Here is a 57,671-nt window from a genome sequence, read left to right on the forward strand (position 1 = left end):
TTCAAATCAGGATATTTTGTTGATTGACCTAAATACCTGTGATCTTTTCTCGGCATTAAAAAACGGATGAATTTATTCAAATAAGGGAAACTAGATGGATATTTTAGATAACCCATTAGAACTATGTGGCTTTGCATTTATTGAGTTTGTTTCGACGGAAAATGGATTAGATCAAATCTTTGAAGCAATTGGTTTTGCTAAAGTCGCAAAGCATAAATCAAAAAAAGTTTATTTATGGCGTCAGGGTAATATCAATATTATCTTGAATTATCAACCTGAATCTTATGCATCATTCTTTTTTAAAGAACATGGCCCATCAGCATGTGCAATGGGGTTTAGAACACGTGATGCAGCCAAAGCTTTTAAAAATGCAATTGAACTTGGCGCAGAGCCAATGTATTCGCAAGCAGGACCAATGGAATTAAATATCCCAGCGATTAAAGGGATAGGCGGTATGCCAATTTTCTTGGTCGATCGTGATATTTATGAAAATGATTTTGTATTCTTTGATGACGAAAATCGAAATCCACGTGGTGCTGGTTTAAATGAAATTGATCATTTAACCCATAATGTCTATAAAGGGCGCATGGATTATTGGGCTAATTTCTATGAAAAAATCTTTAACTTCCAAGAAATTCGCTATTTCGATATCAAAGGTGAATATACGGGTTTAACTTCTAAGGCGCTGACTGCACCTGATGGGATGATTCGTATTCCTTTGAATGAAGACTCAGACAAAGGCAATGGGCAAATCGCCGAGTTTTTGACTGACTTTAATGGTGAAGGCATTCAACATATTGCTTTTATTACCGATGACTTAATTTCAACATGGGATAAGTTAAAAGGTTTAGGGCTGAAATTTATGACGGCACCTCCTGAAACTTATTATGAAATGTTAAAAGATCGTTTACCTGATCATGGTGAACCGACAGAAGAGCTGCAAAAGCGCGGTATTCTGTTAGATGGCAATACCAAAGACGGTCAGAAAAAACTGTTATTACAGATTTTCTCTGAAAATATGCTTGGACCTGTATTCTTTGAATTTATCCAACGTAAAGACGACGATGGTTTTGGTGAGGGCAACTTTAAGGCATTGTTTGAATCAATTGAACGTGACCAAATCCGCCGTGGTGTATTAGAAGCCAAATAACAAAATCGTACTCAATAGAAAAAAGCCAAGAATTAAATTCTTGGCTTTTTACGATCTTTCACTAAAAAATTAACGTGTTTGTATGTATTGATTCATCGCAGCAACTTCACGTTTAAATAGTTCAAGTTTTTCACTACCCGCGTTGACTGGTAAAAACATTTCACTGTCTAATGCAACAATACAAAATTCCATTGCAAGATGCGCATTGAAAATAGGTAAACCTACAGCATTAATACCAACAAGTAAGTCACCTTGGGCAATTGCCATACCTTGCTGTAAAGTATTTTCTTTTAAAACAAGAAATTCGTCCCAGTTGGTGGGTTTGACCTGACTATGGTTCAGTGTTGCTTTTTCCCATTCGGCGTGCATCAATGGTTTGGTTAGTGCTTCGGGTAAATAGGAGGCAAAAACCCGCCCAGCAGCTGAATTGACTAAAGGCATGATCGAACCGACTTTGGTCACAATTGAAATCGGATGATTTGATTCAATCGACTGTACAACTAATGGGCCTTTAGGTGACCATTTGCTGATTTGAATCCCGCAACCAATTTTACTTTGTAGTTCATAAATAAGATGCTGAACAAGCTGTAAAACATCGGTGTGTTGGATACAGTTTAAACCTAAACGCCAAGCTTGATCACCAAGCGCATACTGACCATCTTCAAGTTGTTTTGCATAATTCATCCGAATTAGACTGACAAGATAACGGTGTACCTTGGCTGGATGCATATCAAGTTTACTCGACAGCTCTTTTAAAATAATCGGCTTATTATGTTCCAAAAGGGCATTGAGAACGGCTAAGCCCACCTCAAGTGATTGAACCCCACCAGACAACTTTTCTTCAATCATTGAATAACCCTTAATCTGCATACGATCTAGCAGTGTTGATGTGCTGTCGATATTTGATTTACATATTTAACACATAGTGCCTGAGCATTGTACAAAATAGAACTTATCTTTTTAAATGAAATCTCAACAGAGCCTCAGTGAATGTTATCAGCATACAATTGTTTTTGTAGTGCTGCATATGATTTATTAAACAACAGTACATCATCAAAAGGTCTAGACCATTAAAGTTGAGCCGATAAAAATCGGTATTGGAGTCACAACGCTTCAATACCGATGAGTTCTAGCATTGTCCCACAGCAATATTTTAAATACTGATTGCTGTTGTTAGTTGAAGGTTACATAAGTTCCAGCAAAACGAGCATTGTGTGCCATTAAAGCTGCTTAATATCGTGTTCAACTAGATCTAGGATGCCAAATCACGAATCATTCGATTAATAAACTTAGTAAGTACTCAGTTGGCTTTGGCCCCCCGACATACTCAACTGAGCATGATTATGCTCCCAATTCGTCTTCATGCAAAAAATGAGTATGCTGAGGCGCACGTTTGGTACGGCTCCACTCTTCCAGCATTTCTAATTTCATTTCTTCGGTAATTCGTGCAATTTTTGCATCTGCATGCACATCGTTATAGGTCAGTTCTAAACGATGACCATTGGGGTCAAAGAAATAAATCGAGTGGAAAATGCCATGGTTGGTGACACCAAGAACTTTAACACCCTGTGTTTCAAGATGTTCTTTTGCAATCAATAACGTATCGAGGTCTTCAACTTCAAATGCGATATGTTGAACCCATTGAGGGGTATTTTCGTCACGCCCCATATCGGGTTGAGTGGGCAGTTCAAAAAATGCCAATACATTGCCTTGTCCAGCATCTAAGAATAAATGCATATACGGATCAAAGGCTTTAGTAGAAGGCACATGGTCTTCAGCAAAGGCCAAAATAAAATCCATATTGAGCATTTTTTTATACCATTCCACGGTTTCTTTGGCATCTTTACAACGATAAGCAACATGGTGAATTTTTTTAATCGCAAAGCTCATGATAAAACTCCTTTATCTCTATTCCCAATCTGGTTGTTGTTCTGGGGCTGCATTGAAGAAGGCAGGAAGGGTTAAACAGTGTTGACTAATCGACTCAATCTTTGCAAAAGCGCTTAAATCAATTTTAAAGCGTTTGGCGTTATAGACTTGAGGAATCAAACAACAGTCTGCAAATGTTGGTTGTGTACCAAAACAGAATTGCCCATTTGAATCTTGTAGTTGGGCTTCTAAGCTATTAAAGCCCGCTATGATCCAGTGTTGGTACCAGTGTTTTTTTTGCTCGTCACTGAGACTGAGATCATGTTGTAAATACTTTAAGACTCTTAAATTATTTAACGGATGAATATCGCAGGCGATCGCTTGTGCAAAAGCACGTACTTTACTGCGCGTGACGATATTGTCAGGCAATAATGAAATTGCTGGATAACGTTCTTCCAGATATTCCAAAATACTGAGTGACTGTAAAAAGCTTTGATCCTCATCCACTAAAGTTGGAACACATTGGCTTGGATTAACGGTTTGGTAACACTCTAGCAGTTGCTCATTCTTGACCAAATGCACGGGCTGTATTTCATAACTCAGTTGTTTGAGGTTCAGTGCAATCCGAACCCGATAAGCTGCAGAGCTACGAAAATAACTATACAGTTTCATAGCTCAAGTCTTCTGTTTGATGAAAGCTAAACTGGCGTGCTGGTAAAATGCTATTAGCAACCTCACCAAAGCCCACTCTGATCCCTGCTTTTTCACAATAGCCTTTCATCACAACACGGTCACCATCTTGCAAGAAACCACGTTTTTCGCCATTCGAGAGGGTTAGCGGTTTGGTGGTATTCCATGTCAGTTCAAGCAAACTACCATACGCATCTTCTGTAGGACCTGAAATTGTGCCTGAACCCATCAAGTCACCGACTTGGACATTGCAACCTGCAATCGTGTGGTGGGTGAGTTGCTGTGCCATTGACCAATACATATATTTAAAGTTGGTTTGGCAAATTACATCAGCGTGTGCTGATTGAGGGCTTTGAACTTCAATACTGAGGTGAATATCATAGCTGTTGGCAATGTTTTCTTCTAAATAGCAAAGTGGTTTAGGCTGTTGTTCTGGACCTTTGACTTTAAATGGTTCCAGTGCTTGCATGGTCACTACCCAAGGTGAAATTGCACTTGCAAAAGTCTTGGCGTTAAACGGGCCTAATGGTACGTATTCCCATTGTTGAATATCACGTGCCGACCAGTCATTGAGCAAAACCATACCAAAAATATGCTCCCAAGCATCTGCAATCGCGATAGGCTCACCCAATTCAGTCGCTTTACCAACGATAAAGGCAGTTTCTAATTCAAAATCGAGTTTACGTGTTGCAGAGAAAACAGGGCGCTCTTGATCTGGTAATTTGATTTGGCCAGAAGGGCGAACAATATCTTTGCCACTGACAATCACAGAGCTGGCACGACCATTATATCCCACAGGCAGTTCGCTCCAGTTTGGAAGCAATGCATTCTTAGGATCTCTAAACATGGTTCCGACATTGGTGGCATGTTCTTTGGACGAGTAGAAATCTGTATAGCCAGAGACTTGAATAGGTAAGTGCAAAGTGACTGTATTTTGCTTAAACAATGCGTTTTGGCGTAAAACCACATCATCACGAAGTGTTGGATTTTCAGCAGAGAGTAGACTTTGTAATGTCGTACGAACCTTTTGCCAGTTGTGTTTACCCGTTTCTATAAATTTATTCAGTGTCGCTTGATTAAAACAATCTTGATGTCCATTGATCGCTAATAGTCCATGTGCCTCTAAGTGGGCAAGGTCTATGACCCAATCTCCAATGGCAACACCCACTCGTTTTGTGCCTTGAGGTGTTTCACTAAAAATACCGTAGGGCAAATTATGTATTGTGAAATCTGATTGTGAGTCAATTTCAAGAAAACAAGTTAAATGTGAGCTCATGATTTGCTTTCCTTGTCTTTAATTTTGTTAGGGGTGATCAAAATCTTTGATATTTTTTCTTAAGTATTTGAAAAACAAATAAATATAAAGTTATTTAGATGCCTTGTTCAAATGACTCAAGCAAGTTGTCAGTGTCTTATGATTTCTATCATACTGAAAATATTTGATTACGCAATACATAATTTAATTACATAATTCATAATAATTGTTATTTGTTGAATTTTCTGCTTATATGCGCGGTTATGAGAAAAGTAAATCAATTATTTTTCGATTAGATATAGGCATTTTTGATTAACTTATGATATACGTAATTTTGAATACAAAAATTACGAGACAAGGATGAGAATAATCATATGTCAAAACATGAGCAAGGAAACCTGAAACATGGTTTAAGCAATCGGCACATCCAGCTTATCGCGCTAGGTGGTGCTATTGGTACAGGATTGTTTCTGGGTATTTCGCAATCGATTAAGCTTGCAGGTCCTTCAGTCATACTCGGTTATGCGATTGCTGGATTTATTGCGTTTTTAATGATGCGACAGTTAGGTGAAATGGTGGTTCAAGAACCCGTCAGTGGTTCATTTAGTCACTTTGCCTACAAATACTGGGGCTCATTTGCAGGTTTTATGTCTGGCTGGAATTATTGGGTACTCAATGTTTTGGTATGTATGGCAGAGCTGAGCGCAATTGGTCTTTATATTCAATATTGGTGGCCTGAAATTCCAACTTGGATTTCAGCATTGGTGTTTTTTGTTTTAATCAACGGTATCAACTTATTGCATGTAAAATTTTTTGGTGAAATGGAGTTTTGGTTCTCTATCGTCAAAATTTTGGCAATCCTAGCCATGATCGGCTTTGGTTCCTATCTACTTGCAACAGGTACAGCAGGGCCACAGGCAAGCATTAGTAACCTTTGGGCATTGGGCGGGTTTTTCCCATTTGGTGTGGAAGGTTTAGTCATGGCAATGGCTGTGATTATTTTTGCCTTTGGTGGGATTGAGCTATTTGGTATTACTGCAGCAGAAGCGCGTGATCCTGATAAAACTCTGCCTAAAGCAGTCAATCAAATTATTTATCGTATTTTGATTTTTTATATTGCAACACTGTTTATCTTATTTGCACTTTTTCCATGGAACCAAATGGCAGAAGGCGGTAGCCCATTTGTAATGGTATTTGCTTCACTGGATAGTCATGGTGTTGCGACCTTACTGAATTTTGTCATTCTTACCGCAGCTGTTTCGGTGTATAACGGGACCAGTTATTGTAGTAGTCGAATGTTACTTGGTTTAGCACAACAGGGTAATGCACCGAAGTTCCTTAAGCATATTAATAAGCGCGGTATTCCAACCAATGCGGTTTATGTTTCAGCTTTTGTCACAGTTTTATGTGTACTACTCAATTATGCATTTCCAGAAAAAGCATTTGGTTTATTGATGATGTTGGTGGTTGCTGCAATTGTGATTAACTGGGTAGTTATTTCATGGACGCATTTAAAGTTCCGTAAAGCCATGCAAACACAAGGGCAAACCACCAAGTTTCCAAGTATTGCTTATCCATTCAGTAATTATCTTTGCATTATCTTTATGTTGGGTATTCTGGTGGTAATGTCATTCACCGAGAATATGCGTATTGCGGTAATGATGATTCCAGCATGGATTCTTTGTTTGATGCTTGCTTATTATCTGAAACAACGAAAGTTAAAAAATGCACAGCAAAATGTTGTGTTAAATTCTGATGTATAGCAAAAGATTTTAATCTTTGCAAAAGGGCTAAATTGATATTTAGCCCTTTTGCTTTCTGTGTGATTATTAACCTATACCGAGGAAATTATTCTGCTGCTTTTAAAAACTCAATCAATTGATTGATATCATCACTTTGTAATCGCTCTCGAATTTTTAGAATTTGCTTCTCATCTAAATCATACAATTTAACTGACTGTAATTTTTCAATCTGATCTTGAGAAAACCGATATTTAATAATTTTTGCCGGTACACCACCGACAATTGCATACGCTGGCACGTCTTGAGTGACGACTGCACCTGTAGCAACGATGGCACCTTCACCTAGTGTTACCCCTTGCATAATCATGGCACGACTGCCAATCCAACAGCCATCGCCAACCACCGTATCCCCAGCGGGTAAAAAGCTACGGGTATCAAAAGGAAATGTAGAGATCCAGTCAGGGCGATGTAATTGATTGCCACCCATCATGACCACACATTCCGCCCCAAAACAAACAAAGTTACCAATATATAACTGGTCAATTGGTTTCTCTACAGTTGACGGCTTATCATGCAAATAACGCACCACGCAACGTTCAAATCCCTGATCCCAATATGCTGAATAATACGAATAATTTCCTTTAATATGAATATTGGGATTTTTCACAGTTTTAGAAATAAACTCAAATTCGCACCAGTGTTTTACGGGGGAGTGAATAGCGTCAGTCATGGGAGTACAAAAGCTTAAGTGCAAAGGCTAGAGCGCGCATTGTAACCTTAGATTGAACTTAGATCTTGATCAGCAATTAAAAAATATTCAGTGTATTGGGTTTAAACATCAATTCTTCAGCTATTCCTTGGCTGGTATTCAAGTATTAACCTATTTTTAAATGGATCAAATGGGTGGCATGGGTATGACGGATATGATCAGCACGATGGTTAAAGTAACGATGGGTAATGTCTTTACCTGATAAATCTTCAACCACCTGATAACCCATCATTGCAACTGCATGATGCAATGCTTGCGAAGCAAACGCACCAATCAAAGGCTCTTTTAAGAAACGGGTAAACTGTGACACTGCGAAGCTACCCAAACGCTCAATACCTTGTAAAGCTTTGTAATCAATCGAATAATCCATCACGACTTGGCTATTTTTGCCAGTAAAGGCTGCAATGTTGTGTAAGGTTGCCAAGGTTGCTTGTGGGGTTAAATAATGGGTTGTGCCCAGCCATGAAAAGAATGCAGCTTGGGTATTTTGAAATCCACTACGCGCCAAAGCATCAGACAGTTTTTCTTTTTCAAAATCAATGCCGACAAATTCCACGTTGCTTGGGAGCTCAGCTGTATTACTGAGCTTTTTTAATTTTTCTAATTTTGTTCTTTGTGTATCGGGATGATCAATTTCAAATATTTTGAGTTGAGGGTATTGCTGGGCCAAGCGTAATACAAAAGAGTCTAGACCAGCGCCAACCAATACATACTGTTGAATATGATCATGTTCAATGGCTTGCTTTAAAAGATCTTCTGTATAGCGAGAACGTCCAACCACTTGTCCAGTTAATTTACCAAAAGTTTGATTCATCAAATTGGAATTTAACGCTTTACGTAGAAGGGCGTTATTTAAAAGTAAGCGCCATTGTGAATTGGTCATTTCAAATGCATAAGGGTCAGAGAATACTGGATCGTTAGCATTTAAATGGTGATTGGCTCTAATTGCTGCTGCCGCTTCAGCAGTTTTACTTGCTCGTCCTGCTTTCATCCTCGTCCTCAATGAATTTTAATTTTTCCTCAATGTAATGCATAGAAAATATTTAACAATGGCAATTTACTTTGAGCAGTTGGTGAAAATTGCTAGTTTTCTTGGTATCTATATGGCCGAGGCATTTTATTTAGCTTGGCGCAAGATCTGAGCGATGTATAGATGATGTTTGATATTTATTCAATGGATAGGCGAGCAGTGTTATTTTCTGGGTGAATGTAGGATTATTCTGATCTGACTGTTTTTAAATTTTTTATCTATAGTCACCCTTCACTTGTATGAATAATGAGGTGGTTTGACTATATATCTTGAGTTTTTGACAAAAAATATTTGAGTCTGTTTTTCTTAGTCAATGATTGATGACTGAATATAAAAGTGATTCGTTTTTTGTTATAGATATTATATTTTTAGCCCAATAAAAAGGGCTGAATCATCAGCCCTAGTATGTGTTAAATATATTCAACACTTACCACTTCATATTCCACTTCACCCTGTGGTGTGGTGATTTTGGCTTCGTCGCCTTCATTCTTACCAAGAAGACCACGCGCAATAGGTGAGTTCACTGAGATCTTATTGATCTTAAAGTCAGCTTCATCATCACCTACAATTTTATAGGTTTTCTTTTCTTCAGTATCCAAATTCTCAATGGTTACTGTCACACCAAAAACCACACGACCAGTTTGTTCAAGTCCTTTAACATCAATGACTTGGCAAGCACCAAGTTTACCTTCGATGTCTTGAATACGACCTTCACAAAAACCTTGTTGCTCGCGCGCTGCATGGTATTCTGCGTTTTCTTTTAAATCCCCATGTTCACGTGCTTCTGCAATTGCAGCAATAATACGTGGACGATCAACAGATTTTAGCTGTTGCAATTCTTTCTCTAAGGCGACCTTGCCTTCAGGAGTCATAGGATAACGTTGCATTGTTGTCCCTCAGTTCAGTATTTTAAAAAATACAGGTTTATAAAATGAAAAAAGCCCGCCACCGATAAGATGACGGGACTTATCGGAAACGAATTAACCTAGTGTTTGCAAATCTTGCAAGCGATATACATCCATTGGCAATTTAATTGCTAAAGCTTGGCATACAGCATCAGCACCATTCAAGGTTGTTGTGTAATACACTTTACCTTGAAGCGCAGAGCGACGGATTGAGAATGAATCCTGCTGAGCTTGTTTACCTTCTGTAGTATTGATAATGAGGTGAATCTCGCCATTTTTCAAGCGGTCGACAATATTTGGACGACCTTCTGTTACTTTATTCACACGTTCACATTCAATACCAGCGTCTTTAATGACATCATAAGTACCGCCAGTTGCGATAATTTTGAAGCCCAAATCCACCAATTGTTTCGCAATACCCGCGGCACGAGGTTTATCTGAATGACGTACTGAAATAAATACGTGCTTCACTTCACCTTCAGTTGGTTTACCCGGTAAGCGATCATTAGAGCCTAACACAGCTTTATAGAAAGCTTCACCAAAAGTTGTACCAACACCCATCACTTCACCAGTAGATTTCATTTCTGGTCCAAGGATAGGGTCTACACCTGGGAATTTGTTGAACGGGAATACTGCTTCTTTCACAGCAAAATGCGTTGGGATAATTTCTTTTGTGAATCCTTGAGATTCTAAAGATTGACCCGCCATACAACGTGCTGCAACTTTTGCTAATGATTCGCCGATACATTTAGAAACGAACGGTACTGTACGAGACGCACGTGGGTTCACTTCAAGAATATAAACGTCATTGCCTTTAACAGCAAACTGTACGTTCATCAAGCCAATCACACCAAGCTCTTTCGCCATAGCAACGGTTTGACGACGCATTTCATCCTGAATCTCTGTAGAAAGAGAGTAAGGCGGAATTGAACATGCTGAGTCACCAGAGTGAATACCCGCTTGTTCGATATGCTGCATAATACCGCCGATCACCACATCTTTGCCGTCAGATACACAGTCAACATCGACTTCAGTTGCATCATCAAGGAAATGGTCAAGCAGTACAGGTGCTTCGTTAGATGCTTGTACAGCATCACGCAAGTAACGTTTAAGTTCGTCGTCGTTGTATACGATTTCCATCGCACGACCACCAAGGACATAAGATGGACGTACAACCAACGGATAACCCACTTTAGATGCTTCAGCCATACCTTCTTCAGCAGATTTAACAATGCTGTTGCTTGGTTGACGAAGATTCAAACGTTGAATCATTTGTTGGAAACGTTCACGATCTTCTGCACGGTCAATCGCATCTGGAGACGTACCGATAATTGGTGCACCTGCTTCTTCTAAAGCACGAGCCAATTTCAAAGGTGTTTGACCGCCGTACTGAACGATAATACCTTTTGGTTTTTCTGTACGTACGATTTCTAAAACGTCTTCTAAAGTGATCGGTTCAAAGTACAAACGATCAGATGTGTCATAGTCAGTTGAAACCGTTTCAGGGTTACAGTTAACCATAATGGTTTCATAACCATCTTCACGCATTGCAAGGGCAGCGTGAACACAGCAATAATCGAACTCGATCCCTTGACCAATACGGTTAGGACCACCACCGATCACCATGATCTTGTCACGGTTAGATGGATTCGCTTCACATTCGTCATCATAAGTTGAGTACATGTAAGCAGTATCTGACTCGAACTCAGCTGCACAGGTATCTACACGTTTGTAAACAGGGTATACACCCAAGTTCCAACGGTGCTTACGGAATTGCTTTTGCGAAATACCCATCAAGTCTGCAATACGTAAATCAGATAAACCTTTACGTTTAAATGCACGGATATTGTCAGCGTTCAAATCACCAAAACCTAAAGTTTTGATTTGCTCTTCAGACTGAATGATGTCTTGGATTTGAATCAAGAACCAACGATCGATATTGGTTGCAGCAAATACTTCATCTAATGTGAAGCCATGACGGAATGCGTCAGCAACATACCAAATACGCTCAGGACCTGGCACTTTAAGCTCTACCAAGATTTTATCTTTCGCGCCTTCAGTACCCACCGCAATTTTCTCATCGAAACCACAAGCACCGACTTCAAGACCACGAAGTGCCTTTTGTACTGATTCTTGGAAGTTACGACCAATTGCCATGACTTCACCCACAGATTTCATCTGTGTTGTGAGTGTTGCATCAGCTTGTGGGAATTTCTCGAAGTTAAAGCGAGGAATCTTGGTTACAACATAGTCGATGGCAGGTTCAAACGATGCAGGCGTTGTTCCACCAGTGATGTCATTTTTCAATTCATCAAGGGTATAGCCCACTGCAAGTTTTGCTGCAATTTTGGCAATAGGGAAACCTGTTGCTTTAGACGCAAGCGCAGAAGAACGAGATACACGAGGGTTCATCTCGATCACAACCATACGGCCATCTTTCGGGTTGATACCGAACTGAACGTTTGATCCGCCTGTTTCTACACCAATTTCACGTAGCACTGCTAAAGAAGCATTACGCAGTAATTGGAACTCTTTATCTGTCAGAGTTTGTGCAGGTGCAACAGTAATGGAGTCACCTGTATGCACACCCATTGGATCGAAGTTTTCAATGGTACATACAATGATACAGTTGTCGTTTTTGTCACGAACAACTTCCATTTCATATTCTTTCCAGCCAATTAATGATTCATCAATCAATAATTGTTTGGTTGGAGAAAGATCAAAACCGCGTTCACAGATTTCAATGAATTCTTCTTTGTTATAGGCGATACCACCACCTGAACCACCCATCGTAAATGATGGGCGGATAATCACAGGGAAACCGAAACGGGCTTGAATTTCAAGCGCATGTTCCATGCTTTCTGCAACATCAGCACGTGGGCATTCCAAACCAATTTTGCGCATTGCGATATCGAAAAGTTTGCGATCTTCCGCTTTTTCGATGGCTTCTTTGGTCGCACCAATCAATTCAACATTGTATTTTTCTAAAATACCGTTAGCATCTAGTGCCAATGCACAGTTTAATGCCGTTTGACCACCCATTGTCGGAAGAACCGCATCTGGGCGTTCTTTCTCAATGATTTGTGCAACAGTTTGCCACGTAATCGGTTCGATATACGTTGCATCTGCCATAGTCGGGTCAGTCATAATAGTGGCTGGGTTAGAGTTCACCAAAATAACACGGTAGCCTTCTTCACGAAGGGCTTTACATGCTTGCGCACCTGAGTAATCGAACTCACATGCTTGCCCGATGACAATCGGACCCGCACCAATAATTAAGATGCTTTTAATGTCTGTACGTTTAGCCATGATCGCTTCCTTAATTACTTCTTAGATGCTTCAATAAGTTCGATGAAATGATCGAACAATGGGGCACAGTCATGTGGACCAGGGCTTGCTTCAGGGTGACCTTGGAAGCTAAACGCAGGTTTATCTGTACGATGAATACCTTGTAAGGTTTGATCGAACAAAGATTTATGCGTAGCTTTGAGGTTTGCAGGTAAAGTTTCTGCATCTACTGCGAAGCCATGGTTTTGAGAAGTAATCATCACTGTACCATTTTCAAGGTTCTGTACAGGATGGTTTGCACCGTGGTGACCATGTGGCATTTTCACAGTTCTAGCGCCAGAAGCTAAAGCTAGAATTTGATGACCCAAACAAATACCGAAAACAGGTAGGTTTGTAGTTTCAACAATGGTTTTTACTGCTGCAATTGCATAATCACATGCTGCTGGATCGCCAGGTCCATTTGACAAAAATACGCCATCTGGGTTTAACGCCAATACTTTTTCAGCAGGTGTTTGTGCAGGAACAACAGTTAATTTACATCCGCGGTCTGCAAGCATACGTAAGATGTTGGTTTTGACACCGTAATCGTATGCAACAACATGAAATTTTGCTTCTGGTTGAGAAAAGCCTTGGCCCAATGTCCATGAGCCTTCGGTCCATTCAAAACCTTCTGGGTCACAACATTCTTTCGCAAGGTCTAAACCATCTAGACCACCAAAGGCACGTGCTTTTGCAATAGCTTCTTCTTCAGTAATATTATCGCCGGCAAGAATGCATCCGTTTTGTGCGCCTTTGTCACGTAAAATACGTGTCAATTTACGAGTATCGATATCTGCAATGGCAACGACATTATGTTGTTGTAAATATTCGCCAAGAGACTGAGTAGCTCGGAAATTGCTGTGTAATAACGGTAGGTCACGAATGATTAAACCATTCGCCCAAACTTTATGAATTCGACCTGATTCAGCGTCTTCTTCATTACAACCAGTATTACCGATATGAGGATAAGTTAAAGTTACAAGTTGCTGTGCATAACTAGGGTCGGTCAAAATTTCTTGATAACCAGTCATGGCAGTGTTAAAAACGACTTCACCAGTCGTACTTCCCGTAGCGCCGATCGATGTACCTTTAAAAACAGTACCGTCAGCAAGGGCTAAAATGGCGGGGGTGCTCAAACCATAGCTCCTGAACTAAAACCACAAAAATAGGGCTGTAAAAAAGCGAGTAGACGAAAAAAAAGGAAGGCTTACTAAATCCTACCCTCCTCTTGTCTGCTCGCTTGTAACTTAACAGCGCATTATACGCATGAGCCTCTCGAAAGTCTATTTTATTTCGAGGGATAATCTAAGATAAATACCTTGCTATTTAGCATTAATTCTGCTTTTAAAGTGAATTGTTTGAAATTGTAAGTATTTAAATATTGTCAGACAAATCAAAATCTAAAATTTATCCTTTCAATGTATCTTATTGACTCACATTCCAGGGGGAATCAATATGACTATATCTAAAGAAACTGTTACAAATAAAGTAACAAAAGAGACTGCGGCTTTGAAAGAAGTTGTAACTGAAACTACAGAAAGTTTAGAGAAGTTAGGTAAAGAAGCACAGCAAAAAGTTGCTGAAGCGGTTACCGAAACTAAAACTAAACTTGAAGCAGAATCAGAGCAATTAACTGAGCAAGTTCAAGATCAAGTACAAAACTTTAAACAAGATTTGGTACAACGTCTTGATGTGATCAAATCACAATTTTCAACTTCACAAAAAGATTTGGTTGAATTGGCTGATTTCTTAAAAGCAGAATTAAGCATTTTAGTGAAAGAGTTAACTGAAGTTGGTAAAGAAATTCGTGAAGATGTTTCACAAATTTCGAGCAAACATAAAGTACAGTTAACTGAAACTTTAAAGCGTTCAAAAGATCATACTTTAGAAGTTTGGAATAAAGTAACTACAAAACAATAAGATATGTAAAGCTTATGTTTTGAGGAAGGCCATTTTTAAGAGAAATGGCAATAAAAAAGTGAGGCTAGTTGCCTCACTTTTTTATTTTCAAGCACAGTTTACATAAGCGTATTTTAAAATGTATGTAACCAATCACGTTTATTGTGAAAGTCGGCTTGTTGGCCACTGTGTTGCATGGCAAAGAAATGTTGACCTTGCGTGGTATTTAAAACAGCGCTTAAACCCAAAAATAAGTCTGACCATTTTAATTTATTGGCAAGCATGAACTCGCTAAGATCTATGCTGACATTTAATCCATAATGCGTGCGCTTTAACTGATTTAATTCAATGTCATAAGCAGCGACTGGTGGCATATTTTCAGGATAACGATATTCTTCAAATTGGTAAGCTTGCCAAGCTTGAGAAGGGGATAGATTAATTTCACGATAATAATCTTCACCTTGCACACCAATAAAAATCTCAAAACAGGTATTTTCCCAAAGGAAATCCTGACGTGGATTTGCTGTAACCAGTTCAGGATAAATTATGAATTGATTGGGATCTCTTAACCAATAACCGACATTGAGTGTATATGGGCTAATTTGTTCAATCGCACCAACTAGGGAGATACTTTGAAAACGACGATCAAATGCATTCAGTTCGAAACTTGCCATGAAAATAAATCTTAATTTGAAAGATGAGCGTGGCGAACTAAATTAGACAATTTTGGATTTTGTTTCGCAGCTTTTTTATAAAGCAATGCAATTTTACCAATTGTTTGAACAACTTCCGCACCAGTGACATTGGCAATTTCAGTAATCGTTGCAGCACGTGCTTCGCGGTCTTCACCTGTAACCTTGACTTTAATTAACTCGTGATCATTTAAAGCACGGTTTAATTCTTCAACGACACTTTCAGTCAAGCCTTTATCGCCAAGCATTACAACAGGGTTTAACGCATGTCCGATTTGACGTAAACGTTTACGTTCTTGGATAGATAGAGCCGCCATAAAAGATAACCTAATTTTAGAAACGACTTAGTATAACAAAAGCCATATCACTACGCTGTAAATTCTGTAGAAATAATCGATGAAGCTTATTCAAAAAAACATATCAATATCTGTCGATTTAAATCAATATGAATACTGCAATGAGAATTTTTTTCACGTACAATCAGAAGTTAGTTATCGGTTTAGATCAAGAGAGTTATGGCTACACGCATTACCAACCAGAAGTTATCCAAAAGTAGTCGTGCGTGGATGAGAGAGCATTTAGATGACCCTTTTGTGAAAAAAGCACAAAAAGAAGGTTACCGCGCTCGTGCTGCATATAAACTTCTTGAAATTCAAGAAAAACACAAAATGATTAAACCAGGGATGACCGTGGTGGACTTGGGTGCTGCGCCAGGAAGTTGGTCGCAAATCGCAGGTAAACTGGTCGGTGATAAAGGTTTAGTGATTGCTTCAGATATTTTAGAAATGGATGCTTTACCTGATGTTACCTTCTTACAAGGTGACTTTAGAGAAGAAGAAGTTTTCGAAAAATTGTTAAATATTTTAAATGGACGCACTGTAGACGTTGTAATTTCAGATATGGCCCCCAATACATCAGGTAATAGGGCTGTAGATCAACCTCGCCAGATTTACTTGTGTGAACTTGCATTAGATTTTGCCAACAAGGTTCTTGGACCAAAAGGGCAGTTTTTAGTTAAAGTTTTCCAAGGAACTGGTTTTGATGAGTTCCGAAAGCAAGTCGTGGATAGTTTTGATGTGTTAAAAACAGCAAAACCAGCTGCTTCACGTGCACGTTCAAAAGAAGTTTTTTTAATTGGACAGGGCCGTAAAAAAGTTTCGCAATAGCTGGTGTTTTTGAGGTATGTTCATTCTTCGTAATGAATTGCCAACAAATGCTTGCCAAGTTGTTAAAAATTGTGCATTTTGTACCTTTTTAACCTTTATTGCGAAATTCATTACTCGCTTTTTGTTACGATCAAGCAAGATTGAGCCTGATCAAAATAGTTATATATGGGAATAAAGCTTTGAGCGATTACTTCAAAAATGCCGTATTGTGGCTGGTCATACTGGGTGTGCTGATCTTAATCTTCAGCAATCTCAGTGACCGCAGTAAGCCTTCTGCGATGAATTATTCAGAATTCGTCACAGCGGTGAATGCTGGTCAAATTAGTAAAGTCACAATTGATGGTGAAAGAATAAGCGGCGAAAAAAAGAACGGTTCGAACTTTGAAAGTATTCGCCCAGCAGTTCAAGATCCTGAATTGATGCCTACACTCATCAAAAATAACGTTGTTGTTGAAGGTACTGCACCTCAACGTCAAGGTTTATTGATGCAACTTCTCATCGCAAGCTTTCCTGTGCTTTTAATTATTTTATTGTTCATGTTCTTTATGCGTAACATGGGTGGTGGTGCAGGCGGTAAAAATGGTCCAATGAGTTTTGGTAAATCTAAAGCAAAAATGCTTTCAGAAGACCAAATCAAAGTGACCTTTACCGATGTTGCTGGTTGTGATGAAGCAAAACAAGAAGTTGTGGAAATCGTTGATTTCTTGAAAGACCCTGCAAAATTCAAACGTTTAGGGGCAACAATTCCTAAAGGCGTATTGATGGTTGGTCCTCCAGGTACAGGTAAAACTTTACTTGCGAAAGCGATTGCTGGTGAAGCCAAAGTTCCATTCTTTAGTATTTCAGGTTCTGACTTCGTTGAAATGTTCGTTGGTGTTGGTGCATCTCGTGTGCGTGACATGTTCGAACAGGCGAAACGCCATGCACCATGTATCATCTTTATTGATGAGATTGATGCAGTCGGTCGTCATCGTGGTTCAGGTACAGGTGGTGGTCATGATGAACGTGAACAAACACTCAACCAAATGCTTGTTGAAATGGATGGTTTCGAAGGGAATGAAGGGATTATCGTCATTGCTGCAACAAACCGTGCGGATGTACTGGATAAAGCATTACTTCGTCCGGGGCGTTTCGACCGTCAAGTGATGGTGGGTCTGCCAGATATTAAAGGTCGTGAACAGATCTTAGCAGTGCATTTGAAGAAACTTCCTTCGGTAACAGGTGTTGATCTTAAAGTATTGGCACGTGGTACACCTGGTTTCTCTGGTGCGCAATTGGCGAATCTTGTCAATGAAGCTGCATTGTTTGCTGCTCGTCGTAACAAGAACACCGTCGATATGCATGACTTTGAAGATGCAAAAGATAAGATCTACATGGGCCCTGAACGTAAGTCGATGGTGATCCGTGAAGAAGAACGTCGCGCGACTGCATATCATGAAGCAGGTCATGCCATTGTTGCAGAAATTCTTCCAGGGACTGACCCTGTGCATAAAGTAACAATTATGCCACGTGGTTGGGCTTTGGGTGTAACTTGGCAATTGCCAGAACATGATCAAACCAGCCATTACAAGTCTAAGATGTTGAATGAACTTTCAATCTTATTCGGTGGTCGTATTGCTGAAGAAGTTTTCATTGATCAAATGTCAACGGGTGCGTCTAACGACTTTGAACGTGCAACCAAAATGGCACGTGCGATGGTGACCAAGTATGGTATGTCAGACAAAATGGGCGTGATGGTCTATGAAGATGAAAACCAGAATGGTTTCTTCGGAAATGTCGGTAGCCGTACGATTTCTGAAGCAACACAACAACAGGTTGATCAAGAAGTACGTCGTATCCTAGATGAACAGTATCGTGTTGCGCGTGATATTCTTGAAAATAACAAAGATATTGCACATGCAATGGTAAAAGCCTTGATGGAATGGGAAACGATTGATCGTGATCAAATCCGTGACATCATGGAAGGTCGTGTTCCTCAGCCACCTAAGGTTTATGTTGCTGAAAATCCAGTGCTTGATGTAACCCCTACAGACGGTCCATCAACACCACCACCATTACCAGCGACCTGATCAGTCAGTGAATAAACAAGAGCCTCAATCGAGGCTCTTTTTTTATACGAAAAAATTCACAGATGAAAAAAAATCACTGTGCTATTGATTTGAATTGTTAAACTAGCCTGAATTGAATACGGAGAATTGACATGCAACTGATGCCACTACCCAAGCAAATTTTGCAATGTGGGCGTTTGAGTCTGGATTTATCGCAAGCACATGTCATGGGTATCTTGAATGTCACTCCAGATTCATTTAGCGACGGTGGGAAGCATGATCAAAAAGATCAAGCTGTTGCTTATGCCAAGCAAATGATGGCTGATGGTGCGACAGTGATTGATGTTGGCGGTGAATCTACACGCCCGGGTGCATCTGTAGTCGAGATTGCCGAAGAAATACGTCGTGTTATTCCTGTGGTTGCTGAATTAGCCAAATTGGATGTCATTATTTCAATAGATACCTCACAGCCCGAAGTCATTCGTGAGGCGGTTAAGGCTGGTGCACATATTTGGAATGATGTCCGTGCCTTAACTCGTCCACATGCCTTAGAGACTGCTGCAGAGCTTAATATTCCTGTGATTATTATGCATATGCGAGGCGAGCCAACCACAATGAATCATCTTGACCAATATGAAGATGTTACTCAAGAGGTAATTGCTGAATTACAGCAACGCGTAGATGATGCACTGCAGGCAGGAATTCACCCTAAAAATATTATGATAGATCCTGGTTTTGGTTTTGCTAAAAATGCGCAACAAAATTTAAAGCTTCTCAATGAGTTTTATCAACTGAACAACATGGGTTATCCAATTTTATCAGCCTTATCTCGTAAGCGCTTCATTGGTGAAGCTTTAGATGGTGCAGATGCCAATCAGCGTGCTGTAGGTAGTGTTGCTGCACACTTGCTCAGTATTCAACAAGGCGCGTGTATGGTGCGTGCACATGATGTAAAAGCAATGTCGGATGCAATTAAAGTATGGCAAGCCATGCGCTCTGCAATTTAATGATGAATGATCAATAGTCCCTGATATTGTTTGATCTTTTTTAAAATTTAGATCATCTACATCTGAAAAATTAATCAGTTAAATTGCCCGATCAATTTGGTGAATTGTATGGTTTGTGTTATATAAGCGCGTGAATTGCTGTTTTATTTTAGGTTGCAATGTTTAACGATCTACTTCTCCCAATGTTCGATGATGAATATTATCCAGATATTCTAGTTGCTGAGGTTAAGCAACTTATTGAAAATTTTGCTAAAAAAGTGGCAAAAACCAGCTTTAGTGATGCAGAAATTTATTCTATGGCAAAACTGACTGTGACTGAAATTAATGAAATGAAGCCACAGTTTGAGGATCTTGATTCTTCTTTGGATGGTACTGCAGCTGATTATATTGCTGAAGCAATGATGATGGTGGTACAAGACCAAGGGTATCTCGATATTGAAATGGAAGAGCTTGTTGCAAATAGAGAGTGGTAAGCCACTCTCTTTTTTTTGCTATCGATTTTTAGAGATTAATAGGAGGAGAGAGCTTAATTCCTTACTTATTTACGATGCTTATTAAGCTGATTTTTTCGATAAAAACATAAATATGTATTAATTTTAAACATTTAAATATCAATTGCTTAAAGTATGATCATTGGTGTGTTTCAATGCTTGACGTAGGGTAGATAACTTTAGATAATGCGCACACAGTTTATGGCTATGTAGCTCAGTTGGTTAGAGCACCGCACTCATAATGCGGGGGTCACAGGTTCAAGTCCCGTCATAGCCACCATTTTTATAGACCATGCTCACTGCATGGTCTCTTTTTTTGTGCATCATCAAAAGACCAGTAGATGTAGATACAGATAAAAATTATCATCGTGCTATGAATATTTAGAATACTGAAAAAATCCAGTTGAATGTTTGATTAAGCTTTTTCTGCTAAATAATTTTCTATAAATCTTTGTGTTTGCGTGTCAAGGTAGAATGGCGCAATCAAGGATTGAATGATCTCATCCAATAAGCCATGCTGATCTAAAGCACCTAGTGTATGTGGAATAAAGCGATCTGCTTCGATAAATAAATCGTTTTGATCTAAACCAACAGAGTGTAGTAATTCTTGTAAGCTATATTCGCCAAAGTATTCATAAAATGCTTCGACAACATTTAAAATAACCTGTTGCATATATTCTGTTTGACGTAATTCTTTCCAAGTTTCATAAACAAGAATAAAGAATTCTTCAAAATCAATCGATTGAACTTGAGAGAAAGCCTCTTTTAATGAGCGTTGCTTAACTTCATTCCAAACATGTGTAGCGATATCTGCCAGGTCTTCATTAGGCAGTAGAATGATATTGCTGAGTTGGCTACGGATAGCAGTTGCGAGTTGCTGTTCTAATTTAAGCTCAATATTGTGTTGTTGATCTTGAATAAAGCTGATGACTTTAGCGCCAATACGGTTATGTTTCACTGTGTATTGACGTAGCTGGTTGAGCCAAGGGGTGTTGCTTTCTAAAATCTGATTGGCAAGCTGTAGGCTAACCTGTTGAATCTGCGGGTTGTGCTGTAAGTTTTCTTGAATATAGTCTCTTAATTGTTCTAATTCTAAGATTTTAAACATCCACAGTTCAAAAGACTCATCTGAGAGTAGATCATTGAAAATGGTTTGACTATGAATGGCATATTGATGAATTTTTTGAGCGACGACACCGATAAATTCAAGAATATCTGCGCCTAAATTCAATTCAAAAGCATATTTTTGCACCACAGACTGCAGTTGCTCAAGTTGAATCACATTTTTTAAAAGGATTTTGTCTGCATTTTGATAAGTTTGGGAAATAAAATTTTGAATAAATTGCGGATTTTTTTGATCTAAGAGTTGTTTTTTAATAAAGCGAACTTGCTCAAGCAAGAGTGCTTGAGCAAGTTCCTGAGCAAAGCTCGAAGGTGGAGGTGAATTATTCACATTCACGAGGCTTATACACCTGCTTTCCAGCCATTTACAATCGGATAACGGCGTTCACGGCTAAATGCGCGTGAGCTGATACGTGGTCCAATTGAACCTTGACGACGCTTGTATTCGTTGCGGTCGACAAGCTGAATGACTTTTTCCACGATTGCACGTTCAAAACCTTTGGCAATGATGTCTTCTTGGCTTTGTTCTTCCTCAATATATGCATATAGAATGGCATCAAGTACATCATAAGCAGGTAAAGAGTCTTGGTCTTTTTGATCAGGACGAAGTTCTGCTGATGGTGGACGAGAAATAACCCGTTCAGGAATCACAGGCGTTTCAGAAATACTGTTACGGTACTTAGCCAATTCAAAAACAATGGTTTTATAAACATCTTTGAGTACAGCAAAACCACCCACCATATCGCCATACAGTGTGCAGTAACCGACAGAAAGCTCAGACTTATTGCCTGTTGCAAGCACAAGGTTACCAAACTTATTGGACAAGCCCATAAGCAATGTACCACGTGCACGCGCTTGAAGATTTTCTTCAGTTGTATCCGCAGGTGAGTTACCAAAGAATGGGAACAAGGTCTGCATAAAGCTATTTACGATAGGATGAATTTCGGCAATACCAAAAGTAACACCCATACGTTTTGCTTGTTCAGTGGCATCTTCCACACTAATTTGTGATGTGTAGGTATAAGGCATCATCACGGCTTGAACTTTATCTGCGCCAATCGCATCAACTGCAATTGCCAAGGTTAAAGCTGAGTCGATACCGCCTGATAGTCCTAAAATCACACCAGGGAAACCAGAGCGTTGTACATAGTCGCGTGTTGCTAAAACCAACGCTTGATAGATCTCAGCCATAGTGTTTAATGCTGGCGCAGCTTCAACCACTTGATAGGCTTTGTTTTCTATTTGGTAGTTAGCAAAGTAGAGATCTTCTTTAAAGCTTGGTGCTTGTAACGCAACTTCACCTGAATGGTTAATGACAAAACTGGTCCCATCAAAAATGAGATCGTCTTGACCGCCCACTTGGTTGATATAAACCACATTGAGGTGGAGCTGTTTTGCCAACTCTTTTAATGTTTCAATACGATGTTGCGGTTTGCCGACTTCATAAGGTGAAGCATTCAAGACCAAAACACTTTCCACATTGAGTTGAGCAAGCTGTTGAACTGTATTTAAAGACCATACATCTTCGCAAATCAGTACCCCGAACTTATGACCTAAGTACTCAAATACAAGATGTTGATGTCCTTCATTAAAATAACGCTTTTCATCAAAAACGCTGTAATTAGGAAGATTTTGTTTGTTGTAAACCCCTAAAACTTGTCCATCTTTCATCACCGCAGCAGCATTATAGCGTTGACCATCGTCAGTAAGATTGGCAAAACCAAATACCATCACGATGTCTTTAACAGTAGACAGTTTCTCGAAAGCTTGTGCAGTACGCTTTGCTAGGCTTGGGCGTAAAAGCAAATCTTCGGCAGGGTAACCGATTATAGAAAGTTCAGGGAAAACAACAATTTCAGCATTCTGTTTTTTTGCATCATTGGCTTGTTCAATCATTTTTTGAACGTTCGACTCAATATCACCAATGAATGGAGAGAATTGCGCGAGAGCAATTTTAAAACTTTTCATTTAAACCAAATCCTATTCCAATAGGGTAATTTATATACAAATTGTTGATTTTTAAAATGTAGTTATTCAACATATGTATATAGATATCACAGAAATTGCCAAAGGGCGAAACTATAAAATCATTAAAAATCATCAAAAATCTTTATTTTCTTGCAAGGCAAAAATTTCAGACATTGAGTATTTTAACTAAAAAAACGTCAGAAGCTAGTGATTCATTAAGTTTATTCAGTACACCATCAATGACCTCATGAATTTAGTGTATTTTTTTTATAGAAACTAGTGATTTTTCATTATTTTTTGGATTTTATATTGGAAAAAATCAGCTTTAAATATTTTTTGTGAAATGTATCACTTAATTTGTTTAAATTAGCATCAAAATAAAGCGCTTAAATTGAAGGATCGACTGAATTTTTATCCAGAATAATATTTTCAATTCGATTTAAATAAATATCTTTGGCGATATCACCTTGTTGCTCAATATTGTAATCGAAATAAGCTTTTCCTTGAATGAGGGTGTAGCGATAAGGGTTATATTTACCAAAACTCAGGTAAAGTGCGGACTGTAAAATCGCCCCCTTAAGTAATACATTCTCATGACGCTGATATTGATAAACATGGGCCATTTCATGAATAAAAACAGCTTGATAACCCAAGCTCATACAGGAAAAGTCTTCACAATAGTCTGCATCTTTTAAGTGAATATAACCATTGGGCGCCATCAAAATCCCAACAGGCTGCCATGGTAAATAAGGATGATTCATCACCTTGACTTGGCTGTAGTCAATTAAATCTCCAAATACACTTTGGCTAATACGAATTTCGCCATCTGTCAATTTACGATATTTGAATTGATCCAATTGAAGAAGCTGTACAAAGCGCCAAATGAAATTGAACATTGTTTTATTTTGTGCTGTGTAAAAAGTACATCATGAAGTTTAGCACTGATTCAGTTTGACCCAAAGATTAACTGTGGCCCAGATACATCACGATTAAAAAAGCTGTCTATTGTATATATGCTGACATGAAGCTTTTCTTGTTGCCTGATTTCAGTTATGTAGCGTATCCGTAGTTAGGGTTCGGTACACCCAAAAATTAAATCATGATTTAAGTAAGCCAAAGCTAATGACTTGTCCGCAAAGGTCATTATTTATCAGTAGAGGCAAGCTCAGCCCTTATTTGTCAGACACTTTATTGAATAGTCATAAATTGCCAATGGATTGACCTGAAATGTCAGTGGTATTTGAATCTAGATGACTTACTTTTCCAACATAAATAGGATTTTTTACTTGAAATGTGAATTTGAACTGGTTTTCAGTCAAATCCTTGATCCCTAAATAAACAATAGGTGCTTCATATGTTACTTGCTAAGCCTGTCAAAAAAGTGTTTGCAAAAGCTTTTCCAAGTCGATTGCCTAATTTAAAAGATCAGATTGCGAATATCCCGATTCGTCACTTCAATTTTAAATTTAGTCCAGATGAGTTGGATGTTAAATTTTTTATGCAAAAAGAGTGGGCGACTGCTTATTTTGCCGCACTGTCAATTTTTTTGACCTATGGTGAAGAGTTGGTGATCGAAACCGCACGACATCATCGTGATCAAATACAAGACCCTGTTTTAAAACAGCGTCTAACCAGTTTGATTGGGCAAGAGGCAATTCACTCAAAAGTCCATGAAGAATACAATGAAACCATGATTCCAAATAATTTGCCTGTGCAGTTATATCGGTTTTTAGCAGAACAGGTTTTTAATCATACTTTTTTAAAATTCCCACAGCCTTTAAAGCTTTCAATGATGGCTGGGATTGAGCATTTCACAGCGGTCTTTGCTCAATATGCCATGACGCATCAAGACATTTTTAATCATTCTCTTGATGAAAAAACACGTGCTTTATGGTTATGGCATATGCTGGAAGAGTCTGAGCATAAAGATATTGCTTATGATACTTATCAAGTGCTTTCTGCAAATTATCCATTACGAATTTCAGGATTCTTTATTGCGTTGATTACTTTGGGTCTAGGCGTAGGTGCTGGCGCATTGATGTTGCCATTTTTACGACGTCCAATGAATAGCTTTAGTCTAAGTTTTTGGAAAGAGGCAAAGGGCAGTTGGGACTTATTATTTAGTCGAGACAATGGTGTTTTTGGTAGCAGTTTAGGCCATATTTTTGATTATTTGCGTCCAGACTTTCATCCTAATGATCATGATACAACTGAGCTTTTAGAATATTTCAAAAAAGAATTACTTGATCCTGAAACAGGCACACTCACCCCTTATTTTGTTAAAGCGTTTACCCCAGCTTTACGGATGTAATTTTATTCAATCTTAGCATTCAAATTTTCTATTCAATATAAAAACGATGTTGTAGATCGATACTGAACTTTTCCATCAATTTTTGAAGGAAAAGTTTTTTTTAAAGCTGTGATTTTAACCAAGCACTTTATAAAAATTGTTTTTAAGGGACATTCTTTATCAGTGGAGGCAACTCTTAAAAGTGATTGTCTGACAATTATCTAAGGTTGTCATAATTTGCAAACCGAATGAATGCATGTGCCAATGGTAATTGACAAAGCATGTCGTAATTTTTAGCCATCAAAGTAGAGTTTTTACTCAAAAGGCGATCTGTAGCTCATCAGCGTAAAGACGATGAAATGGATTGCCATATTAAATGAATAAAGAGTACCAGCTATGTTCGCTAAGCCAATTAAGAAAGCCGTTGCTAAAGTTTTTGCTGCGGCGCCATTCAGTCTGGAAAATCAAACGCCGATTATTCCAATTCGACATATGAAGTTTGATTTTGACCCAGAGCAAGTAGATCATCGATTTTATATGGATGCAGAATTGGCAAGTGCATATTTTGCGTCACTGTCGATTTTCTTAACTCGTGGTGAAGATCTTGTGATTGATACTGCTCGTTATCATCGTGATTTCATTACCGATCCATTATTAAAGCAACGTGTCACCTCATTGATTGGTCAAGAGGCGATTCATTCAAAAATGCATGAAGAGTTAAACGACGCTTATTTAATCCGTGATTTGCCAGTAAAGCTGTTTCGTACTTGGGCTGGCTGGGCATTTGAATATGGGTTTGAGCGTCTTCCACAACCGATGAAATTGTCGTTGATGGCTGGTATCGAACATTTTACTGCGGTACTTGCAGAATATATGATGAATCATGAAGAAGTGTTCTTCCGTTCGCAAGATGAAAAACAACGGGCAATCTGGATGTGGCATATGCTTGAAGAATCAGAGCATAAGGATATTGCTTTCGATGTGTTTCAAGAATTATCCAATAACTATTTATTACGTATTGCTGGATTCTTTCCCGCATTGATCACGATTTTGGTGCTGATTTCAGCTGCATCATTTTTAGTGCCTTTCTATCGAAATCCTAAGAACCTGATTAGCTTACGTTATTGGAAGGAGATTCCATATAATTTTCGCCTGATCTTTGGCTTAAAAGATGGTGTTTACGGCAGTAGCTTTAAACATATTTTTGATTATCTGCGTCCCGATTTTCATCCAAATGATCATGATACATCTGAATTTTTGGACTATTACAAAGAGAAACTGCTGAATCCAAAGACAGGTCTTCTTACGCCATATTTGACGAAAGAATTTTATCCTGCATTGCGTTCATAAAAACCTAAAAGAGATGGATTTAAAGTTTATGGGTATTTTTTCTAAAAAAGTTAAGCCGAGCCAAAATGCTTATGCGGTCGTGACTGGCGCAGGCAGTGGCATTGGACGTAGTTTTGCAATGGAACTTGCAAAACGCGGAGGAACAATTGTTTGTGCTGACATAAATTTGGATGCAGCCAAAGAAACGGTAAGTTTGATTGAATCACAAACTTCAGCTAAAGCATTTGCTGTGCAATGTGATGTGGGTGTGAAAGAGCAAGTAAAAGCACTTTCAGAACAAGCCGAAAAATTAATGAATCATCCTGTAAGCCTGATCATTAATAATGCAGGTGTAGGGCTGGGCGGTAAGTTTGATGAAGTTTCACTGGACGATTGGCAATGGTGTATGCATGTCAACCTTTGGGGGGTTATTCATGGTTGTCATTATTTTGTTCCTCAGTTTAAGCAACAAGGTTATGGGGCAATTATCAATGTTGCTTCAGCTGCGGGTTATACAGCAGCTCCCGAAATGACCGCTTATAACGTGACCAAATCCAGTGTATTGGCATTGTCAGAAACCCTTTCAGCAGAGCTTCGCGGTGACAACATTCGAGTGAATGTGCTGTGTCCAACATTAGTGCCTACAAATATTATGAAAAATGGTCGTTTGCCTGGTCATTATGCGGGTTTAGCAGATGATTTACTGATGAATCATGCATTTACCACCAGTGATCAGGTGGTGATTAAAACCTTAAATAACTTGGATGCAGGCAAGCTGTACACCATTCCTCAGCCAGATGCAAAACTGTTTTGGATATTAAAACGTGCATCTCCCACCTTATATGCCAAAGCGCTGGGTATTGGATATCCATTATTTAACAAATACATCAAATAAGCTGCGAGTAAATCAAGATGACAACAGAAACAACTTTAGCTACGCTGCCTAAAGAGAAAAGCGTAGAGCAAAACTCAACCCAAACTACAGTCGAAGACATTAAACAGGTGACTCAATCGAATACAGCACAAGACAAATTGCTTGAAGCAAAACAGCTTAAAGAAAAAGTACCTGTAGATAAGCAAGTTGAGGCAAAGACTGTTACAAAGCCAGCGAAAGCAAATCACCCTAAAGCTGAAGTCCAAACTCCGGTTAAAGCTAAAAATAAGGCTGAGGTAAAAGTTGAAACACAAATAAGTGCTCAATCTAAAAAGCTTGAACAATCGGCTGAAGAAAAAGCGCCAAAGACTCAGCACAAAGCAGCTGTGCACATCTATGACACCATCGTGGTTGGTGCGGGTATTTCAGGGATTGCTGCTGCTTATAAAATGAATCAAGCAGGCTATAACGATTATGTGGTCCTTGAAAAAGCCAGTCGTGTGGGAGGAACATGGCGCGACAATAATTATCCGGGCTGCGGTTGTGATGTACCCTCAGCACTTTATTCATTTTCTTTCTCACCAAGCCATAAATGGAGTCATTTATTTGCCAAGCAACCTGAAATTCTAAGCTATTTAGAAGAAGTGGTGGAAAAATATGACCTTGGTGAGAAAATTGAATTTAATAATGAATTGATCAGTGCCAAATGGGATGAAGCACAACATATGTGGCATTTAGAAACATCTAAAGGTCAATATCAAGCCAAGACGGTGATCTTTACGACAGGACCGATTACTGAACCTGCTTTGCCGAAATTAAAAGGAATTGAAAGTTTTAAAGGTGAAATGTTTCATTCAGCACGTTGGAATCATGATTATGATTTAACGGGTAAGCGTGTTGCAGTGATTGGTACAGGGGCGTCTGCAATTCAGTTTATCCCACAAGTACAACCTTTAGTGAAACAGCTGATCGTATTTCAGCGTACAGCACCGTGGGTACTACCCAAGGCGGATATGGAGTTAAACGAAACGGCTAAAGGGATCATTTCTCGTTTCCCAATCATTCAACAAACTTGGCGTAATAGCATTGCACAGATTTTAAATGGGATTAACTTTGGATTGCGTAATCCTAAAGTATTGGAACCTGTTAATTTCCTAAGTAAGCAATTACTCAAACTACAAATTAAAGATGAAACCTTGCGTAAAGCAGTGACACCGAACTTTACTATTGGATGTAAGCGCTTATTGTTTGCAAACAATTATTATCCAGCACTACAACAAGATAATGTGAATCTGATTGCACATGGTTTGGTTGAAATTGATGGAAATACAGTGGTTGCAGCAAATGGTGAACGTCATGAAGTGGATGTGATTATTTGGGGAACAGGCTTTGAAGTTTCACATCCTCCGATTGGTAAACGAGTTTATGACAGCAATGGTCAAGTCCTTGCTGAGCGCTGGAAGAATAGTTCACCTGAAGCATATTTGGGTGCCAGTATTGAACATGTACCGAATGCGTTTTTAGTCCTCGGTCCAAACATTCTGGTCTATGATTCATTTATTGGTATCGCGGAAGCACAAGTCGGCTATATTGTTGATGGCTTGTTAAAAATGCGTGAGCAAAAATTCACTCGCTTTGAAATCAAAGCGGATGTGCTTGCCCAGCATAACAAACGTCTGCAGAAACATTTAAAAACCACTGTATTTAATGCGGGTGGGTGTAAGTCTTATTATCTGGACGAAAATGGTCGTAACTTTGCAGCATGGCCATGGTCATTGCAACAATTACGCAACCAATTAAAACAACTAGATTTAAACCATTATAGTGTGAGTAAAAAATAAGCTTAGTATTCAATTGTTGAACACTTTTTATAAGAGCCCTAAATTAATTTAGGGCTTTTATTTTTTGTCTTGTGCGACGATGTAATCGAATAATAATGATTTCAGCTAGGATTAAATTGACCACCCAACCTAACCAAGATTCTAGCTGATAGATGTGAATTGGGGTTAACCAATCAAAATAAGGTTGTAACTGATAAAGCACGATTTTCCATGTCCTTAAGCTCAGCGCTGAAAGACTCAGTGCAAAACTACGGATCATCCAGTCACGATGTAAAATCCAGCGCTTTTTCAATAAAAAGTACAAAGCGGATAGGGTGGTGATCGCCCAGAGTGAACTTAATAAGACAAAGCTGATTTGAGTGGATAACCCTCCAGCCGCTGAAAAAGCTAAAATTAAGCCACTGGGTAAAGACAGCCCCAAAATGGTGATCAGATACAGCCAACCACTCCAGCGATGAATTCGGGGATAACGCGTGCGAAAGACACGGAAAAACTGTGTAAATCCAGCGATGAGTACAAAACTACTGCTGATCACATGGATTTTAAAAGCCACCTGCCAAGGTTGAGTATTGACTACATCTTGCTTTAACAAGAGAAAATGCTGATCAGTTTGCCATGGGAAATATTGCAAACATATTGCGACCATGAGATAGCATAAATAAGCATAGATCACGAGTGAAATTAGACTCAAGCTTGAATATGCCAAGGCGGTTTTTGTTTTGTTCATCACTGCTTATAATGGAATGGTGATTGAGAAATTATAGTGGAAGATAGGTTGAAACAGCATATTTATGTTTGAGGATGGCATAGATTTTAAAATAAACCACAATGAATCCTGATTTATTTATCTTAAAGTAGATCACAAAGCAAACAATTTAATCTAAAATCAATGTGAAAATGCATCCAATATCTTCATAACAAATAGGTATAACAATGAATAAAAGTTTAATCGCACTCGTCGGATTAGGAATGATTGGTTTCCAGAATAGTTATGCACTGGATATTCAACAGTTGCAAAAATCTTGGTCTGGAAAATATGATGAGCAGAAAATTGCTGTTTTCATCCAATCTATCGATCGTAATCAGGTCAAAGGCTATAGTGTTCTTGGTAAAAATAAACAAAATTTTTCAGGGAAAGTACAGACGACTTCACAAGGTTATAAAATTACCGCAACAGAAAGTGGTGCTAAAGCAAGTAGTGGTGTGTTTACGTTTACTGTAAAACAGAATCAGCCGAATGTGTTGGAGTCTAGTTGGGAATCTACAACGGCTAAGGTTAAACCAAAATATTTTGATTTAAAGCCGCAACAGTGTCGCTATCAAAAAGATGTCGGTGATTATCCAGTTGCATCACAACGGTTATTAAAAGATGAGGATCTACAAATTCCTCCTGAGGAACTGGACTGGATGCGTAATGAAATTTATGCGCGTCATGGTTATTCATTTGCCAATAAAGAGATCGCCTCTCAATTTGCTAACGATAATTGGTATATGCCATGCAGTACCAATGTTGAAAATCAATTAACTCAGATTGAAAAGACCAATATCCAACGTATTAAAAAAATTCGCCCGTATATGGCGAAAATGGAATGGGGTCGTTAAGCACACAATCAATCACAAAATCTGAGAATTTATCTTATGCTTCACTATCCTTCAGTTCGATTGAGTATTATGGTTTTTGTTTTAAGTTCATCTGCCCTAAGTTTTGCAGCAACACCTACAGATCAATCAGTGATCAACAGTATAACGAACCTAAACGCTTCTCAAGCTACACCCGCCAAAGCGATAATGATTGATTATATAAAAGAGGTTCGTTTGTTGTCAGGAGAGCTGGCTTATCTCTCTGGTGTAACATTTGAAAATGCAGGACGAAATTTTTGGGGAGGCTATATATTGACGCGCCCAAAACTAAAACAATCTCGAATACTTGAGTTCGGTGGTCAAGCCAATGATTTCACAGTACATACGGTGCAATATCGAGCAAAACCAATCGATTTGATTGAAATAGAATCTGCAGGCTCAGGTCAGGGGCAAGTTTCCCAGACAACTGATTTAGTCTATTTTGATGGATGGAAAGCTAAAATTATTGTAACTGCTGAATCTTCGAGTGATCCGGGGCGTTTTAGTGAGAAGTTGGGTGAGGAAGATTGTAAAACGGGTGGGGAAATTGTTTCAAGTTTAAAGATTTTATCCGCCAGCAATGAAGTGATTAAAACTATTCAATCATCCAATGCGTGTAAAAATGCAAAAGTTACAACCAAAACGGAAAAAATTAAAATCGTACTATAAGTACCCGTGTTGATTGCAGTGCTCGGTGATTCGATCAGATGGGATTCACTTTTTCCATCTCTGAAAAATGAAGCATCATCTGTGCAAAGTAATTAAACTTAAAATGTAAGGCAGGGTAGTCACAGCATTCATATCACCGTCCGATATATTCGACAGTTTATTTTATTATTGAAGATAAACGATATTTTGTTGTATGTGTTTTCCATAAACTCACTATGCTAAAAAGTGCAGAATTTTATCTTTATTATATGCATCAATGGTATATAGATTTTCAAAAAAGCGCACAGTCAAAAGGCTCTGCGCTTTTTTTGATTGATATGAAGAGTTAAATAGCTTGGGTGTTTTCATTTAGCCAGTTTAAAACATCACCTTCTAAGTGAGGTGCTAATCGCTCTCTGACTGTTTGATGGTACTGATTCAACCATGCTTTTTCATCATGACTGAGTAGGTCTAAAACGATACACGTCAGGTTAATCGGGCACAGTGTTAGTGTTTCGAATTCTAAAAATTGACCATAGGTCGTATCTTCAAAATGTTTAATTTTGTTGACGACAAGATTCTCAATCCGAATACCGTACTTGCCTTGATGATATAAACCAGGTTCATTGGAAGTAATCATCCCTTCGCGCATCTTGGTGGATGGTGTGACTGGGGCATAATATGAAATCACTTGTGGGCCTTCATGAACATTCAATGCATAGCCGACACCGTGACCTGTACCATGACGATAATCTAATCCGTATTTCCATAGCGTTTGACGGGTAATTGCATCTAATAGTGGTGATGCAATGCCTTCAGGGAAAACGCTTTGTGCAAGTGCAATATGGCTTTTTAACACCAAAGTGTAATCACATTTTTGTTCCGCGCTTGCTGTGCCTATGGGAACAACGCGGGTAATGTCTGTGGTTCCTTCATCATATTGTGCGCCTGAATCAATCAGCAGCAAACCATCACCACTAATCTCGCTAAAGCTTTCTTCGGTGGCACGATAGTGGGGTAATGCACCGTTGGCATTAAAGCCTGCAATTGTCGAGAAGCTTAATCCAATAAAACCTGCTTGTTGTGCGCGAAAGCCTGAAATTTTTTCGTCGATGGTGAGTTCATTGATCGATTCTTTATCAGCCAATGCGTTATCTAGCCAATGAAAGAAATAACATAGGGCAACACCATCTTTGGTCATCGCACTGCGCACATGTGCAATTTCTGAAGGATGTTTACGTGATTTAAATAAACTGCTTGGATTAATGTCTTGGACTAAATGACTTTGCTGCTCAATGGCCTGTGCATATGAAATTGAGACTTTAGCAGGATCAATTAAAATATTTTGTTGTTTAAGTTCGAGCAAAAACTTGATGCTTGCGTTATAAGGTAAGATTTCAATGTTATCCAAAGCAAATCTTTGCTGCATTTCAGTTGAGAGCTTTGCATCATCAATAAAAAGCACAGTTCGAGAATGGTCAATATATATGTGTGCTAAGAACACGGGGTTATATTCAACATCACGCCCCCTACAATTCAAAATCCAAGCAATATCATCAAGTGCAGAAATAAAATGCCCCGTTGCTTTTTTCTGAATAAGTTTGTGACGGATCGCAGTTATTTTTTCTAAGTGTGTTTGCGCATTTAAATCATCTGCCATTTGCCAAATGGGTTGTAGGGGCAGTGCTGGGCGTTCAGTCCAAATTTCATCAATTAAATCTAAGTCTGTTTGAATGAAGAAATTGTGTTCTATCGCAAGCGCTGATAATGCGCTGTATTGTTGAGTTGAAATGGTATTTCCATTGACAGAGATTTTTGCATCTTTGGCTAAATGTTGTGAAAGCCAAGCCAAATGTGTTGATGATTCATCAGGTGTCTGCTTTTGTAAAACGTAACCTGTATTTTCCAGTTGCTGTTCAGCTTGTACCCAATATCGACCATCTACCCATAAACCTGCGAAGTTTTGAGTGACTACAATTGTGCCGACTGAACCTGTAAAGCCTGTTAGCCATTGACGTATTTTCCAATAATCAGGTAGATATTCTGACATATGTGGATCTGCACTCATGGCGATAAAGGCATCCTGCTGATATTTCTTCATAATTGTACGAAGGTTTTCTAATTTGTTGGCAGGTGACAAACTGTTCATACTTTTTCCAATTGCATATCAATAGATTTTTGAGAGGGGGTCGATGTTTGATTGAGTAATTTACGAATCGGTTTTCTCATTAACCATAGAACGAGTGCGCCAAGAAGTAAAGCGATGACACATCGCACAAATAGCAAGGGTAATTGGTCAACTTCATGGATAGAAACATGACCACCGATTAAACCTGCCATCAAGTTTCCTAAAGCAGATGCTGTAAACCAAAGCCCCATCACTTGTCCACGAATGACGGTTGGAGCAAGTTTAGTCATCGTTGAAAGACCAACAGGGCTTAAGCATAATTCACCTAGTGTTAAAAGTAGGAGGCTTGATGCGATCCACAATGCAGAAACAGTTCCACCATTTTGGGTGATCAAGTAACTGGCAATGCTCATCACGAGAAAACCACCCGCAGCGAGAAGTAAAGCAATAATGAATTTGGTGATATAGCTAGGGTCACGATTTTGTTTGCCTAATTTAACCCAAAGCCATGCGATGATCGGTGCGAAAATAATAATGAAAAGTGGGTTAATCGATTGAAACCAAACTGCGGGTATTTCAAAGCCAAAGAATTGGCGATCTGTAAAGTCTTGGGCGAAAAGATTGAATGATGTTGGTTTTTGTTCAAATGCTGACCAAAAAAGTGCAGCGGTGATGAGTAAAATAAAACAGATAATGATTTGTTTTTTCTCAGTATTATTCAAACCAGCAAAGAGCAATAGATAGCTGAAATATAAGGCAATACAAATACAGATTGTGATCGTGAAATATGTGGCGATCTGAATTGGATTGATGTTAATTATGCCAAGAGAAACTAGACCGATAATCAAGCCAACAACGGCAATAAAACCTATAATCATTTGGGGTGCTTTAGGATTGTAATGTACAGGACGAGCCCAGTTATTTTCATTGCCTTGCACATGATTAAATTGTTTTAATTGAGGCACAGTTATTAACTTAAAAATCAGTAAGGCGATTAACATTCCAACGCCACCGATTCCGAATCCCCAGTGCCAACCATGTTCTTTAACCAATAAACCAGTCAATAGTGGGGCAATCAACGAGCCTAGATTAATTCCCATATAAAAAATGGAAAATCCTGCATCACGCCGTGAATCTTGAGCCTGATATAAAGTGCCAACAATGACGGAAATACAGGTTTTAAATAAACCAGAACCGATCACAATTAAAACTAAACCAAAATAAAAAAAGAAATGTCCAAATAAAGCTGCCAATGCAATGGATAAATGTCCGAGTGCGATGATCAGTGAACCGTACCACACAGCGCGCTCCTGACCGAGATAATTGTCAGCAACCCAACCACCCAATACAGTCATTAAATACATACTGCCTGCAAATAAGCCGACAATTGCTGATGCTGTTGGGCGATCTAAACCGAGACCGCCATCAGCAACTAAAGCCGCCATATAGAGGATTAATAAAGGGCGAATACCATAATAGGAAAAACGTTCCCAAAGCTCGGTAAAAAATAAACCTTTTAATGGTTGGGGGTGACCAAAAAAAGCTTGATCTGGGTCGTGTACTTGTTTGGATAAATGTTGAGGCATCTTCAAGTCCTTTGAAAATGTATTAATAAAAAAATTTTAAACAATATATAAAATAAAGTTATTTGTTGGGTGTTTTTTAAAGTAGTGATTTGTAAGTTTTATAGTAAAAATATAAATTTCAGTTTTCTATGCTTATTATTCGTATTGTTATATTTTGATTTTAGATGAATTTTAAAATAAATAGATTATACCAATTGGTATGAAAATTGGTATGAATATGTAATAAAAAACCACCCCAAAGGGTGGTCTCTTGTTCGATCTGAACGCGTAACGAATTAACGTTTGATATCGCGTTGAGTTTCGCCAGTATAAAGCTGACGAGGACGACCGATTTTGTACGGGCCGCTGTGCATTTCTAACCAGTGGCTGATCCAACCAACTGTACGTGCAAGCGCAAAGATTACCGTAAACATTTCTGTTGGGATACCAATCGCTTTAAGGATGATACCTGAATAGAAGTCTACGTTCGGGTAAAGTTTACGTTCGATGAAGTACGGATCGCTTAATGCAATACGTTCAAGTTCCATTGCAAGCGCAAGTTGTGGATCATTGATACCAAGTGCACTTAACACTTCGTCACAAGTCTCTTTCATTACTTTTGCACGTGGATCGAAGTTTTTATAAACTCGGTGACCGAAGCCCATAAGTTTAACTTCTTTAGTTTTTACTTTTTCCATGAACGGTGCAACATTTTCTACAGAGCCAATTTCATCGAGCATCTTAAGAACAGCTTCGTTTGCACCACCATGCGCAGGTCCCCAAAGTGCAGCAATACCCGCAGCAATACATGCATAAGGGTTAGCGCCTGTAGAACCAGCTAAACGTACTGTAGACGTTGATGCATTTTGTTCATGGTCAGCATGAAGCGTAAAGATACGATCCATTGCTTTAGCAAGAATAGGGTTAACTTTGTAATCACGATCTGCTGGAGTAGCAAACATCATGTACAAGAAGTTTTCAGCATAGCTTAAATCGTTACGTGGATATACGAACGGTTGACCGATTGTATATTTGTAAGTCCAAGCAGCTAAAGTAGGAATTTTAGCAACTAAACGAACTGCAGTGATTTCACGGTGGTCTACGTTTTCAACGTCAAAACCGTTGTGATAGAACGCAGATAACGCACCCACTACACCACACATAACCGCCATAGGATGAGCATCACGACGGAAACCATTGAAGAAACGGCTAACTTGATCGTGAACCATTGTGTGGTTGCGGACTTTGTTTTCGAAGTCTGTTTTTTGTTCAGCAGTTGGAAGCTCACCGCTTAACAATAAATAGCAAGTTTCTAAGTAAGAAGCTTGAGTTGCAAGTTGAGCAATCGGATAACCACGGTGTAAAAGAACGCCTTTATCACCATCAATGAAAGTGATTTTAGACTCGCAAGAAGCTGTCGCCATAAAACCAGGATCAAAAGTAAAGTGACCTGAAGCCAACACATCCTTAACGTCGATTACATCTGGGCCCAATGTGCCGCTGTAAATTGGTAATTCAATTTTTTTGCCATCAAGCTCTAGAACGGCTTTCTTGCCAGTTGCTGCAGACATTCAATAGATCTCCTGTCCTGGTGGATATTTTATCTAACTTGCTGAGTCATCTTGTAATGTACAAGTCAGACGGATCAAAAATTGCTATTTAGCTTAGTGAGTACTGAAATTTTGTCAATTATACTTATGGATGAAAAAACAATGTTTTCATCAGTAGTTAGTCTAACTTTAACCAGTAAGATTGATCATTAAATTTCAGAGTCGGTCAGTATAATAAGGTAAATTCTAAAGAAGGTGCAGAAAAATAATTGTGATTGCTAGACAGGAAATGGCATTTTTGACCAATATTTTGTGGCTTTTGTAAGTTGCGAAATGCATTGTTGCTGTTTTAAAACCATCTGAATTTCACGACTTACATAGCTTTTGCCATTATTTTTGTGTAAAAAACACCCAAATGAGTTGATGAAATATTTATTTTCATTTTAATGCTTAATTGATTAAAAAATAGTTTTTATTGAAGCTTTTAAAGGATAAAAAATAATCGAATCAGTATAAAAATAGGCATTTAGTTGCCTTAGGAATAATCAAATACCATAAAATCTTGCAGCTAAATTATGAATTATTCACAAACTAAGTCTTTCTTTCTTATTATAAAGCTTTCAGTCAAATCACTGAATTAAATGGCACCCATTTAAAATAGGAATAAAGGACTATTTTAAAATAACATGTTGGGTATCTACTAAAGCTTAACCAGCTGATGAAAAATAAAACAGCAGGGAGAAATTAACCACAGGACGATTTTGTCCGTAATGTTGTGCTTTAGTCTAAATTTATAAAAATAATATAAGACGTAATTATGTGTAAAAGTAATATGTTTAAATATCATAAAAAATAATGAGATAGCCTTGAAAAACAGAGGTGGGGGATCTGCTTTATTTTTCAAATGGGTGTAAATGATTCTTATTTGAGTGATTTTTAAAGAAAAAGCCAATTTCGATGGTTTGTATTTTGACAGTGCACGTTTTATAATTCAGTGTCGTTTAAAGTTCAGGCAATTAAATTTGTCTGACAATGCTAGCTTTCCTTCGAATTAATTCCAACAAACTCCGGATGGAGTTTTTACTTACAGGATGCCCGCTGTGAAAAGCAACAGACCTGTCAATTTGTCCATGGGTCAAGTTTTAGATGTAAACTTAAAATCCCCTGTGGCTATTGCATCAATTCTACACCGTCTATCAGGTGTCATCGTATTTTTACTCGTACCGGTACTTTTGTGGCTTTTAGACAAGTCTTTGTCTTCGCCTGAAGGCTTTGCTCAAGTTCAAGCAATCTTTGGTGGCTTCATTGTACGTTTTATCGTATGGGTATTTGTCGCTGGTTTATTATTCCATTTCATTATGGGTATTAAGCACTTACTTGCTGACCTAGGCTTTGCTGAAGAGTTGCAAAGCGGTCGCGTAGCAGCAACTATTGCATTAATCTTGGCTGCGATATCAGTTATCGCTTCATTTGTATGGATCGTTCTCTAATGAAAAGTGCTACAGGTTTAACGGGTTCAGGTTCTCGTGATTGGTATATCCAACGCGTAAGTGCTGTAGTTCTAGCTGTTTATACTGTTGTGGTATTAGGTTGGATTCTGTGCAATGGCGGATTTAACTATGAGCAATGGTTTGGCTTTATGATGACACTTCCGATGAAGATTTTATCTTTATTGGCAGTCTTATCTCTTGTTGCGCATGCTTGGATTGGTATGTGGCAAGTATTCACTGACTATGTGACTACTCGTCAGATGGGTCCTTCAGCTTCAGGTTTACGCATCGTGTTAACTTCAGCAGTGATTATTGCTGTTATTGCATATGCGATCTGGGCAATCCAGATTTTTTGGGCGAATTGATAGGAAAATGTCATGGGCGCTTTAACCCCTAAAGAAGATTATTCAAATATTCCAAGCCAGTTCTTCGATGCAGTCATCGTTGGTGGTGGTGGTTCAGGTATGCGTGCTTCATATCAACTTGCTCAAGCAGGTTTGAAAGTTGCAGTGCTAACTAAAGTATTCCCAACACGTTCTCACACTGTTGCGGCTCAAGGTGGTATTGGTGCATCGCTTGGTAACATGCAAGACGATAACTGGCACTATCATTTCTATGACACGGTAAAAGGTTCTGACTGGTTAGGTGACCAAGATGCAATCGAATTTATGTGTCGTGAGGCGCCTAAAGTTGTTTATGAGATTGAACACTTAGGTATGCCATTTGACCGTAATGCTGACGGTACAATTTACCAACGTCCATTTGGTGGTCACTCTGCGAACTATGGTGAAAAACCAGTTCCACGTGCTTGTGCTGCTGCCGACCGTACAGGTCACGCACTTCTTCATACGCTTTATCAAAGTAACGTGAAAATGGGTACTCAATTCTTCGTTGAATGGATTGCATTAGACTTAATCCGTAACGAAGCAGGTGATGTACTCGGTGTAACAGCAATTGACCAAGAAACAGGCAAGATTGCTGTATTCCAAGCTAAAGCAACATTGTTTGCTACAGGTGGTGCTGGTCGTGTTTACCGTGCATCTACCAATGCTTATATCAATACTGGTGATGGTCTTGGTATGGCTGCTCGTGCGGGTATTCCATTACAAGATATGGAATTCTGGCAATTCCACCCAACGGGTGTTGCTGGTGCAGGCGTATTGTTAACGGAAGGTTGTCGTGGTGAAGGTGCAATCCTTCGTAACAAAGATGGCGAACCGTTCATGGAACGTTATGCTCCAACTTTGAAAGATTTGGCTCCGCGTGACTTCGTATCACGTTCTATGGACCAAGAGATCAAAGAAGGTCGTGGTTGTGGTCCTAAAGGTGATTATATCCTACTTGATATGACTCACTTGGGTGCAGATACCATCATGAAGCGTTTACCATCTGTATTTGAGATTGGTAAGAAATTCGCAAACGTGGATATCACCAAAGAACCAATTCCAGTTGTACCAACAATCCATTATCAAATGGGTGGTATTCCGACCAATATTCATGGTCAAGTGGTTATTCCTGAAACAGCGAAAAATGCAGCAGATTTCTATGCAGGTTTTGATAAAGCTGCAAACGAATACACAACCAACGGTACAATGAATTACACAGTGCCTGTAAAAGGGTTCTATGCAATTGGTGAGTGTTCTTGCGTGTCTGTACATGGTGCAAACCGTTTAGGTACCAACTCATTACTTGACTTGGTTGTATTTGGTAAAGCTGCTGGTGAACACATCATCGATTACGTGACTAAACATCACGGTGATGAATACCAACCACTTCCAAATGATGTACTTGTGAACACTTTGAAACGTATCAATCATTTAGATGATTCTACTTCTGGTGAAAATGCACAAGAAGTTGCGGATGCGATTCGTGATATCGTTCAAGACCACGCGGGTGTATTCCGTACTCAAGCCTTGCTTGATGAGGGTGTTAAGCAGATTCTTGCGATTGAACCACGTGTACGTAACATTCATTTGAAAGACAAATCTAAAGTATTTAATACTGCACGTATTGAAGCCTTGGAAGTTGAAAACTTATACGAAGTAGCGAAAGCAACATTGATTTCTGCTGCTGCACGTAAAGAATGTCGTGGTGCACATACTGTTGTAGATTATGAATTGCCTGCTGATGATGAGCACTATTCATATGGTCGTCGTGATGATGAGTGGATGAAACATACTTTATGGTATTCAGCGGATAACCATCTTGAATACAAGCCAGTACGTTACAGCCCATTGTCTGTAGACCCAATTGAACCTAAACCACGTACATTCTAATCGGGAGAAATAAGATGAGTAGAGGTACACGTACATTCGAAATCTACCGCTATGATCCTGATAAGGATAAAGCACCGTATATGCAGACTTTTAAACTAGAGTTGACGGATAAGCATCGTATGTTGCTTGACGCGCTTTTAGCATTAAAAGTTCAAGACGAATCATTAACATTCCGTCGTTCTTGCCGTGAAGGTATTTGCGGTTCAGATGGTGTGAATATCAATGGTAAAAATGGTCTTGCGTGTTTGTGGAACTTGAACGATTTACCTGAAAAAATCGTCATTCGTCCATTACCAGGTCTGCCAGTAGTGAAAGATTTAGTTGTGGATATGAATCAGTTCTATGATCAGTATGACAAAATTCATCCATTCTTAATCAATAATCAACCTGCACCACCAAAAGAGCGTTTACAATCTCCAGAAGAGCGTGAGCACTTAAATGGTTTGTATGAATGTATTCTTTGTGCATGTTGTTCAACATCATGCCCATCATTCTGGTGGAACCCGGATAAATTCTTGGGTCCTTCAGCATTGTTGAATGCATACCGTTTCATTATTGATTCTCGTGATACTGCGACACAAGATCGTTTATCACGTCTTGATGACCCATTCTCATTATTCCGTTGTAAAGGGATTATGAACTGTGTGTCTGTATGTCCGAAAGGTTTGAATCCAACAAAAGCGATCGGTCATATCCGTAGCATGTTGCTCGATCAAGCGGGTTAATACGATGTGAAAAAAGGGCGTGCATCTTGGGATGTACGCTCTTTTTTTATTGGATTTTTAATGAGATGGTTGTTTTTTGTTCGAGTGAATGGGATCTAAGCTTTAAGCATTGAAAAAGTATCAACAGACCCGATATAAATGGATGGATAATAATAGATTATTTCTTGTATGTATTTCGCTAATTTATAGGTGGTATGTGTCAAAAAAATCAATTGAAGTGACAGATCATGTTACGATTTAACAAACCACTATATGTGAAAAACACACCATGTTTTTGGTACATTTTTTCTACATAAGTGTGATCCAGATCAGTTTATAAATAATTTTATAAGCAAAGATTAGAACCGCTTTAGAAAAAGCAAAAAAGCCTTTGTTTTTTCTAAGTCGATTTGCAAAAAATTGCTCAGCTTCGGTTGAGTATATAAGTGAGTGATGATGCCATTGAGGGCGTTATGATTCATTGTATGCATTAGTAAAAGCTAATGTTTATAACGCCCCTTGGTCATGAGTATCTGATGGGTGAATGTCAATTTACCGATTTGGCATTATCAATCATGGGAGTGCTTAAAAAGCACCCTCTAATGTTTTTGCAATAGGAAATGGGTCCACAAATGCAAGAAGTTGCTGACGCATTGCGTCTTGATACTGAACTTTCCGCTGATAGTGCAGCGTATATTGAAGAGCTTTACGAACAGTACCTTTCTTCTCCAACCTCAGTAGGTGAGGATTGGCGTCAATATTTCGATAAATTCCCTAAAGGTGACCAACCACACGGAAACATTCGTGAGCAATTCTTATTATTAGGTCGTAATTCAAGTCGTGTTCAGCCTGTTGTGCAAAGTGAAGTAAGTACTGAGCATGAACGTCGTCAAATCGGTGTTTTGCAACTGATTGCAGCATACCGTAACCGTGGTCATCAAAAAGCGAAGCTTGATCCACTAGGTTTGGCTAAACGTGAAGATGTGCCAGATTTAGATCTTGCTGCACATGGTTTAACCAAGTCTGACCTAGATACAGTTTTCAATGCTGGAAATTTGGCGATTGGTAAAACTGAAGCAACTTTAGGTGAGATGGTTAGCGCAATGGAGGCAACATACTGTGCTTCTATTGGTGCTGAATATATGCACATTGTTGACACCAAAGAAAAACGCTGGATTCAACAACGTCTTGAAGGTGCACGCGGTCAGTTCGGTTTCTCGGCAGATCAAAAGAAACACGTACTTGAACGTTTAACTGCTGCTGAAGGCTTAGAAAAATTCCTCGGTAATAAGTATGTTGGTGCGAAGCGTTTTGGTGTAGAGGGTGGTGAATCTTTCATTCCAATGGTAAACGAACTTATTCAACGTGCAGGTTCTGTAGGTTGTAAAGAAGTCGTAATTGGGATGCCACACCGTGGTCGTTTAAACTTACTTGTAAACATCATGGGTAAAAACCCAGCTGATTTGTTTGGTGAGTTTGAAGGTAAAACTTTAGCTAAAAAAGGTTCAGGTGACGTTAAGTATCACCAAGGTTTCTCATCAAATGTGATGACACCTGGTGGTGAAGTTCACTTGGCTTTGGCATTTAACCCATCGCATTTAGAAATTGTTGGTCCTGTGGTTGAAGGTTCAGTTCGTGCACGCCAAGTACGTCGTAAAGACATTGGTGGTGATGACGTATTGCCTGTAATCGTACATGGTGATGCTGCATTTGCTGGTCAAGGTGTTAACCAAGAAACCTTCCAAATGTCACAAACGCGTGGTTATACCGTAGGTGGTACGGTTCATATCGTAGTCAACAACCAAGTTGGTTTTACTACATCTGATCCACGTGATGCACGTTCTACCGAATACTGTACTGACATTGCAAAAATGATTCAGGCGCCAATTTTCCATGTCAATGGTGATGACCCAGAATCTGTATTGTTTGTTGCGCAATTGGCACATGATTTCCGTCATACATTCCGTAAAGATGTTGTGATTGACATGTTCTGTTATCGTCGTCGTGGTCATAACGAAGCAGATGAGCCAGCAGCAACACAACCAATGATGTATCAAGTGATCAATAAAAAAGCGACTACACGTACGCTTTATGCGGATCAATTGGTACAAGAAAAAGTATTAGATCGTTCTGATGCAGATGCTTTAGTTGAAAAATATCGTGAAGATCTTGAAGCAGGTAACCATGTTGCCAATGCTTTAGTGCTTGAACCAAATGATAAAATGTTTGTGGACTGGAAACCGTATCTAGGCCATGAATATACAGATGTTTGGGATACGACTTTCCCAATCGAACGCTTAAAAGAAATTGGTACAAAAATGCGCGAATTACCGGAAGGTTTCGTGATGCAACGCCAAGTGTCTAAAGTGATCGATGAACGTTTGAAAATGCAAACTGGTGAAATGCCATTAAACTGGGGTGCAGCAGAAACTTTAGCTTATGCTTCTATCCTTGATGATGGTTTCTTGGTGCGTTTGACTGGTGAAGATGTTGGTCGTGGTACATTCTCACACCGTCATGCCAAGCTACATAACCAAGTTGATGGTTCGGTTTATATTCCACTGTGTCATATCAAAGAAAACCAGCCACGTACTGCAATTTATGACTCATTATTGTCAGAAATGGCTGTGCTTGCATTTGAATATGGTTATGCAACAACATTGCCAAAAAGCTTGGTAATCTGGGAAGCTCAGTTCGGTGACTTTGCAAACTGTGCCCAAGTGGTTATTGATCAGTTCATCTCATCTGGTGAAACCAAATGGGAACGTGTGTGTGGTTTAACATTGCTTCTTCCACATGGTTATGAAGGTCAAGGTCCTGAGCATTCATCTGCACGTCTTGAGCGTTTCTTACAGTTATGTGCTGAAGAAAACATGCAAGTGATTACACCAACGACACCTGCACAGATTTTCCATGCAATGCGTCGTCAGGCAATTCGCCCAATTCGTAAGCCAATGATCGTGACTTCACCGAAGTCATTGCTTCGTCATAAACTTGCAACTTCAACTTTGGAAGAGCTTGCAACTGGTACATTCCAGACTGTGATTGATGAAGTGGATCAAATCAACAAACAAGATGTAACACGTGTTGTACTTTGTGGTGGTAAAGTTTATTACGACTTACTTGAAAAACGTCGTGAAGAAAACTTGAACATTGCGGTGGTACGTGTTGAACAATTGTACCCATACCCAGAAAAACGTCTTGCTGAAGTGCTTGCGACATATCCAAACATAAAAGAACTTGTTTGGTGTCAAGAAGAACCGAAGAACCAAGGCGCATGGTTATTCATTGCTCCTCGTTTATACGAAGGTGTAATGAAGTCTGCTCTACAAGTTCAAATTAGCTATGCAGGACGTGAAGCTTCAGCTGCACCTGCATGTGGCTCACCATATTTGCATGCAAAACAACAAGCTCAGCTCGTGAATGACGCACTTGCGATCGTAGCTGAACAATCAGGAGAATCTAAATAATGGCAACCGAAATTAAAGCACCGGTGTTCCCAGAGTCAGTTGCTGACGGAACAATTGCAACTTGGCACAAACAACCAGGTGAAGCGGTATCACGTGATGAAGTCATCTGTGATATTGAAACGGATAAAGTTGTTTTAGAAGTTGTTGCTCCTGCTGATGGTACTATCTCTGCAATCATCAAAAATGAAGGTGACACAGTTCTTTCTTCTGAAGTTATTGCAACATTTGAAGAAGGTGCTGTTTCTGGCGCTACTCAAACTCAAGCAGTTCAATCTGAAGAGAAAGTAGAACAAGCTGCGGCACAAACTCAAGCGGGTAATGCACCTGTTGTTGAACGTGCTCAAGTACAAGATCAAGCACCGGCAGTGCGTAAAGCTTTAACTGAAACAGGTATTGCTGCTGCGGATGTAGATGGTACTGGTCGTGGTGGTCGTATCACCAAAGAAGATGTTGCAAATCATCAAACTAAACCAGCTGCTGCAGCTGTAACACCATTAAGCGTTGCTGTTGGTGAGCGTATCGAGAAACGTGTTCCAATGACACGTTTACGTAAGCGTGTTGCTGAACGTCTTCTTGCTGCTACACAGCAAACTGCAATGTTGACTACGTTTAACGAAGTCAACATGAAACCTGTGATGGAAATGCGTAAGCAATATAAAGATGCTTTCGAAAAACGTCATGGTGCACGTTTAGGCTTTATGTCATTCTTCGTTAAAGCTGTAACTGAAGCACTTAAACGCTATCCTGCGGTAAATGCTTCAATCGACGGTGATGATATTGTTTATCATGGTTACTATGATATCGGTGTTGCGGTTTCTTCTGATCGTGGTTTAGTGGTTCCAGTATTACGTAATACTGACCGTATGAACTATGCTGAAGTTGAATCAGGTATTGGTGCATATGCTGCAAAAGCACGTGAAGGTAAATTAGCAATTGAAGATATGACTGGTGGTACTTTCACAATTACCAACGGTGGTACTTTCGGTTCACTACTTTCAACACCTATTTTGAACCAACCACAAACTGCTATTTTAGGTATGCACAAAATCCAAGAGCGTCCTATGGCTGTAAATGGTCAAGTTGAAATTCTTCCAATGATGTACTTAGCGCTTTCTTATGACCATCGTATGATTGATGGTAAAGAAGCAGTAGGTTTCTTGGTAACTGTTAAAGAGTTACTTGAAGAGCCAGCTAAACTAATCCTTGACCTTTAATTCTTTAGAATAACAACACGAGTTTAGAGTGATCCTTTAAACTCGTTTTTGGAGATAAGCATGTCTCAGTTTGATTTAGTGGTAATCGGCGGTGGGCCAGGTGGTTATGAAGCGGCAATTCGTGCTGCTCAACTTGGTTTCAAAGTTGCGTGTATCGAAAAACGTGTACACAAAGGTAAGCCATCTTTAGGTGGTACTTGCTTAAACGTAGGTTGTATTCCTTCTAAAGCACTTTTGGATTCTTCTCATCACTATGAAGACACTCTTCATGGCTTAGATGTTCACGGTATTACAGTTGAAAATGTCCAACTTGATCTTCAAAAGCTTCTTGCTCGTAAAGACAAAGTTGTAGATAACTTAACTGGCGGTGTTGCTCAATTGCTGAAAGGCAATGGTATCGAGTGGTTACAAGGTACAGGTAAATTACTTGCTGGTAAAAAAGTTGAATTCACACCATTAGAAGGTGGCGATGTTCAAGTTTTAGAACCTAAATTCGTAATTCTTGCAACTGGTTCTGTACCTGTAAATATTCCTGTAGCAAAAGTTGATGAAGACCTTATCGTTGATTCAACAGGTGCGTTAGAATTCCAAGAAGTGCCTAAACGTTTAGGTGTAATTGGTGCAGGCGTAATTGGACTAGAACTTGGTTCAGTATGGCGTCGTCTTGGCTCTGAAGTTGTTGTGTTTGAAGCATTAGATGCATTCTTACCAATGGCGGATAAAGCGTTGGCAAAAGATTATCAAAAACTTTTAACAAAACAAGGTTTAGATATTCGTATTGGCGCTAAAGTTTCAGGTACTGAAGTGAATGGTCGTGAAGTGACTGTTCAATATAACCAAGCAGGCGAAGATAAAACTCAAACTTTTGATAAATTAATCGTTTGTGTTGGCCGTAAAGCCTATGCAGAAGGTTTATTGGCTGAAGATTCAGGCATTAAATTAACTGAACGTGGTTTGGTTGAAGTGAACGATTGGTGTGCAACGTCTGTTGACGGTGTATATGCAATTGGTGACTTGGTACGTGGTCCAATGCTTGCGCATAAAGCAATGGAAGAAGGTGTAATGGCAGTTGAGCGTATGCATGGTCATGCTGCTCAAGTGAATTATGACACTATTATTTCAGTGATTTATACACACCCTGAAGCTGCGTGGGTAGGTTTGACTGAAGAGCAAGCTAAAGAGAAAGGTCACGACGTTAAAACCGGTCAATTCCCATTTGCGGTAAATGGTCGTGCTTTAGCTGCCAATGAATCTGCTGGATTTGTGAAGTTTGTTGCAGATGCAAAAACTGATCGTTTATTGGGTATGCATATCATTGGTCCAGGTGCTTCTGATATTGTTCACCAAGGTATGATTGCACTTGAATTTGTATCTTCAGTTGAAGATTTACAATTGATGACTTTCGGTCACCCAACTTATTCTGAAGTCGTTCATGAAGCAGCGCTTGCTGTTGATGGGCGTGCGATTCACGCGATTCAGCGTAAACGTAAATAACACAAAAAAGAGCGGTTTCGACCGCTCTTTTTACTTTTGATGGTTGTTTTTAATTGAATAATCATCTAAAAATAAAAGAACAAACTTTAATAAATGCCGATAGTTATTGCGATGGAAGTCTAATTATTGGTGTGTCATAACAATGTGAAAAGTAGTAAAAGGTAAAACATGAATCTACATGAGTATCAAGCGAAAACGCTGTTAAAAAAATATGGTATGCCAGTTCAAGAAGGCATTTTAATCACTACGCCCGAAGAAGCATCTGCTGCCTTTGAGCAAATTAGTGGCAAATTCGCTGTGATGAAGGCCCAAGTCCATGCAGGTGGTCGTGGTAAAGCGGGTGGCGTAAAAGTTGTTAAGTCAAAAGAAGAAGCAGCTGAATATGCAAAAAGCCTATTAGGTACTCGTTTAGTCACGTATCAGACGGATGCCAATGGTCAGCCGGTAAATAGTATCCTTGTTTGTGAAGATGTTTATCCTGTAGAACGTGAATTGTATTTAGGTGCAGTGGTTGACCGTTCTAGTCGTCGTGTGACATTCATGGCGTCTACAGAGGGTGGTGTAGAAATTGAAAAAGTTGCTGAAGAAACACCTGAAAAAATTATTAAAGTCGAAGTAGATCCATTGGTTGGTTTACTGCCATTCCAAGCGCGTGATGTTGGCTTCCAATTGGGTTTAAAAGATAAGCAAATCAGCCAATTTGTAACCATCATGACAGGCGCGTACAAAGCATTTGTTGAAAATGACTTTGCACTATTTGAAATTAACCCACTTTCAGTTCGTGAAAATGGCGAAATCTTATGTGTAGATGCCAAAGTCGGTATTGACTCAAATGCACTTTATCGTTTGCCTGAAATTGCAGCGATGCGTGATAAATCTCAAGAAAATGAGCGTGAGTTAAAAGCATCTGAATTTGACCTTAACTATGTTGCTTTAGAAGGTAATATTGGTTGTATGGTGAATGGTGCTGGTCTTGCGATGGCAACAATGGACATCATCAAACTGTATGGTGGTCAGCCAGCAAACTTCCTTGATGTTGGTGGCGGTGCGACTAAAGATCGCGTCATTGAAGCATTTAAAATTATTCTTTCAGATTCATCTGTACAAGGTGTATTGATCAATATTTTTGGTGGTATCGTACGTTGTGACATGATTGCTGAAGCGATTATTGCAGCGGTTCAAGAAGTAAATGTAACCGTACCTGTAGTTGTTCGTTTAGAAGGGAACAATGCAGAATTAGGTGCTAAATTACTTGATGAATCAGGTCTAAAATTAATTTCTGCGAACGGCTTAGCTGATGCTGCAGAAAAAGTTGTTGCTGCTGTGAAAGCGTAAGGAGTATCAATCATGAGCGTATTAGTTAATAAAGACACAAAAGTATTGGTACAAGGCTTTACAGGTAAGAATGGTACATTCCATTCTGAGCAATCAATTGCATACGGTACAAAAGTAGTTGGTGGGGTAACACCGGGTAAAGGTGGTCAAACTCATATTGGTCTACCTGTTTTCAATACAATGCGTGAAGCAGTAAAAGAAACGGGTGCAAATGCAACATCAATTTATGTGCCTGCACCATTTGTACTGGATTCAATTGTTGAAGCAGTCGATTCTGGTATTGAGTTAATCGTGGTGATCACCGAAGGTGTTCCAACCTTAGACATGTTAAAAGCGAAACGTTACCTTGAAACTTATGGTAATAATGCACGTTTAATCGGTCCAAACTGCCCAGGTATTATTACACCGGGCGAATGTAAAATTGGAATTATGCCAGGCCATATCCATCAACCAGGTAAAATCGGGATCATTTCTCGTTCTGGTACATTGACTTATGAAGCAGTTGCTCAAACGACTAAGCTTGGTTTAGGTCAGTCTACGTGTATTGGTATCGGTGGTGACCCAATTCCGGGTATGAACCAAATTGACTGCTTAAAACTTTTCCAAGAAGACCCACAAACAGAAGCAATCATCATGATTGGTGAAATTGGTGGTAGTGCGGAAGAAGAAGCTGCTGAGTATATTCAATCTAATGTGACTAAACCTGTTGTTGGTTATATTGCGGGTGTAACAGCGCCTAAAGGTAAGCGTATGGGGCACGCAGGAGCGATTATCTCTGGCGGTAAAGGTACTGCTGAAGAGAAGTTTGCTGCATTTGAAAAAGCGGGTATGGCATATACGCGTAGCCCAGCTGAACTTGGTTCAACTATGTTTGATGTCTTAAAAAAGAAAGGCTTAGTTTAATTCAAAGTTTAAATTTTTAAGCTAAAAAATGGGAGCCAATCGGCTCCCATTTTTATTGGTTGTAGAGTATTGGTTGTCGCTTCTTGATGGTTAGTGTTTAATCTTGTGATCAAGATAAAGGAGATTTATATAAGATGGGTGATCTGTGATTAGCCTTTGACTAAACCACCATCCACAATCAAATTTTGTCCTGTTACAGCGCGTGACCACGGTGATAAAAACATCAGCACGGCATCTGCAAACTGCTCAGGTGTGGTGACTTCTTGCAAGGGCGTAGAGGCAGCGATCAAATCAAACACTTGATCAGGTGTTGCACTGCTGGCATCAGTCTTGCGTAATAGACCACCTGAAAGCATATTTACATTAATGCCATACTGACCTAAATCGTGTGACGTTGTGCGGGTAAAGGCCAAAAGTGCTGCTTTAGCCGCAGTATAATCATGATAGGGAACCACAGGATTCTGCACAAGATTGGTTCCAATATTGATGATTCGACCAAAATGATCTTTTTTCATATCTTCTAATGCAGCTTGGGTGGTGTTTAAAGCGGCTTTAACTGCACTGTCCAATTGCTGTTGCATACTGTGCCAGCTCAACGTTTCAACTTTTGGACGTAGATCACCATCAAATTTAAATGCCAATAGCGCATTATTAATCACTGAGGTGATTGCATGTCCATAATGCAGTTTTGCTTTTTTAAACATCGTGTTGACTTGATCTGCATCAGTTACATCTGCTTTGTAAATAAAAACCTGTTCGGCATGTTCCTTGGCAAGTTGTTGAGCGGATTCTTCACTATTGAAATAATTCACCACAACTCTTGCGCCTTCACGAATCAAAGCATGGGTAATTGCAAGTCCTAAACCACGTGCGCCACCAGTCACTAAAATAATTTGATCTCGTATTTCCATGTTCAAATCAACTCATTTGATATCAATTTAATTTTAGCACTTTTATTGATCAGACTCTTCGATTGAGAGATGAGTTACAAAGTTTATCAATTGCACCGATGCAAAATTAAAAATATAAAAAACTTCTAGAGGAATTTAAGCATCTTAGTGCATTAATTACATATGAATATTCAAATAATTAAACTTTTTAAATCCTATCGATGAAATGATGGCTCAGAATGATGGTTGATTGGTTTAACATATTGATCATATTATTTATAATTCAAACAAAGCACATTTGATATTGGATGTGCTTCAGCCATTTTGATCTATATGTAGGCTACAATTAGACGGATCATTTAAATTACTTATAAACAAATAGAGGAGACAACCATCTTGTTTTTTGATTGGTATAACTCCGATAAAAATGATGAATTGATTAGCCCAAACATGCGACCAATTTACCTGCTCAATTTAATGGTCATGTATATATTTTTTATAAATTCAAATGTTTATGCTTATGATGATCTGGCACTTATGCCAGAAGAGGCACAAAATCAAGTTGTAGAATATCAAGATGAATTATTAGGACAACCAGATCAATTGCAAGATGAGCAATTATTTAAAATTGAAAATCAATAAAATAGCCTAAGTAATACTGAAATGATCACTGAGCGAAATGATATTTTTTTTGAACAAGATCAATTGCAAAAAAAGTTAGCAGAACAGCATGAGCATGAATTGGCAGATTATTCAATTTTAACCAATAAATTTTATGAAAATGAGCGTATTCGTGTGTTTAATTATACTGCTTATAATGTACAACAATTAAAGACCTCATTGCTCAATCCTTCAAATGATAATCCTGCGTCAAGTGAGCTTTATCTTTCTTTTGGTTATGGTATTGAATTTAAGATCAATGCTTTAAACAAAGTGGGTTATGAATACATCTCTAGTTTTCCTTATGATCGTGGTCAATTATTGCGTCTGTTTTGGATTAGAACGCTGACTTATTAACTATAAATATATTATCGATCATTTTTATTACCATGAAGAAATCATGGTGGAAATACTACAACTTGAAACATAAGCTTGTTTAGCACTACACATTAAAAGACTAACTTAAACAAAATGAGATGAAGAGGTGAGTCATCATGTTAAACAAAGTTATTGTGTTGGGTGTGGTTGCTATTTCATTAACTGGCTGTATTGTTGCACCATTTGATGATGGTCATCGCGGTGGTCATGGTCGTTATGATCAGCGACATGATTCGGATCATCGCTGGGATCAGCGTCGTGATGGTCGTTATGACCGAGATCGCAATGATCGTGACTGGAATTGGAAAGGGCGTTAATTCTTTATCTTCAATATAAAAATGGGCAATCTATGCCCATTTTTTTTAATTAATTTTTATTTTTGTAGGGTGGCACTGCCGCATTTTACATTGAAAGTTTAAATATATTTGTGTAGGCAATAGCGTATTTTTTGTAGGGGATGCCACACGAGAGCGACACCCTATATTATTTTTTTAAATAAACCTGCGTGTACTACACCAGCTTTGGTTTGTTTCTGTAATTGCCATGTTGAAGGTAAATTCAGTTGATTTAAGCCACGATCCGCTTCTACATAAATCAATGCTTGATCAGATAAGTATTGATCCGCTTTTTGAGCCAATTCATCCCATAAATTTAAACTATAGGGTGGATCTAAAAACATTAAATCAAACTGTTCATTTAAATTAGATAAGGCGTGTTGTGCTGTTTGAATTTTCAGCTGACAGTTTTCAGCTTTAAGCAACTGAATATTTTCTTTTAAAAATTTAGCTTGCGTGGCATTGGGTTCAATCATGATCACGTGCCTTGCACCACGTGAAAGTGCTTCAAATCCTAAAGCACCTGAACCAGCACAAAGATCTAAGACTTTGGCATTTTGAATATCCCACATCAGCCAGTTAAACAATGTTTCACGAACTCGATCAGGGGTAGGACGTAAACCATCGATATCAGCAAAAGGAAGAACTCGACGTTTCCATTCTCCACCAATAATACGTAATTGGTTTTTCACTTTATTATTCACTGATATCAGCCTCAGGTACAGGTGGAGGAGTGGGTTGAGCTGTGGTCGTATTATGACCTTGAGCTGGTATACGGTTTTGGCTAGCCGTATTGGACTGTGTATTTGGCTTCGGTTTAGGCAAGGCATTTGGATCTGCTGCAAGTGAAACATCACCACTTGGCAGTTCACCCGGTTTGATGCCTGCTGTCATTAAGCCACCACTGACTTGATGGTTAAGCGGTACAATTGGATTTTTTTTGCGAGTCAGCAACCAGTAATCAAACACAGGACGAGCAATCTTAGCGGCAGAACCACCATGCTTACCATTTTCCCAAATCACGGCAATGGCAATTTCAGGGTTTTCAGCAGGTGCAAAGCCAACAAATAAACCGTGGTCTAACTGGCGTGCTGAAAGTGCAGCTTCATTATAGCGTTTGCCTTGGGCAATACTCTTGACCTGTGCTGTACCGGTTTTACCTGCGATTTGGTACATTGGTGTACGGATACCACGACCTGTACCTGTTTGAATAACATCAACCATTGCATCACGCATTTTAATCCAGTCTTCATCTGTACCACTGAAGTTGATTTTTCCTGTCGGGGCATTGAGTACTTCATGCTTTTTTGCCCCTTTGGATTCACGTAATACATGCGGTGTGACATGTGCACCATGGTTGGCGGTAATTGCTGTTGCCATCGCCAGTTGTAATGGAGTCGCGGTAAACGCACCTTGACCGATACTGACAGAAATGGTTTCACCTTTGAGCCATTTGCTTTTTCGGGTACGCATTTTCCATTCAGGGCTTGGATATAGACCTGTACTTTCGCTTGGTAAATCTACTCCGGTTTTTTCACCGAAACCAAATTGGCGCATCCATTCATTCATGCGATCTATACCCATCTGGTAAGACAAGATATAGAAGTAAGTATCACAAGAAACTACAATGGATTTATGTAAGTTGACTGAGCCATGTCCAGTCTTTTTCCAGTCACGGAATTTATGTGAATCACCGGGTAAATGGAAATAGCCAGGATCGGAAATTGCAGTTCCCCAATCCACCGTTTTAAAGTGAATACCGCCTAAGCCTTCCATCGGCTTAATGGTAGAGCCGGGAGGGTAAGTTCCTTGGACCGCACGGTTATAGAGCGGTTGATCTAGGTTGTCACGCAAGGCTGTATAGTCTGCATGTCCAATACCTGTTACAAATAAGTTCGGGTTAAAACTTGGGCTTGACACCAGTGCTAATATTTCACCAGTACGTGGGTCAATTGCCACGATTGCACCACGGCGATCTTTAAGCTGTTCTGCTGCAATGGTTTGCAGACCATAATCGAGTGAAAGATATAAATCATTGCCTCGAGTTGACTCTTTACGGCCTAAATGACGTAAGACATTGCCATGTGCATCGGCTTCAATCGATTCATAACCTGGAACACCATGCAGTAAATCTTCATAGGATTTTTCTACACCAATTTTCCCGATCAGGTTGGTTCCAGCATAACTATCTTTATCAATTGCTTTGAGTTCTTTATCGTTAATACGACCCACATAGCCAATAACATGGGCAAATAGCTCACCATGTGGATAATAGCGGGTCATTTGTGTTTCGATATCAACGCCCGGAAATTGAAACTTGACTTCACTAAAGCGCGCAATATCTTGTTCTGTTAGGTTTAGCTTTAAGGTGACTCGTTCTGTTTTTTTAGAGGCTTTAATCCGACTGTTAAAACGGTCAATATCTTCTTGATTGAGATTTAAAATTGGAATTAAACGCTTAACCGTATCATCTATATCTTCGACATCGGCTTTGCTGAGGGTTGCAGTAAAAACAGGGTAGTTATCTGCCAGTAAAATCCCATTACGATCATAAATATAGCCACGTGCTGGTGCGATAGGCTGGAGTCGAATACGGTTTTTATCTGAGGCTTCACTAAATTCTTGGTGATGGAAAATTTGCAGATAAGCATAACGTGCAACCAGAAGGCACATAAAAAATGAAACAATACCAATCGCAAAAAAGACACGACTACGAAAGATGCGTTTTTCTTGTTGGACATTTTTTAGAGGAAACTGCTGCTTCATACGTCGTCGGCTTTAGTACTTAAAGATGGGTGAATTTAGGGGTCAAACATTTTACCCCAGATTGAGTCTTAAAAATTAAAAAACACAAATAACTCATCAAAATATATTTTAACTCAGTCTCTGCAACAAATTTGTTATGCCTTATACAGGTCCGTTGACATTTCACCTGAAAAATACGCATCGTTGTAAACATAGAGGAATTGTCAACAGAGCCTATATGGATTTGACCTTAGCGACATTAAATTTATAGCGTTTTGTATATGAGTGCCAAAATAATTCTGTTAAAGTCGAGCCTTAAGGATAAATAGATTCGACCTAAGTTAAGATTAGGGATAATGGAGAAAATAATGAAAAAAATCTTTCCCTTATTAATGTTAGTAGCTGTCGGAAATTTCGCGCATGCTGATGTTAAAGATTATTTGCCAGATATGAAGGGAATTTTACCAGAGGCAAAGTTTAAGCCTGAAGATGCTTCTAAATGGAATATCGGTGCGGGTGTAACGCAACAGATGGTCCATGCGAATGGTGAATGGGTAAATCCTTATGGAATTGCGTATACTAAATTAGGTGTTTTTTATAATGGCGACCATGAATTTGCTGGTCAAGTCGGCTATAGAATTCCTATAGTATTAAATGGTAAAGATAAAAATGGATTCTATCTTGGGGTCTATGGCGGAACACTTAAAAGTAAAAAAGTGGACGGAAGTGATGAAGTCCAATATGGTGGTGGTGCCGATTTATCTTATGTTTTATTGAATAAAGAGCGTATAAGTACATTTAGTGTGGGGATGGGTGCAGGTAGTGAACTTCATAATAAAAATGGAGATATGGTCCTGGAAACTCGTCCACAAATACAATTTGCTTATACCTTAAGTGTCGGGTTCTAAAGTTTTTATGATTTTATCCATATCCTTCGACCGCAAATAGAAATAAATACGAGAGTCATGCATGTTGGAATACGTTAATGGTTTGTGGCACGCTTTTACAGCTCGACCTGATCATCTTGCCATTTTAAGTATCATCCCAGTGACAGCCTTTGTAACGTGGGCACACGTTTGGATGGCACTGAAAATGGTATTTTATCCAATCACGTTTTGGGGATTTCATATTGGTCCCTTACCCGTGGGTTGGCAAGGGATTGTGCCACGCAAAGCTGGGCGAATTTCAGGCATCATCACAGACAATACATTATCCAAACTGGGTTCTTTGCGTGAATTTTTAGATGCAATGGACCCTGAAGATATGGCTCGGATTATCGGTGAACAAGTTGGTTTTGAGCTTGAGCATTTGATTGATGAGGTGATGTTAGATCGTAATGCTGTTTTGTGGGAAAACTTACCTTATTCGATTAAACGACGAATTTATGGCCAAGCGCATAAACAATTGCCGGGTGTCTTAAGAGAACTCGTGACCGAACTGACCATGAACGTCGAGTCACTGGTTAATATGCGGGATATGGTCGTGACTCAAATGGAAGGCGATCGCCGTTTGATGGTCCGTATGTTTTTAAAAGTTGGGCAAAAAGAAATTAACTTTATTTGGCATATTAGTGCTGTAATCGGGAGTTTCTTTGGTATTTTCCAAATGTTTGTGTATGTCTTTGTACCACAACATTGGACGGTACCGTTCTTTGCAGCCGTTTGGGGCTTTTTAACCAACTGGATTGCAATCTGGATGGTTTTCAACCCAGTAGAGCCACATTACGTACGCTATCCCCAATTTTTTGAACGGACAAAAGATCGAAAATTTCCATGGATTAAACCTGTTATTCCAAGAATTGGCACTTATAATGTTCAGGGTGCGTTTATGAAACGCCAAGAAGAAGTGTCAGATGTTTTTGCAAGTGTCGTGACTGAAGATTTGATTACGTTAAAATCAATCATGACTGAAATGATGTATGGTCCTAAGAAAGAAAAAACCCGTCGTATTGTAAAGCGTCATATTAACGAAATTATGGAAACTCCATTGGTTCGGACCTCTTTACAATTGTCTTTAGGACTAAAAGAGTATGCAAAACTCAAGACAGACTTGATTGATCGGTCAATTGAAATTACGATGGTGCCTGTTTGCGACCCTGCGTTTAATGCGAGCCGTGCACAGAAAATTTTTCAGATGTTTAAAGAGCGGATTAGAGAGTTAACCCCAAAAGAGTTTCAAAACCTGTTACGTCCTGCATTTCAGGAAGACGAATGGATTTTGATTGTACTCGGTGGTGTGACTGGATTTTTTGCTGGTCTAATACATTTATTTGTGGCTTTCTTATAAATTTGATGCCATTACGATGATAAGTTTTAATTTGTCATGGCAAACGGTATCATACATATTGTTTTAAATGAGGATGTTTTTTTATGCGCATTATATTACTCGGACCACCTGGAGCAGGTAAAGGTACACAAGCTCAGTTGATCTGTAAGCGCTACAATGTCCCACAAATTTCAACCGGTGATATGCTCCGTGCTGCAATTCGTGAAGGTACTGAATTAGGTCTTAAAGCTAAAAGTGTAATGGAATCAGGTGGTTTAGTATCTGATGAGCTTATTATCGGTTTAGTGAAAGAACGTATTGCACAACCTGATTGTGTAAATGGTTGTATTTTCGATGGTTTCCCACGTACGATTCCTCAAGCTGAGGCTTTAGAGAACGAAGGGATTAGCATTGACCATGTGATCGAAATTGAAGTACCAGACGAAGAAATCGTAAAACGTCTTTCTGGTCGTCGTCAGCATCCAGCATCTGGTCGTGTTTATCACACGATTTATAACCCACCGAAAGTGGAAGGTA

At 39.1% G+C, this 57,671-nt stretch carries 49 protein-coding genes, 1 tRNA gene and 1 pseudogene (1 of these 51 cut by a window edge); 30 read left to right on the forward strand and 21 right to left on the reverse strand.

What is annotated here, in order from left to right; all coding sequences use genetic code 11:
- Positions 1 to 94: 94 nt before the first annotated feature.
- Positions 95 to 1,150, forward strand: coding sequence for a 4-hydroxyphenylpyruvate dioxygenase (hppD, locus tag PYV58_RS05310; protein WP_034610828.1), 1,056 nt, complete (start codon positions 95 to 97; stop codon positions 1,148 to 1,150).
- A 69-nt stretch (positions 1,151 to 1,219) separates the two neighbouring features.
- On the opposite strand, the gene PYV58_RS05315 is transcribed toward hppD, so the two are convergent.
- The 4 genes from PYV58_RS05315 to fahA form a co-directional block, all read right to left on the reverse strand.
- On the reverse strand, positions 1,220 to 1,999 hold the full coding sequence (locus tag PYV58_RS05315; protein ID WP_034610833.1) for an IclR family transcriptional regulator: 780 nt from the start codon (positions 1,997 to 1,999) through the stop codon (positions 1,220 to 1,222).
- A gap of 492 nt (positions 2,000 to 2,491) precedes the next feature.
- Complete coding sequence (locus PYV58_RS05320) at positions 2,492 to 3,040, reverse strand: VOC family protein (RefSeq protein ID WP_004823238.1); 549 nt, start codon at positions 3,038 to 3,040, stop codon at positions 2,492 to 2,494.
- 18 nt (positions 3,041 to 3,058) lie between these two features.
- Complete coding sequence (gene maiA, locus PYV58_RS05325; RefSeq protein WP_034610836.1) at positions 3,059 to 3,691, reverse strand: maleylacetoacetate isomerase; 633 nt, start codon at positions 3,689 to 3,691, stop codon at positions 3,059 to 3,061.
- The gene (fahA, locus tag PYV58_RS05330; protein ID WP_034610841.1) at positions 3,678 to 4,985 is read right to left on the reverse strand and encodes a fumarylacetoacetase; all 1,308 of its coding nucleotides are present in this window, start codon (positions 4,983 to 4,985) and stop codon (positions 3,678 to 3,680) included. The genes maiA and fahA overlap by 14 nt, the downstream gene beginning before the upstream one ends.
- Before the next feature lie 353 nt (positions 4,986 to 5,338).
- Between fahA and PYV58_RS05335 the strand changes: the two genes are divergently transcribed.
- Positions 5,339 to 6,727, forward strand: a complete 1,389-nt coding sequence (locus PYV58_RS05335; RefSeq protein WP_004823234.1) for an amino acid permease — start codon at positions 5,339 to 5,341, stop codon at positions 6,725 to 6,727.
- Between the two features lie 85 nt (positions 6,728 to 6,812).
- Here PYV58_RS05335 and PYV58_RS05340 read toward each other — a convergent pair whose 3' ends face one another.
- From PYV58_RS05340 to carA, 5 genes are all read right to left on the reverse strand, one after another.
- Positions 6,813 to 7,436, reverse strand: a complete 624-nt coding sequence (locus PYV58_RS05340) for a CatB-related O-acetyltransferase (protein WP_034610846.1) — start codon at positions 7,434 to 7,436, stop codon at positions 6,813 to 6,815.
- Between the two features lie 145 nt (positions 7,437 to 7,581).
- Positions 7,582 to 8,466, reverse strand: coding sequence for a class I SAM-dependent methyltransferase (locus PYV58_RS05345; protein WP_034610847.1), 885 nt, complete (start codon positions 8,464 to 8,466; stop codon positions 7,582 to 7,584).
- A 449-nt stretch (positions 8,467 to 8,915) separates the two neighbouring features.
- Entirely contained in the window at positions 8,916 to 9,392 is a 477-nt protein-coding gene (gene greA / locus PYV58_RS05350; RefSeq protein WP_004717337.1) for a transcription elongation factor GreA, read from the reverse strand.
- 93 nt (positions 9,393 to 9,485) lie between these two features.
- Positions 9,486 to 12,719 (reverse strand): carbamoyl-phosphate synthase large subunit, encoded by a 3,234-nt coding sequence (gene carB / locus PYV58_RS05355; RefSeq protein ID WP_004823231.1) that lies wholly within the window; start codon positions 12,717 to 12,719, stop codon positions 9,486 to 9,488.
- Positions 12,720 to 12,733: 14 nt separating this feature from the next.
- Positions 12,734 to 13,873 carry a glutamine-hydrolyzing carbamoyl-phosphate synthase small subunit gene (gene carA / locus PYV58_RS05360; protein ID WP_004823230.1) on the reverse strand — a complete coding sequence of 380 codons (1,140 nt, stop codon included), beginning with the start codon at positions 13,871 to 13,873 and terminating at the stop codon, positions 12,734 to 12,736.
- A gap of 319 nt (positions 13,874 to 14,192) precedes the next feature.
- Between carA and PYV58_RS05365 the strand changes: the two genes are divergently transcribed.
- The gene (locus PYV58_RS05365; RefSeq protein WP_034610852.1) at positions 14,193 to 14,657 is read left to right on the forward strand and encodes a hypothetical protein; all 465 of its coding nucleotides are present in this window, start codon (positions 14,193 to 14,195) and stop codon (positions 14,655 to 14,657) included.
- 113 nt (positions 14,658 to 14,770) lie between these two features.
- Here PYV58_RS05365 and PYV58_RS05370 read toward each other — a convergent pair whose 3' ends face one another.
- Both PYV58_RS05370 and yhbY read right to left on the reverse strand, forming a co-directional pair.
- Positions 14,771 to 15,310 (reverse strand): DOMON-like domain-containing protein, encoded by a 540-nt coding sequence (locus PYV58_RS05370; RefSeq protein WP_004717328.1) that lies wholly within the window; start codon positions 15,308 to 15,310, stop codon positions 14,771 to 14,773.
- 11 nt (positions 15,311 to 15,321) lie between these two features.
- Positions 15,322 to 15,645 (reverse strand): ribosome assembly RNA-binding protein YhbY, encoded by a 324-nt coding sequence (gene yhbY, locus PYV58_RS05375; protein ID WP_004717326.1) that lies wholly within the window; start codon positions 15,643 to 15,645, stop codon positions 15,322 to 15,324.
- A gap of 198 nt (positions 15,646 to 15,843) precedes the next feature.
- On the opposite strand from yhbY, the gene rlmE reads away from it, so the two are divergent.
- The 5 genes from rlmE (at position 15,844) to PYV58_RS05400 (ending at position 20,320) form a co-directional block, all read left to right on the forward strand.
- Positions 15,844 to 16,494: a 23S rRNA (uridine(2552)-2'-O)-methyltransferase RlmE gene (rlmE, locus tag PYV58_RS05380; protein WP_004717323.1), complete on the forward strand. Its 651-nt coding sequence runs from the start codon at positions 15,844 to 15,846 to the stop codon at positions 16,492 to 16,494.
- Between the two features lie 179 nt (positions 16,495 to 16,673).
- A complete protein-coding gene (gene ftsH / locus PYV58_RS05385) occupies positions 16,674 to 18,563 on the forward strand; it encodes an ATP-dependent zinc metalloprotease FtsH (RefSeq protein ID WP_275059717.1) in 1,890 nt (629 codons plus the stop codon).
- A gap of 131 nt (positions 18,564 to 18,694) precedes the next feature.
- Positions 18,695 to 19,549, forward strand: a complete 855-nt coding sequence (gene folP / locus PYV58_RS05390) for a dihydropteroate synthase (protein WP_034610858.1) — start codon at positions 18,695 to 18,697, stop codon at positions 19,547 to 19,549.
- 158 nt (positions 19,550 to 19,707) lie between these two features.
- Positions 19,708 to 20,022, forward strand: coding sequence for a DUF5713 family protein (locus PYV58_RS05395; protein ID WP_004717317.1), 315 nt, complete (start codon positions 19,708 to 19,710; stop codon positions 20,020 to 20,022).
- A 221-nt stretch (positions 20,023 to 20,243) separates the two neighbouring features.
- Positions 20,244 to 20,320, forward strand: a tRNA-Met gene (locus PYV58_RS05400).
- 135 nt (positions 20,321 to 20,455) lie between these two features.
- On the opposite strand, the gene PYV58_RS05405 is transcribed toward PYV58_RS05400, so the two are convergent.
- The 3 genes from PYV58_RS05405 to PYV58_RS05415 form a co-directional block, all read right to left on the reverse strand.
- Positions 20,456 to 21,499 carry a hypothetical protein gene (locus tag PYV58_RS05405; RefSeq protein WP_004823222.1) on the reverse strand — a complete coding sequence of 348 codons (1,044 nt, stop codon included), beginning with the start codon at positions 21,497 to 21,499 and terminating at the stop codon, positions 20,456 to 20,458.
- A 5-nt stretch (positions 21,500 to 21,504) separates the two neighbouring features.
- Complete coding sequence (locus PYV58_RS05410) at positions 21,505 to 23,130, reverse strand: NAD+ synthase (protein WP_034612475.1); 1,626 nt, start codon at positions 23,128 to 23,130, stop codon at positions 21,505 to 21,507.
- Positions 23,131 to 23,516: 386 nt separating this feature from the next.
- Entirely contained in the window at positions 23,517 to 24,026 is a 510-nt protein-coding gene (locus PYV58_RS05415; RefSeq protein WP_034612480.1) for a hypothetical protein, read from the reverse strand.
- Between the two features lie 458 nt (positions 24,027 to 24,484).
- Here PYV58_RS05415 and PYV58_RS05420 point away from each other — a divergent pair, with 458 nt between their 5' ends.
- The 4 genes from PYV58_RS05420 (at position 24,485) to PYV58_RS05435 (ending at position 29,464) form a co-directional block, all read left to right on the forward strand.
- Positions 24,485 to 25,441: a metal-dependent hydrolase gene (locus PYV58_RS05420; RefSeq protein WP_034612484.1), complete on the forward strand. Its 957-nt coding sequence runs from the start codon at positions 24,485 to 24,487 to the stop codon at positions 25,439 to 25,441.
- 375 nt (positions 25,442 to 25,816) lie between these two features.
- Positions 25,817 to 26,770 carry a metal-dependent hydrolase gene (locus PYV58_RS05425; RefSeq protein WP_034612487.1) on the forward strand — a complete coding sequence of 318 codons (954 nt, stop codon included), beginning with the start codon at positions 25,817 to 25,819 and terminating at the stop codon, positions 26,768 to 26,770.
- Between the two features lie 28 nt (positions 26,771 to 26,798).
- Positions 26,799 to 27,644 (forward strand): SDR family NAD(P)-dependent oxidoreductase, encoded by an 846-nt coding sequence (locus PYV58_RS05430; protein ID WP_034612488.1) that lies wholly within the window; start codon positions 26,799 to 26,801, stop codon positions 27,642 to 27,644.
- 293 nt (positions 27,645 to 27,937) lie between these two features.
- Positions 27,938 to 29,464, forward strand: coding sequence for an NAD(P)/FAD-dependent oxidoreductase (locus tag PYV58_RS05435; protein ID WP_034612577.1), 1,527 nt, complete (start codon positions 27,938 to 27,940; stop codon positions 29,462 to 29,464).
- A 43-nt stretch (positions 29,465 to 29,507) separates the two neighbouring features.
- On the opposite strand, the gene PYV58_RS05440 is transcribed toward PYV58_RS05435, so the two are convergent.
- A complete protein-coding gene (locus PYV58_RS05440) occupies positions 29,508 to 30,191 on the reverse strand; it encodes a DUF2306 domain-containing protein (RefSeq protein WP_034612490.1) in 684 nt (227 codons plus the stop codon).
- Positions 30,192 to 30,397: 206 nt separating this feature from the next.
- Between PYV58_RS05440 and PYV58_RS05445 the strand changes: the two genes are divergently transcribed.
- Together PYV58_RS05445 and PYV58_RS05450 are read left to right on the forward strand one after the other, a co-directional pair.
- Entirely contained in the window at positions 30,398 to 31,066 is a 669-nt protein-coding gene (locus tag PYV58_RS05445; RefSeq protein ID WP_034612492.1) for a YARHG domain-containing protein, read from the forward strand.
- Positions 31,067 to 31,102: 36 nt separating this feature from the next.
- Positions 31,103 to 31,753 (forward strand): hypothetical protein, encoded by a 651-nt coding sequence (locus PYV58_RS05450; protein ID WP_034612495.1) that lies wholly within the window; start codon positions 31,103 to 31,105, stop codon positions 31,751 to 31,753.
- Between the two features lie 325 nt (positions 31,754 to 32,078).
- Here PYV58_RS05450 and PYV58_RS05455 read toward each other — a convergent pair whose 3' ends face one another.
- The 3 genes from PYV58_RS05455 to gltA form a co-directional block, all read right to left on the reverse strand.
- On the reverse strand, positions 32,079 to 33,881 hold the full coding sequence (locus PYV58_RS05455; RefSeq protein ID WP_034612497.1) for an aminopeptidase P family protein: 1,803 nt from the start codon (positions 33,879 to 33,881) through the stop codon (positions 32,079 to 32,081).
- The gene (locus PYV58_RS05460) at positions 33,878 to 35,446 is read right to left on the reverse strand and encodes a peptide MFS transporter (protein WP_034612500.1); all 1,569 of its coding nucleotides are present in this window, start codon (positions 35,444 to 35,446) and stop codon (positions 33,878 to 33,880) included. The genes PYV58_RS05455 and PYV58_RS05460 overlap by 4 nt, the downstream gene beginning before the upstream one ends.
- 275 nt (positions 35,447 to 35,721) lie before the next feature.
- A complete protein-coding gene (gltA, locus tag PYV58_RS05465; protein ID WP_004717293.1) occupies positions 35,722 to 36,996 on the reverse strand; it encodes a citrate synthase in 1,275 nt (424 codons plus the stop codon).
- Between the two features lie 1,070 nt (positions 36,997 to 38,066).
- On the opposite strand from gltA, the gene sdhC reads away from it, so the two are divergent.
- From sdhC to sucD, 10 genes and pseudogenes are all read left to right on the forward strand, one after another.
- Positions 38,067 to 38,465, forward strand: coding sequence for a succinate dehydrogenase, cytochrome b556 subunit (gene sdhC, locus PYV58_RS05470; protein WP_126606943.1), 399 nt, complete (start codon positions 38,067 to 38,069; stop codon positions 38,463 to 38,465).
- Complete coding sequence (gene sdhD, locus PYV58_RS05475) at positions 38,465 to 38,830, forward strand: succinate dehydrogenase, hydrophobic membrane anchor protein (protein WP_004717289.1); 366 nt, start codon at positions 38,465 to 38,467, stop codon at positions 38,828 to 38,830. The genes sdhC and sdhD overlap by 1 nt, the downstream gene beginning before the upstream one ends.
- A gap of 12 nt (positions 38,831 to 38,842) precedes the next feature.
- Positions 38,843 to 40,741, forward strand: a complete 1,899-nt coding sequence (locus PYV58_RS05480) for an FAD-binding protein (RefSeq protein ID WP_275059718.1) — start codon at positions 38,843 to 38,845, stop codon at positions 40,739 to 40,741.
- A gap of 14 nt (positions 40,742 to 40,755) precedes the next feature.
- Positions 40,756 to 41,466, forward strand: a complete 711-nt coding sequence (locus tag PYV58_RS05485) for a succinate dehydrogenase iron-sulfur subunit (RefSeq protein WP_004717284.1) — start codon at positions 40,756 to 40,758, stop codon at positions 41,464 to 41,466.
- A 370-nt stretch (positions 41,467 to 41,836) separates the two neighbouring features.
- Positions 41,837 to 41,939: pseudogene (locus tag PYV58_RS05490) on the forward strand (hypothetical protein); the annotation flags it as partial.
- A gap of 138 nt (positions 41,940 to 42,077) precedes the next feature.
- Positions 42,078 to 44,915, forward strand: a complete 2,838-nt coding sequence (locus PYV58_RS05495) for a 2-oxoglutarate dehydrogenase E1 component (RefSeq protein WP_004717282.1) — start codon at positions 42,078 to 42,080, stop codon at positions 44,913 to 44,915.
- Positions 44,915 to 46,129: a 2-oxoglutarate dehydrogenase complex dihydrolipoyllysine-residue succinyltransferase gene (gene odhB, locus PYV58_RS05500; protein WP_004717280.1), complete on the forward strand. Its 1,215-nt coding sequence runs from the start codon at positions 44,915 to 44,917 to the stop codon at positions 46,127 to 46,129. Before PYV58_RS05495 ends, odhB begins: the two co-directional genes overlap by 1 nt.
- Before the next feature lie 60 nt (positions 46,130 to 46,189).
- On the forward strand, positions 46,190 to 47,623 hold the full coding sequence (gene lpdA / locus PYV58_RS05505) for a dihydrolipoyl dehydrogenase (RefSeq protein WP_004717278.1): 1,434 nt from the start codon (positions 46,190 to 46,192) through the stop codon (positions 47,621 to 47,623).
- Between the two features lie 168 nt (positions 47,624 to 47,791).
- Positions 47,792 to 48,958: an ADP-forming succinate--CoA ligase subunit beta gene (gene sucC / locus PYV58_RS05510; protein ID WP_004717276.1), complete on the forward strand. Its 1,167-nt coding sequence runs from the start codon at positions 47,792 to 47,794 to the stop codon at positions 48,956 to 48,958.
- Between the two features lie 12 nt (positions 48,959 to 48,970).
- Positions 48,971 to 49,861, forward strand: coding sequence for a succinate--CoA ligase subunit alpha (gene sucD, locus PYV58_RS05515; RefSeq protein ID WP_004717274.1), 891 nt, complete (start codon positions 48,971 to 48,973; stop codon positions 49,859 to 49,861).
- Positions 49,862 to 50,010: 149 nt separating this feature from the next.
- On the opposite strand, the gene PYV58_RS05520 is transcribed toward sucD, so the two are convergent.
- The gene (locus PYV58_RS05520) at positions 50,011 to 50,772 is read right to left on the reverse strand and encodes a 3-oxoacyl-ACP reductase (protein WP_004717273.1); all 762 of its coding nucleotides are present in this window, start codon (positions 50,770 to 50,772) and stop codon (positions 50,011 to 50,013) included.
- Between the two features lie 375 nt (positions 50,773 to 51,147).
- Between PYV58_RS05520 and PYV58_RS05525 the strand changes: the two genes are divergently transcribed.
- The 3 genes from PYV58_RS05525 to PYV58_RS05535 all read left to right on the forward strand — a co-directional run bounded on the left by PYV58_RS05525 (position 51,148) and on the right by PYV58_RS05535 (position 52,106).
- Positions 51,148 to 51,393, forward strand: coding sequence for a hypothetical protein (locus tag PYV58_RS05525; RefSeq protein WP_275059719.1), 246 nt, complete (start codon positions 51,148 to 51,150; stop codon positions 51,391 to 51,393).
- 21 nt (positions 51,394 to 51,414) lie between these two features.
- Positions 51,415 to 51,768 carry a hypothetical protein gene (locus tag PYV58_RS05530; protein WP_275059720.1) on the forward strand — a complete coding sequence of 118 codons (354 nt, stop codon included), beginning with the start codon at positions 51,415 to 51,417 and terminating at the stop codon, positions 51,766 to 51,768.
- A gap of 137 nt (positions 51,769 to 51,905) precedes the next feature.
- Entirely contained in the window at positions 51,906 to 52,106 is a 201-nt protein-coding gene (locus PYV58_RS05535; protein ID WP_004823192.1) for a hypothetical protein, read from the forward strand.
- Between the two features lie 161 nt (positions 52,107 to 52,267).
- On the opposite strand, the gene rsmD is transcribed toward PYV58_RS05535, so the two are convergent.
- Together rsmD and mrdA are read right to left on the reverse strand one after the other, a co-directional pair.
- The gene (gene rsmD, locus PYV58_RS05540) at positions 52,268 to 52,816 is read right to left on the reverse strand and encodes a 16S rRNA (guanine(966)-N(2))-methyltransferase RsmD (protein WP_034612583.1); all 549 of its coding nucleotides are present in this window, start codon (positions 52,814 to 52,816) and stop codon (positions 52,268 to 52,270) included.
- A 4-nt stretch (positions 52,817 to 52,820) separates the two neighbouring features.
- The gene (gene mrdA / locus PYV58_RS05545; protein ID WP_034612504.1) at positions 52,821 to 54,890 is read right to left on the reverse strand and encodes a penicillin-binding protein 2; all 2,070 of its coding nucleotides are present in this window, start codon (positions 54,888 to 54,890) and stop codon (positions 52,821 to 52,823) included.
- Positions 54,891 to 55,237: 347 nt separating this feature from the next.
- Here mrdA and PYV58_RS05550 point away from each other — a divergent pair, with 347 nt between their 5' ends.
- From PYV58_RS05550 to adk, 3 genes are all read left to right on the forward strand, one after another.
- On the forward strand, positions 55,238 to 55,777 hold the full coding sequence (locus PYV58_RS05550) for a hypothetical protein (RefSeq protein WP_034612507.1): 540 nt from the start codon (positions 55,238 to 55,240) through the stop codon (positions 55,775 to 55,777).
- A gap of 61 nt (positions 55,778 to 55,838) precedes the next feature.
- Positions 55,839 to 57,155: a hypothetical protein gene (locus PYV58_RS05555; RefSeq protein ID WP_004717262.1), complete on the forward strand. Its 1,317-nt coding sequence runs from the start codon at positions 55,839 to 55,841 to the stop codon at positions 57,153 to 57,155.
- A gap of 83 nt (positions 57,156 to 57,238) precedes the next feature.
- Positions 57,239 to 57,671, forward strand: partial view of an adenylate kinase gene (gene adk, locus PYV58_RS05560; protein WP_004717260.1) — the 5' portion only. Its footprint extends 221 nt past the window's final position; the window shows 433 of its 654 coding nt (coding positions 1–433); the start codon lies at positions 57,239 to 57,241; the stop codon falls past the right edge of the window.

The sequence above is a fragment of the Acinetobacter sp. TAC-1 genome, from assembly GCF_029025845.1.
Classification (GTDB): domain Bacteria; phylum Pseudomonadota; class Gammaproteobacteria; order Pseudomonadales; family Moraxellaceae; genus Acinetobacter; species Acinetobacter guillouiae.

Bases quoted from the DNA above. Each gene is read 5' to 3' on its own strand.
- PYV58_RS05460 (WP_034612500.1), bottom strand. From the start codon at position 35,446: ATGCCTCAACATTTATCCAAACAAGTACACGACCCAGATCAAGCTTTT.
- PYV58_RS05425 (WP_034612487.1), top strand. From the start codon at position 25,817: ATGTTCGCTAAGCCAATTAAGAAAGCCGTTGCTAAAGTTTTTGCTGCG.
- PYV58_RS05520 (WP_004717273.1), bottom strand. From the start codon at position 50,772: ATGGAAATACGAGATCAAATTATTTTAGTGACTGGTGGCGCACGTGGT.
- sdhC (WP_126606943.1), top strand. From the start codon at position 38,067: ATGCCCGCTGTGAAAAGCAACAGACCTGTCAATTTGTCCATGGGTCAA.
- PYV58_RS05445 (WP_034612492.1), top strand. From the start codon at position 30,398: ATGAATAAAAGTTTAATCGCACTCGTCGGATTAGGAATGATTGGTTTC.
- sdhD (WP_004717289.1), top strand. From the start codon at position 38,465: ATGAAAAGTGCTACAGGTTTAACGGGTTCAGGTTCTCGTGATTGGTAT.
- PYV58_RS05440 (WP_034612490.1), bottom strand. From the start codon at position 30,191: ATGAACAAAACAAAAACCGCCTTGGCATATTCAAGCTTGAGTCTAATT.
- fahA (WP_034610841.1), bottom strand. From the start codon at position 4,985: ATGAGCTCACATTTAACTTGTTTTCTTGAAATTGACTCACAATCAGAT.
- PYV58_RS05535 (WP_004823192.1), top strand. From the start codon at position 51,906: ATGTTAAACAAAGTTATTGTGTTGGGTGTGGTTGCTATTTCATTAACT.
- sucD (WP_004717274.1), top strand. From the start codon at position 48,971: ATGAGCGTATTAGTTAATAAAGACACAAAAGTATTGGTACAAGGCTTT.
- PYV58_RS05420 (WP_034612484.1), top strand. From the start codon at position 24,485: ATGTTACTTGCTAAGCCTGTCAAAAAAGTGTTTGCAAAAGCTTTTCCA.
- PYV58_RS05335 (WP_004823234.1), top strand. From the start codon at position 5,339: ATGTCAAAACATGAGCAAGGAAACCTGAAACATGGTTTAAGCAATCGG.
- folP (WP_034610858.1), top strand. From the start codon at position 18,695: ATGCAACTGATGCCACTACCCAAGCAAATTTTGCAATGTGGGCGTTTG.
- PYV58_RS05495 (WP_004717282.1), top strand. From the start codon at position 42,078: ATGCAAGAAGTTGCTGACGCATTGCGTCTTGATACTGAACTTTCCGCT.
- PYV58_RS05340 (WP_034610846.1), bottom strand. From the start codon at position 7,436: ATGACTGACGCTATTCACTCCCCCGTAAAACACTGGTGCGAATTTGAG.
- PYV58_RS05485 (WP_004717284.1), top strand. From the start codon at position 40,756: ATGAGTAGAGGTACACGTACATTCGAAATCTACCGCTATGATCCTGAT.
- PYV58_RS05365 (WP_034610852.1), top strand. From the start codon at position 14,193: ATGACTATATCTAAAGAAACTGTTACAAATAAAGTAACAAAAGAGACT.
- maiA (WP_034610836.1), bottom strand. From the start codon at position 3,691: ATGAAACTGTATAGTTATTTTCGTAGCTCTGCAGCTTATCGGGTTCGG.
- PYV58_RS05370 (WP_004717328.1), bottom strand. From the start codon at position 15,310: ATGGCAAGTTTCGAACTGAATGCATTTGATCGTCGTTTTCAAAGTATC.
- PYV58_RS05320 (WP_004823238.1), bottom strand. From the start codon at position 3,040: ATGAGCTTTGCGATTAAAAAAATTCACCATGTTGCTTATCGTTGTAAA.
- odhB (WP_004717280.1), top strand. From the start codon at position 44,915: ATGGCAACCGAAATTAAAGCACCGGTGTTCCCAGAGTCAGTTGCTGAC.
- PYV58_RS05550 (WP_034612507.1), top strand. From the start codon at position 55,238: ATGAAAAAAATCTTTCCCTTATTAATGTTAGTAGCTGTCGGAAATTTC.
- PYV58_RS05455 (WP_034612497.1), bottom strand. From the start codon at position 33,881: ATGAACAGTTTGTCACCTGCCAACAAATTAGAAAACCTTCGTACAATT.
- lpdA (WP_004717278.1), top strand. From the start codon at position 46,190: ATGTCTCAGTTTGATTTAGTGGTAATCGGCGGTGGGCCAGGTGGTTAT.
- sucC (WP_004717276.1), top strand. From the start codon at position 47,792: ATGAATCTACATGAGTATCAAGCGAAAACGCTGTTAAAAAAATATGGT.
- gltA (WP_004717293.1), bottom strand. From the start codon at position 36,996: ATGTCTGCAGCAACTGGCAAGAAAGCCGTTCTAGAGCTTGATGGCAAA.
- PYV58_RS05480 (WP_275059718.1), top strand. From the start codon at position 38,843: ATGGGCGCTTTAACCCCTAAAGAAGATTATTCAAATATTCCAAGCCAG.
- PYV58_RS05450 (WP_034612495.1), top strand. From the start codon at position 31,103: ATGCTTCACTATCCTTCAGTTCGATTGAGTATTATGGTTTTTGTTTTA.
- greA (WP_004717337.1), bottom strand. From the start codon at position 9,392: ATGCAACGTTATCCTATGACTCCTGAAGGCAAGGTCGCCTTAGAGAAA.
- carB (WP_004823231.1), bottom strand. From the start codon at position 12,719: ATGGCTAAACGTACAGACATTAAAAGCATCTTAATTATTGGTGCGGGT.
- mrdA (WP_034612504.1), bottom strand. From the start codon at position 54,890: ATGAAGCAGCAGTTTCCTCTAAAAAATGTCCAACAAGAAAAACGCATC.
- PYV58_RS05415 (WP_034612480.1), bottom strand. From the start codon at position 24,026: ATGTTCAATTTCATTTGGCGCTTTGTACAGCTTCTTCAATTGGATCAA.
- PYV58_RS05430 (WP_034612488.1), top strand. From the start codon at position 26,799: ATGGGTATTTTTTCTAAAAAAGTTAAGCCGAGCCAAAATGCTTATGCG.
- yhbY (WP_004717326.1), bottom strand. From the start codon at position 15,645: ATGGCGGCTCTATCTATCCAAGAACGTAAACGTTTACGTCAAATCGGA.
- PYV58_RS05530 (WP_275059720.1), top strand. From the start codon at position 51,415: ATGATCACTGAGCGAAATGATATTTTTTTTGAACAAGATCAATTGCAA.
- PYV58_RS05345 (WP_034610847.1), bottom strand. From the start codon at position 8,466: ATGAAAGCAGGACGAGCAAGTAAAACTGCTGAAGCGGCAGCAGCAATT.
- hppD (WP_034610828.1), top strand. From the start codon at position 95: ATGGATATTTTAGATAACCCATTAGAACTATGTGGCTTTGCATTTATT.
- PYV58_RS05555 (WP_004717262.1), top strand. From the start codon at position 55,839: ATGTTGGAATACGTTAATGGTTTGTGGCACGCTTTTACAGCTCGACCT.
- rlmE (WP_004717323.1), top strand. From the start codon at position 15,844: ATGGCTACACGCATTACCAACCAGAAGTTATCCAAAAGTAGTCGTGCG.
- PYV58_RS05410 (WP_034612475.1), bottom strand. From the start codon at position 23,130: ATGAAAAGTTTTAAAATTGCTCTCGCGCAATTCTCTCCATTCATTGGT.
- PYV58_RS05315 (WP_034610833.1), bottom strand. From the start codon at position 1,999: ATGATTGAAGAAAAGTTGTCTGGTGGGGTTCAATCACTTGAGGTGGGC.
- PYV58_RS05395 (WP_004717317.1), top strand. From the start codon at position 19,708: ATGTTTAACGATCTACTTCTCCCAATGTTCGATGATGAATATTATCCA.